30 protein-coding genes, 1 tRNA gene and 2 pseudogenes (2 of these 33 only partly in view) are annotated in these 57,671 nt (G+C 44.7%); 16 read left to right on the plus strand and 17 right to left on the minus strand.

Annotated elements, in window-relative coordinates; genetic code table 11:
• The 3 genes and pseudogenes from ACYZ97_RS07700 to ACYZ97_RS07710 all read right to left on the minus strand — a co-directional run.
• A protein-coding gene (locus tag ACYZ97_RS07700) for an efflux RND transporter permease subunit (RefSeq protein WP_473297912.1) crosses the window boundary here: on the minus strand, nucleotides 1-3,117 show its 5' portion. It extends 75 nt beyond the left edge of the window; the window shows 3,117 of its 3,192 coding nt (coding positions 1-3,117); its start codon is at nucleotides 3,115-3,117; its stop codon lies off the left edge, out of view.
• A gap of 29 nt (nucleotides 3,118-3,146) precedes the next feature.
• Nucleotides 3,147-4,118: pseudogene (locus ACYZ97_RS07705) on the minus strand (efflux RND transporter permease subunit); the annotation flags it as partial.
• Between the two features lie 53 nt (nucleotides 4,119-4,171).
• Nucleotides 4,172-5,584 (minus strand): efflux RND transporter periplasmic adaptor subunit, encoded by a 1,413-nt coding sequence (locus ACYZ97_RS07710; RefSeq protein WP_473297914.1) that lies wholly within the window; start codon nucleotides 5,582-5,584, stop codon nucleotides 4,172-4,174.
• Between the two features lie 192 nt (nucleotides 5,585-5,776).
• Between ACYZ97_RS07710 and ACYZ97_RS07715 the strand changes: the two genes are divergently transcribed.
• Entirely contained in the window at nucleotides 5,777-6,394 is a 618-nt protein-coding gene (locus ACYZ97_RS07715) for a TetR family transcriptional regulator (protein ID WP_473297916.1), read from the plus strand.
• 16 nt (nucleotides 6,395-6,410) lie between these two features.
• On the opposite strand, the gene pgi is transcribed toward ACYZ97_RS07715, so the two are convergent.
• A complete protein-coding gene (gene pgi, locus ACYZ97_RS07720; RefSeq protein ID WP_473297918.1) occupies nucleotides 6,411-8,057 on the minus strand; it encodes a glucose-6-phosphate isomerase in 1,647 nt (548 codons plus the stop codon).
• A 125-nt stretch (nucleotides 8,058-8,182) separates the two neighbouring features.
• Here pgi and ACYZ97_RS07725 point away from each other — a divergent pair, with 125 nt between their 5' ends.
• The 4 genes from ACYZ97_RS07725 to ACYZ97_RS07740 all read left to right on the plus strand — a co-directional run bounded on the left by ACYZ97_RS07725 (nucleotide 8,183) and on the right by ACYZ97_RS07740 (nucleotide 14,112).
• Entirely contained in the window at nucleotides 8,183-8,794 is a 612-nt protein-coding gene (locus ACYZ97_RS07725; RefSeq protein WP_473297920.1) for a DUF1287 domain-containing protein, read from the plus strand.
• Nucleotides 8,795-9,090: 296 nt separating this feature from the next.
• Nucleotides 9,091-10,608, plus strand: coding sequence for a sensor histidine kinase (locus ACYZ97_RS07730; RefSeq protein WP_473297921.1), 1,518 nt, complete (start codon nucleotides 9,091-9,093; stop codon nucleotides 10,606-10,608).
• A gap of 114 nt (nucleotides 10,609-10,722) precedes the next feature.
• Nucleotides 10,723-10,799 (plus strand) — tRNA-Arg (locus tag ACYZ97_RS07735).
• Between the two features lie 463 nt (nucleotides 10,800-11,262).
• On the plus strand, nucleotides 11,263-14,112 hold the full coding sequence (locus ACYZ97_RS07740) for an autotransporter outer membrane beta-barrel domain-containing protein (RefSeq protein ID WP_473297922.1): 2,850 nt from the start codon (nucleotides 11,263-11,265) through the stop codon (nucleotides 14,110-14,112).
• Nucleotides 14,113-14,476: 364 nt separating this feature from the next.
• Here ACYZ97_RS07740 and ACYZ97_RS07745 read toward each other — a convergent pair whose 3' ends face one another.
• Nucleotides 14,477-21,088, minus strand: a complete 6,612-nt coding sequence (locus ACYZ97_RS07745) for an Ig-like domain-containing protein (RefSeq protein WP_473297923.1) — start codon at nucleotides 21,086-21,088, stop codon at nucleotides 14,477-14,479.
• A gap of 270 nt (nucleotides 21,089-21,358) precedes the next feature.
• On the opposite strand from ACYZ97_RS07745, the pseudogene ACYZ97_RS07750 reads away from it, so the two are divergent.
• Nucleotides 21,359-22,529 (plus strand): annotated as a pseudogene (locus ACYZ97_RS07750) (IS3 family transposase).
• A gap of 59 nt (nucleotides 22,530-22,588) precedes the next feature.
• On the opposite strand, the gene ACYZ97_RS07755 reads toward ACYZ97_RS07750, so the two are convergent.
• On the minus strand, nucleotides 22,589-22,759 hold the full coding sequence (locus ACYZ97_RS07755; protein WP_473297924.1) for a hypothetical protein: 171 nt from the start codon (nucleotides 22,757-22,759) through the stop codon (nucleotides 22,589-22,591).
• Between the two features lie 449 nt (nucleotides 22,760-23,208).
• Nucleotides 23,209-23,793: a YqhA family protein gene (locus ACYZ97_RS07760; RefSeq protein WP_473297925.1), complete on the minus strand. Its 585-nt coding sequence runs from the start codon at nucleotides 23,791-23,793 to the stop codon at nucleotides 23,209-23,211.
• A gap of 534 nt (nucleotides 23,794-24,327) precedes the next feature.
• Here ACYZ97_RS07760 and ltnD point away from each other — a divergent pair.
• Genes ltnD through ACYZ97_RS07795 form a run of 7 tightly spaced genes read left to right on the plus strand, consistent with a single transcriptional unit; the run spans nucleotide 24,328 to nucleotide 31,051 of the window.
• Complete coding sequence (ltnD, locus tag ACYZ97_RS07765) at nucleotides 24,328-25,224, plus strand: L-threonate dehydrogenase (RefSeq protein ID WP_473297927.1); 897 nt, start codon at nucleotides 24,328-24,330, stop codon at nucleotides 25,222-25,224.
• Between the two features lies 1 nt (nucleotide 25,225).
• The gene (gene otnK / locus ACYZ97_RS07770; protein ID WP_473297928.1) at nucleotides 25,226-26,476 is read left to right on the plus strand and encodes a 3-oxo-tetronate kinase; all 1,251 of its coding nucleotides are present in this window, start codon (nucleotides 25,226-25,228) and stop codon (nucleotides 26,474-26,476) included.
• A gap of 21 nt (nucleotides 26,477-26,497) precedes the next feature.
• Nucleotides 26,498-27,283 carry a 2-oxo-tetronate isomerase gene (otnI, locus tag ACYZ97_RS07775; RefSeq protein WP_473297930.1) on the plus strand — a complete coding sequence of 262 codons (786 nt, stop codon included), beginning with the start codon at nucleotides 26,498-26,500 and terminating at the stop codon, nucleotides 27,281-27,283.
• Nucleotides 27,280-28,047 (plus strand): DeoR/GlpR family DNA-binding transcription regulator, encoded by a 768-nt coding sequence (locus ACYZ97_RS07780; RefSeq protein ID WP_473297931.1) that lies wholly within the window; start codon nucleotides 27,280-27,282, stop codon nucleotides 28,045-28,047. The genes otnI and ACYZ97_RS07780 overlap by 4 nt, the downstream gene beginning before the upstream one ends.
• A gap of 23 nt (nucleotides 28,048-28,070) precedes the next feature.
• Nucleotides 28,071-29,036, plus strand: coding sequence for a D-erythronate dehydrogenase (denD, locus tag ACYZ97_RS07785; protein ID WP_473297933.1), 966 nt, complete (start codon nucleotides 28,071-28,073; stop codon nucleotides 29,034-29,036).
• Between the two features lie 60 nt (nucleotides 29,037-29,096).
• Entirely contained in the window at nucleotides 29,097-29,756 is a 660-nt protein-coding gene (otnC, locus tag ACYZ97_RS07790) for a 3-oxo-tetronate 4-phosphate decarboxylase (RefSeq protein ID WP_473297935.1), read from the plus strand.
• Entirely contained in the window at nucleotides 29,753-31,051 is a 1,299-nt protein-coding gene (locus ACYZ97_RS07795) for an MFS transporter (protein WP_473297936.1), read from the plus strand. Before otnC ends, ACYZ97_RS07795 begins: the two co-directional genes overlap by 4 nt.
• A gap of 201 nt (nucleotides 31,052-31,252) precedes the next feature.
• Here the strand turns inward: ACYZ97_RS07795 and ACYZ97_RS07800 are convergent, their stop codons facing one another.
• From ACYZ97_RS07800 to ACYZ97_RS07840, 9 genes are all read right to left on the minus strand, one after another.
• Nucleotides 31,253-32,029: a nitrilase-related carbon-nitrogen hydrolase gene (locus ACYZ97_RS07800; RefSeq protein WP_473297938.1), complete on the minus strand. Its 777-nt coding sequence runs from the start codon at nucleotides 32,027-32,029 to the stop codon at nucleotides 31,253-31,255.
• Nucleotides 32,030-32,032: 3 nt separating this feature from the next.
• Nucleotides 32,033-34,333, minus strand: a complete 2,301-nt coding sequence (locus ACYZ97_RS07805) for an ATP-binding cassette domain-containing protein (RefSeq protein WP_473297940.1) — start codon at nucleotides 34,331-34,333, stop codon at nucleotides 32,033-32,035.
• 32 nt (nucleotides 34,334-34,365) lie between these two features.
• A complete protein-coding gene (locus ACYZ97_RS07810) occupies nucleotides 34,366-38,526 on the minus strand; it encodes an autotransporter outer membrane beta-barrel domain-containing protein (RefSeq protein WP_473297942.1) in 4,161 nt (1,386 codons plus the stop codon).
• Nucleotides 38,527-38,887: 361 nt separating this feature from the next.
• Nucleotides 38,888-43,060: an autotransporter outer membrane beta-barrel domain-containing protein gene (locus tag ACYZ97_RS07815; protein ID WP_473297943.1), complete on the minus strand. Its 4,173-nt coding sequence runs from the start codon at nucleotides 43,058-43,060 to the stop codon at nucleotides 38,888-38,890.
• Between the two features lie 189 nt (nucleotides 43,061-43,249).
• Entirely contained in the window at nucleotides 43,250-47,404 is a 4,155-nt protein-coding gene (locus tag ACYZ97_RS07820) for an autotransporter outer membrane beta-barrel domain-containing protein (protein WP_473297945.1), read from the minus strand.
• A gap of 70 nt (nucleotides 47,405-47,474) precedes the next feature.
• Nucleotides 47,475-48,737 carry an HlyD family type I secretion periplasmic adaptor subunit gene (locus ACYZ97_RS07825; protein WP_473297947.1) on the minus strand — a complete coding sequence of 421 codons (1,263 nt, stop codon included), beginning with the start codon at nucleotides 48,735-48,737 and terminating at the stop codon, nucleotides 47,475-47,477.
• A 40-nt stretch (nucleotides 48,738-48,777) separates the two neighbouring features.
• The gene (locus ACYZ97_RS07830; protein ID WP_473297949.1) at nucleotides 48,778-49,500 is read right to left on the minus strand and encodes a hypothetical protein; all 723 of its coding nucleotides are present in this window, start codon (nucleotides 49,498-49,500) and stop codon (nucleotides 48,778-48,780) included.
• A 2-nt stretch (nucleotides 49,501-49,502) separates the two neighbouring features.
• On the minus strand, nucleotides 49,503-50,954 hold the full coding sequence (locus ACYZ97_RS07835; protein ID WP_473297950.1) for a TolC family protein: 1,452 nt from the start codon (nucleotides 50,952-50,954) through the stop codon (nucleotides 49,503-49,505).
• Nucleotides 50,955-50,957: 3 nt separating this feature from the next.
• Nucleotides 50,958-52,229, minus strand: coding sequence for a hypothetical protein (locus ACYZ97_RS07840; RefSeq protein WP_473297952.1), 1,272 nt, complete (start codon nucleotides 52,227-52,229; stop codon nucleotides 50,958-50,960).
• 413 nt (nucleotides 52,230-52,642) lie between these two features.
• Here ACYZ97_RS07840 and ACYZ97_RS07845 point away from each other — a divergent pair, with 413 nt between their 5' ends.
• Nucleotides 52,643-53,683: a dipeptidase gene (locus ACYZ97_RS07845; RefSeq protein WP_473297954.1), complete on the plus strand. Its 1,041-nt coding sequence runs from the start codon at nucleotides 52,643-52,645 to the stop codon at nucleotides 53,681-53,683.
• Between the two features lie 174 nt (nucleotides 53,684-53,857).
• A complete protein-coding gene (locus ACYZ97_RS07850) occupies nucleotides 53,858-55,063 on the plus strand; it encodes an MFS transporter (protein ID WP_473297956.1) in 1,206 nt (401 codons plus the stop codon).
• A gap of 59 nt (nucleotides 55,064-55,122) precedes the next feature.
• Here ACYZ97_RS07850 and ACYZ97_RS07855 read toward each other — a convergent pair whose 3' ends face one another.
• Nucleotides 55,123-56,520 (minus strand): MATE family efflux transporter, encoded by a 1,398-nt coding sequence (locus ACYZ97_RS07855; RefSeq protein ID WP_473297958.1) that lies wholly within the window; start codon nucleotides 56,518-56,520, stop codon nucleotides 55,123-55,125.
• A 156-nt stretch (nucleotides 56,521-56,676) separates the two neighbouring features.
• Here ACYZ97_RS07855 and ACYZ97_RS07860 point away from each other — a divergent pair, with 156 nt between their 5' ends.
• A protein-coding gene (locus ACYZ97_RS07860) for a class I SAM-dependent methyltransferase (RefSeq protein ID WP_473297959.1) crosses the window boundary here: on the plus strand, nucleotides 56,677-57,671 show its 5' portion. 538 nt of this gene lie beyond the right edge of the window; the window shows 995 of its 1,533 coding nt (coding positions 1-995); its start codon is at nucleotides 56,677-56,679; its stop codon lies off the right edge, out of view.

Genomic DNA, 57,671 nt, shown 5'->3' on the forward strand with positions numbered 1-57,671 from the left:
TTGTGGCGGTACATCTCCGCCTTTTGGCTTCTGATCCTTATAGGCGATCAGACGATAGAACATGGGAATAAAGAAAGTAGCAATACATGTTGCCGCCAACATACCGCCGATCACGCCCGTACCAATTGCATGGCGACTTGCCGAACCGGCACCTGTAGAGGTTGCCAGTGGCAAAACACCAAGAATAAAGGCCAACGAGGTCATAATAATCGGACGGAACCGCAGACGTGCTGCTGAAATAGCCGCATCAATCGCAGACTTTCCACTTTCCCGTTCAATCACGGCAAATTCGACAATGAGAATTGCGTTTTTCGCCGCCAACCCCACCAAAGCAACAAGACCAATCTGGAAATAGACGTCATTTGTCAAACCACGGATCCATGTCAATGCCAACGCGCCGGTAATAGCAAATGGAACAGCCGTAATAACAGCCAAGGGTAGACTCCAACGTTCATATTGTGCCGCGAGAATCAAGAACACCATGATAATACCAAATATCATCGCCGTAGAACCGGCACTACCTGACACAACTTCCTGATAGGCCGACCCTGTCCAAGCAATCTGATAGGTATTTGGCAAAACTTGAGTGGCCAATTCTCTCATCGCATTGATTGCCTGACCTGACGAATATCCGGGCGCTGGATTACCCCTAATTTTGGTTGCATAAAATGCATTGAACCGCTCAAGCTGGTCAGAACCAGTTTTACGTTGGACAGTAGCCAGCGCATTTAATGGTATCATCTGGCCTGAATTCGAGCGTACAAAAATATGCTTGATATCAGTCGCTGTTTTTCGGAATTCTCCTTCCGCTTGCACCTTGACCTGATAGTTACGACCGTAAAGCGTAAAATCATTGATATAAATATTGCCAAAGGTCGCCGAAAGCGCATCATAAATTGTATTGATCGGCACATCCATGGCACGCGCCTTCACACGGTCAATCTGGAAATCATAATTCGGCACATTCGGATCAAATGTTGTTTGCACATCAGCCAACTCTGAACGCTTATTAGCCGCAGTCACCAACTTCTGTGTCATCTCATACAGATCATCAATAGAACCACCGCTACGATCCTGAAGATAGCCTTCAAAGCCACCCGTCGTTGACAGGCCGATAATAGGCGGCGGATTAAACGCCATCGTCACACCATCTTTAATACCCATCATCATACCCATAACGGTCGGTGCTACAGCACGTGTATCCTGAGCTGGATCTTTACGTTCTTCCCAATCCTTGAAAATTACGAACATCGCACCAGAACTGGTTTTAAGACCACCGGAAAGCAAGTCATAACCGGAAATTTCCGCTACATCCTGAACTGCCGGATTTTTGCGCAATATCTTGGAAGCCTGATCAATAACCTCGGTTGTACGTTCTAGTGATGAGGACGCCGGCAAGAATGAGACGGCCAAAATATACCCTTGGTCCTCTTCAGGAACGAGAGAACCAGGTAGTTTCTCAAATAGAAACAGGGCAAGAAGACAAACCGCTACGAAAACTCCAAGCCCGACCCATACTTTATGGACAAAGAATGAGACGCCCGAAACATAAGTATCTGTGACCTTGTCAAAAAAGCTATTAAATACCTTAAATATCTTCCATGGTTCTTTATGCGTAGGCTCAAGAAGAAGAGCACAAAGAGCCGGTGTCAAGGTCAAGGCCACAATACCGGACAACACAACCGACATCGCGATAGTAACAGCAAACTGCTGATACATAACACCCGCCATACCGCCCATGAAAGACACCGGTATGAACACAGCGCAAAGAACCAGCACGATAGCAACAACAGGCCCCGTCACCTCGCTCATTGATTTCACAGCCGCATCATGCGGATTAAGGCCCTCTTCCTGCATCAGGCGTTCGACGTTTTCCAACACAACAATCGCGTCATCAACCACAATACCAATCGCAAGAACCAGACCGAAAAGCGTCAGCATATTAATCGAAAAACCGAGGACATACATCCCTGCAAATGTACCAATAATCGAGATCGGCACAGCGATGATCGGGATCAGTGTCGCACGCCAGTTTTGCAGAAACAAAAAGACAACCGCAATCACCAGCAAAATAGCTTCAATAAAAGTATGGATTACTTCGTCGACAGAAACCTGAATGAACTTTGTCGTATCATAAGGCACAGAATAATCAATGCCAGATGGAAAAGAAGCTTTCAGTTCTTCCATACGTGTTTTAATCGCCTCCATCGTCGCCAAAGCATTGGCACCCGGTTGCAAGAAGATCAAAATCGGCACCATCGGATTGCCATTCAATTTTGAATCAACAAAATATTGCTGGGTACCAAGCTCAATACGCGCCACATCACTCAAACGCAGAGAAGCGCCATTCGGATCTGATCGCAATATAATATTGCCAAATTCTTCCGGCGTCACCAGACGGCCTTGCGTCGTCGCCGAATAAGTGAAAGCACCGCTAATATCTGGCTCGTCGCCAATACGACCAACCGAATATTGCGAATTTTGCTCATTGACGGCATTAATCACATCGGTTGGTGTCAAGGAATATTGCGCCAACTTATCAGGGCGCAACCAGATACGCATGGAATAGTCCTTATTACCAAGTATCTGTGCATCACCAACGCCCTGAATACGTTTAAGATCATCAATGACATTTAACAATGCATAGTTGGCAACATATGTCGCATCATAAGTACCGCCGACGGCCTGCATGGCAACCATCCCCAAAATGGATGACGATCGCTTGTCCGTTGTGACACCAAGTCGCTGCACTTCTTGCGGCAGTTTGGTCATAGCACGCTGCACACGGTTATTCACATTGATCGTATTTTGATCCGGATCCGTGCCTTGTGCAAAAGTCACCGTCAAACGCATTGTCCCTTGCGCATTATTGACCGACTGCATGTAGAGCATATCCTGCACGCCGTTAATTTGCTGCTCAAGCGGAACAGCCACAGTCTGCGCCACTGTTTCTGCGCTCGCTCCAGGATACTGGGCAGAAACAACAACTTCCGGCGGCAAAAGATCTGGATATTGGGCAATCGGCAATATCCGAATGCACATAACGCCTGCAAGCACAATCACAATAGAAATAACCGATGCGAAAACCGGCCGGTTGATAAAGAAACTATAATTCATTGAGCGTGCTCCGCATTTTCTGTGTCATCCGACACATAGGTAAATCTGGTCGCATCGTAAGGCACAGCATAGCTCACTCCGCTTGGAAACTGGGTACTCAGTCGTGCCATATGTTCTTTAACCGTTTTCATGGTTGAAAATGCATTGGCGCCAGATTGCAAATAAATCATGATCGGTACTTTAGGGGCGCTGTTTAGCTTGGATTCCCCAAAATATTGCTGTGCGCCAAGTTCAATACGTACGACATCACCTAATTTAAGCGAAGCCGCATTTTCATCCGACCGCAAAATAATATTACCGAATTGTTCTGGCGTAATCAGATGCCCCTGCGTAACAGCAGAATAAGTGAAAGCACCAGACGGATCAGGCTTATCGCCGATACGCCCGACCGAATATTGCGCAGTCTGTTCATTCACTGCATTGATCACATCGGTCGACGTCAAACCATATTGTTCAAGCTTATCAGGATGAAGCCAAATACGCATGGAATATTCCATATTGCCAAGAACTTGCACCTCATCAACACCCTTAATATGCTTGAGATCATCAACAACATTCAAAAGTGCATAATGGGCAACCGATGTCTGGTCATAGACTTGCGAATTTGACTGCATCAATACCATGCCGAGAATCGTGGGAGAAGGTTTTACTTCAATACCTAAACGTTGCACCGCTTCAGGTAGGCTTTGAATAGCCTTTTGGACACGATCATTGATGTTACTAATTGCCTGATCTGGGTCTGTTCCCGAGCGGAAGGTGATCGTCAGCCGCATATCCCCTAAAGCATTGCTGGTGGATTGCATATAGATCATGTCCTGCACGCCGTTAATTTGCTGCTCAAGGGGCACAGCAACAGCCTGCGCCACTGTTTCTGCATTCGCCCCTGGATACTGGGCAGAGACAACAACTTTCGGCGGAAAAAGATCTGGATATTGGGCAATCGCATAACCGGAACGTTCATTGGCCGATACATAGGATACCCCGCTTGCTGCTATCACCATAAAAACTAGAATGGCTAATGACCGCAAAGACCACCCTATCAGAAAGCCTCGTTTCATTCAGCGTGCTCCGCTGCGGGTGACGATGCATTTTCTACATCATTCACTTGCGGTTTGTCAGGCGTTACCAGAACCATCGGTTTTTCATCGGGTGATTTCTGGCTGAGATAGACTTGACCGGCTGTAATAACATTCTCACCATCCTCGACACCTTTGATCCGTGTCACGGTCTGCATTTTCGGCGTAGCAGCAGGTGCCTCTGCATCAGCATCTTTCTTGTCTGCTTTCTGATCAGCAGCAGCTTCAACCGGTACCTGCTCCTCATAATGCGATGCAGGTGCCAAGAGCCATGACCGATCCTGCAATTGACGGATCGCTTCAACCGGCCGACGTTCGACAATCAAAAGACGAGAACCGTCTTTTTCCCTCTGTTCCTCTTCTTTGGCCGCTTTCTCTTTCTCCTCATCCGTTGCATCATCCTTCAACGGTGGCGGCGTAACGCCAACATAGACATATTGTCCCTGATTGGTCTGCATTAAAGCTGATTCAGGAATTGTTGTCGCATCGGCCATTTTCAAACCAGTCACAGTCACACGGACAAACATGCCCGGCACCAGACGATGATCCGGATTATCAACAACAGCACGTGCGCCCAATGTTCCGGTTTGCTCGTCAATAGTCGGCGAGGTAAAGTCAACCGTTCCTTCATGCGCGTAATTGGTACCATCTCCCAAATGGATCGTTACCTTGAGATTATCGACCGGTTCACCGCGCTTTTTCATCTCAGCCATCAAATACTTCATTTCCGCAGCTTCACTGTCAGTAAAAGAAAAATTCACATAGACAGGATCACGTTGAGTTATGGTGGTCAGCAAACTGGAAGACGGATCAACGCCGATCAGACTACCTTCAGACACCGCCTCACGGCTTGTCAAACCGCTAATTGGCGCAATCACCTTGGTATATTGCAAATTGAGTTCGGCTGTGCGCAAATCAGCCTGCGCCTGCATCAAAGCGGCGCGATCCGCATCACGCGTTGCAAAAGCCTGATCCCGCTGGGCTGTTGACTGTACTTTCTGTTTGACAAGCTCTTCTGCACGATTGGCATCACGCACCGACTGGTCATAGTTGGCCTGTGCCTGTGCCACTCTGGCGCGTGCAGATTCAACAGCTGCGGCATACTGATCAGGATCGATCTCGAATAGAACATCGCCTTGTTTGACTTCAGAGCCTTCAACAAAATTACGATGCAACATGATTCCACCAACACGGGCACGCACTTCCGTTTCACGGTAGGCAACAACGCGAGCGGCATACTCATAAGAAATCGGAATTTCCTGTTTATGTACGGTTACGGCACTTGCCGGCGTCGGCGGTTGCTTTTTTTCCTCTTGTTTACCACAAGCAACAAGAACAAAGGACATAGCGCCGAGCAACAAGCCGGCAGAGATTTTTTTTGCAATGGTCATACGGAATCGCACCTTCAATATTTTATGCTGTGGCAAAATATACATACATCAATGTTTGTAAATAGGATAAAAGCTGATAAACATCAAATATCAGCAATATTGTGGCACAACAATGAAGATACAAGCTTATCTGACCTTTTTTAATAATATTAAAGTGATAGGCGTAATGGATATAAAAGGAGAAAAACCAATATGCGCCGTACCAAAGCCGAAGCTCAAGAAACACGGGAAACCATTCTTGATGCGGCAGAGCTAAGCTTTCTAGAACTCGGCGTATCAAAAACCTCACTGGATTATATCGCCAAAAAAGCCGGTATCACCCGAGGGGCTATCTATTTTCACTTTCGAGACAAAACCGATATTTTTCGCGCTATCATCGACCGCATCTGTTTTCCTGAGGAAGAACTTGTTACACAAGCAAGCCAAAATGATTCGATAGACCCTATTGATATCATAGAAAAAGCAGCTAACGGTTGTTTTGAAAGCTTTGCAAAAGATGAACAGCAGCAACGTGTCCTGACCATCATCACCTTGCGTTGCGAATATGTCGGCGAATTTTCAGACACCTTGGATCGCCTATATCAAGCGCATAAGGACATGCTTAACCTTTTTGAGCGGCTTTTTGAGATGGCCCGCTTACGCGGAACATTGTCACCGCTCTGGACACCGCAAGATGCCTCACGTATTCTAGTCTCTACAGTAGGCGGAATTATTCATGAATGGCTGCGCATGAACAAAAATTTCGACCTCAATAGTCTTGGCATACGGATTCTCAAAAACCAGCTCGATGCCTTACGCAGCCCTGCCTAGACATAAAATGCCTTACCTAATTGCTGCGCTTGCGAATATGAGCCAGCAGACCAAGAGTCGAACTGTCACGCTCTCCGGCATCCTTTTCACCGCTAACCATCGGCAATAATTCGTTAGCCAACTCCTTGCCAAGTTCCACCCCCCATTGGTCAAAGGAATTGATATTCATCAACACGCCCTCGACAAAAACACGATGTTCATAAAGCGCAATTAAACGCCCTAAAGCATACGGCGTAAGACTATCTTGTATCATCATGACAGATGGGCGGTTGCCATTAAAGCTTTTATGTGGACATAAATTTTCAGCGCCAATTTTATCGACACCCTGTGCATCCAAAATCGTTCGCGCCTCTTCAACACTACGGCCTTTCATCAATGCTTCTGCTTGTGCCAGACAATTAGCGACCAACATATCATGCTGGCATTTCAAATTGGCCTCATGACCATTGACCGAAACAATAAACTCAACCGGGATAATGTCGGTACCTTGATGTAAAAGCTGAAAAAAAGCGTGTTGGCCATTCGTACCAGGCTCACCCCAGACAACGGGGCCAGTTGGAAAACGGCAAGGCATACCATCCAGTGTAATATGCTTGCCATTCGACTCCATATCCAGCTGCTGCAAATAGGCTGGAAAACGCGAAAGACGCTGTTCATAAGGAATAACCGCACGGCTTGGGTAGCCAAGAACAACACGATGCCAAAATCCCAAAAGCCCCAAAGTTACAGGTATATTTGCATTAAACGGGGCATTCAAAAAGTGCTGGTCCATTGCATGGGCTCCTGCCAGAAACTGGCGGAAGGCTTTTGCACCAATTGCCAGCATAACAGGCAGGCCAATAGCCGACCAGACAGAATAACGTCCGCCAACCCAATTCCAAAAACCAAAAACCCGCGATGAATCAATACCGAAATCAGCAACCTTATCGAGTGCACTCGATACAGCGACAAAATGTCTGGAAACAGCAAAGTCACCCAATTTTGCCGTCAGCCATTGACGAGCAACACGCGCATTGGCCATTGTCTCGGCTGTTGTAAAGGTTTTGGAAGCAACAATGACCAATGTTGTTTCCGGATCAAGCGAAGACAATGTATCAACAATATGAGCAGCATCAACATTGGAAACAAAGTGGCAGCGCGGGCCATTATGATAAGGACGTAGTGCCAAAGTCGCCATTGCCGGTCCAAGGTCCGAGCCACCTATACCGATATTGACCACATCGGTAATTATCTTGCCTGATTCTCCCTTATAATCACCACTTCTCACGCTATCTGTAAACTTTTCCATACGGGCCAATACATCATGCACCTGTGCAACAACATTCTGACCACCTAATATCAACTCATTAGTCTCAGGCATACGCAAGGCCACATGAAGCACCGATCGTTTTTCCGTAATATTGATCGGTTCTCCAGCAAACATTGCCGCCCGCCGTCCGTCCAAATCGGCTGCATGAAGCAATTCATCAAACAACGCCATCGTATAACTACTGACGCCACATTTGGAGAAATCTACAAGCAGATCCTCATGGATAATTGAAAACCGTTCAAAGCGTTGCGCATCAGCCTTAAAGGCCGACCGGATGTCGCATACACTCTCTTGTGCAGCGTGCTCCTTTAAAGCTTGCAATATCTTGTTAAACTGCACCTCATTACGTGCCATGGGCTGACTCCTGATTGTCCATCCTATTTACGAAAAATGGCCGCACAAGAAAAGAGCTTTATCTCATCAAGTCATATAATCGCCACTTTTATTGAACCATTGGGCCTTTTGCCAAAGGCAGACCGATGATAACCAACCGACGCTCCCTACTCATTTCAGCAGCTTCCCTTATAGCGTTGCCATATTTTGCGTATGCACAACCCCTTCCTTCTTCTCCGGCACAACGATTGATAAGAGAGGCGAGGAAACAGATCGGCATCACCACGATTTATGATGGCCGTTACGAGAAAATTGCATATCCCAATGGCGACATTAACCGAGAATACGGTGTCTGCACCGATGTGATCATTCGCGCTTATCGTGATGCCTTCAATTTTGATCTACAAAAAACCGTTCATGAAGATATGAAAGGGAATTTTGCAGTCTACCCCAAAATGTGGGGGCTGACAGCAACGGACAGCAACATAGACCACCGCCGTGTACCCAATCTACAAACCTATTTTACCCGTCAAAAAGCCAAAATCAGTGATAAACTTGTTCTGGATAATCTTGAAGCGGGTGATCTTGTGACCGTGAATGTCCCTGGAAACCGTCCACATATTATGATGGTATCAGACCGGGTAAAGTCAGACGGACAACCATTGGTCATTCACAATATCGGCCGCGGCACAAGAGAAGAAGACTTTCTTACAACCTTCCCCGCTACCGGCCATTACCGTTTCTTTCCAACAAGTTGATTGCCGACTATTCAGCCAACGCGGCCTCTGCAAGTTCACGATCAAAGCAGACACTTTTTCCCACCTTCGGTTTGACAAAACGACTGAGCAGTAAATAGGTAACCAGTACCAAGAGCTAATATGCTTGCCAGCCCACAGCTAAAAGCAACGCTGCTCAAACTTGTGCCAACAAGATATAAAACAATCCAAAAGAGTTTCATGAACAGCTGATAAATAAATGAACAAAAAACATTTTGCTGTTGAAGATGAACGCGCTAATATGTAAGTGTTCTCATTAGTTTTCATCAGGCATTTTTATGACAGCAGAAGAAGATAGTCGGGCGCAAACAGGGGCCGCCCAGCAGCCGGCACTGGAATATCGGCCTGTACGAATTCCTATTTATAATCGTTTGCGCACAAAACTATTATTATTGATTGCCCTTTCAGTTTTTATTACTGAAGTCATGGTTTTTATGCCCTCTATCGCCAACATGCGTCAGCGCTGGCTGGAAGACCGCCATCAGGCCGCCGAAGCCATTGCACTTATTCTGGCAAATGAAAACATGCAGCCGGCTAATAATAAATTAAGTGACAATATCCTTGAAATAACCGACGCATTGGTCATCAGCGTCAATGAAAAGGAAAAATCACATGAACTCGCCGTCAATCATCATCCCGACCACATTGACGAGGTTATAGATTTAACACAATTCTCTGAAACTCAAGCCATTTTGAGCAGTCTGGGAACACTCTTTAGCAACCGCGAAAAGATCATGCGCATCAGCGGACCGATCAGCGGACAGAACATAATTCTCGACATGACCATTTCTGACCGCCACTTACGCAAAGCCATGATCGAGTTTGCCTGGTATTTTATTTTCATTTCTCTGACTATTGCCATTGTTGCGGCAACACTAATCTATCTGATTGTACACGAATTACTGGTACGCCCTCTTCAAAACATCTATGAGAACATGCTTGATTTCGTCAAAGAACCTGACAATCCAAGCCGTATCATGCTGCCCGAACAACGGCGTGACGAAGTCGGGGGAATCCAACGACGCATTGCTGCAGTTGAAACCGAACTGCAACGCAATTCTGTGCGCCAGAAACATCTGGCCAATCTTGGTCTTGCCGTTTCCAAAATCAATCATGACATGCGCAATATCCTAAGTTCGGCACAACTAATGTCCGACCATCTTTCAACGATTAAAGACCCTATGGTTCAAAAATTGGCACCTAAATTAATACGGGCTATAGATCGTGCAGTCAGTTACAGCCAAAGCGTCATCACCTATGGCCGCACACAGGAAACACCACCCCAGAAACAGAAACTGCGCCTGCGAATATTAGTAGCGGAAGTCTGGGACGCAATTGCCTTGCCTGGCTCAGATCAGGTGGAGTTCAGAAATTTTGTCCCCGAGAATTTTGAAATTGACGCTGATAGCGAACAACTCAACCGTGTTATCACCAATCTTTGCCGTAACGCCATAACTGCTATGACAACAATTGGCCAGCAAGATGACTGTGCAGTCAAGCGGGTAACAATTACTGCAGGGCGTATCGGCACTACCTCGATCATTGATATAGAAGATACTGGTCCAGGCATGCCGGCCAAAGCCAAAGAATACCTTTTTTCGCCGTTTCAAGGTTCATCGAGCCATAATGGCAGTGGTCTAGGATTGGCCATCTGTGAAGAGTTGATACGTGCCCATGGCGGCACAATCAAACTGATGGAAGATGGCCAACTGGGCACCCATTTTGAAATCCGCATACCTGATATGCCAACATCATTGGCTAAATGGCGAAAAAACCGTGAAAGTAAGTCGGCATAAGACACTGCGCCCGTCATTATGATCAATTTAAATCTGTTTTTTTCAAATCCAGACTTGCAATTCTATGAAAGACCGATTAGGAACCGCTCTGCATGTATTTATTATGTTGCATACGCACCCGTAGCTCAGCTGGATAGAGCACCAGACTACGAATCTGGGGGTCAGGAGTTCGAATCTCTTCGGGTGCGCCACCTTTTTCAAGCTATCCCATTCTTTTGTTGGATATTTCATTATTTCTCAGCTTGAGTATCTTTAATAGCCGCTGATCAGGACTGCATTCAGGACAAAGTACAACTTGAAAGCCTCACGGAATTTGAAGACGGGCAATATCAGTTATCAAACCACCAGAACTGGATGAATATAGATCATCTATTGACAGCTCAAAGACATTTTTTTAACCATATCAATAACTTTTAATTTCATGCCCTATCAATTAGTTTAATATCAAACCGCCCCCCCCACAAAAAAAGAATGACAGCGAATTTATTGGGGAAACAATCAGAGATTGTGGACAAAACCAAAGGTCCATGCAAAACCGAGACAAGTTTTGTATGTCCAAATGTGTGTGATGAGTGAATGAGTATGTGTATTCAGTTAGTGTTTGCATTCTTTAGACGGCAGATCATATCTATTTTTTGTTTAGGTTGCTTATGCTTGCCTTTTCTAGGCACATCATTATACGCACAAGTCGTCACTGTCGGGACAAATGATAATATATCATTAAGCAACCAGTCCATCGACACGACATCAACCAAACCGACAGCCATTATCATTCAATCCAATGGTAAACTTAGGCTCGGAGATTCCAACAATGCGACCAGTATCAATTTAAAATATGGAAGCAACACCGGTATTAATGTGCAAGGATCAAGCGCGAACTTAACTGTAGATAATGTCCAGTTCAAAGCTATGGGCACCAATTCCATTGGAGTTAAATCAGATGGCAACTCAAATATCGAGATAGATAATTCGTCATTTATCTTTGATGCAACCGCTGGAAGTAGTATCGGCGTTCAAGGCAAAGATAATCAGAGTTTAACTATAAACGCTACAAACTTCGAGATGAACGGCCAAGCGTCTATGGCTATAGTGTCCACTGGCTCTACCGATATTCATATCGAAGGCGGTACGATCACGATGAATGGTACAAACTCAAGAGGCGTATCTTCCCAACCAAATAGTACAATTACACTGGCCCGTGGCGCAAAAATAAGAATGAACAATGCAAGTTCCCACGGCATAGAACTTTTTAACTCAAGTATTGTTATTTTTGTTGGATCGGGCATTCCCTCTCCCGTAACTGATGATCAATTTGATATTATTACTATCGGTAAAAATTCAAATGCAGCTATGCTCACAGGTGGATATTTAGTACTCTCTGCTACGAACCTAAAAACATTAGGAGATAACTCGAGCGGTATTTATGCAGGAGCCAACTCTTTTGTTCTATTTGATGGAGCTAATATTATTACTGAAGGTAAGAATGCGAAAGGAGTGGTCAGTGACGGTTCTGCAACAATTCAAATTATCAACGGTTCAGTAATACGAACACAAGGGATAGATTCGCATGGTATCGCAGCTGTAACGGGATCAAAAAATACAGCTGGGAATTATGATATCTATATGCAAAATGGCAGCATTGAAACCACAGGCAACAACGCCTATGGTGTTCGTGCCTCAACCGGCGGTAAGATAAAAATAGAAGATGTATCCATCCGTACAAATGGCGATAAAGCTTATGGCTTGACTGCAAATACGTCGAGCACCCCTGCAGGGCAAAGTTATGTTGACGCCATAAATGCAAATGTCATAACCACCGGATCCGCTGCCACCGGCGTTTTGGCAACCGGCGGCATAATATCCCTTACAGGCACCACAGTCGTTGCGGTTGACACAACTAAAAATAGCTACGCGCTACATTCCAGCGGCGATAAGTCGCTTATTACCTCAACAAACGCATCTGGAATAGTAATACCTTCCCAGTATGCAATTACTGGTGATCTAGTTGCCGATAAAAAGGGAACCATTGATCTCCACATGTCCGATGGCTCGATTTTAACAGGCAATACCAATAAGGAAAAAGAAGGAACTGGGACAGCGAGCCTTGGTACCATAAAACTCTCTATTGATGGCGAAAACAGCCATTGGCAAATGTGGAAAAGTTCCAATGTAACAGATCTGGAACTTGGCAATAACGCCAAAGTTTCATTGGGCGATCAAAATACCGTAGCCACAACAGCCAATAAAGTTACTTTATCGGTCGATAACCTTTCGGGCAATTCTACATTTAACCTTCGCTCTGACATGGCCCCTACATCTTTGATTGGCGATCTTATCGAAGTGCGGGCTAGCAGCACGGGATCACACAAAATAGTATTTACCGACAATCGCACAGGTGGCTATACAGGTCAGGAAGAATTGAAAGTCGTTGACTTTACTGGTCCCAACCAATCAGACAACAACGCAATCTTTACAAGCGCAGGCGCTGATGTGGGACCTTATATTTACGGCTTAAACCAACATGCAGACGGCAATTGGTATCTATCGGATGGCAAATCTACACAAAAACCACCATTGACGAACACAGCAATGAATACCGTCAATTTCCTCAATTCGAATTATTATCTTGGCTTTATCGCCAACCAAACCCTGTTACAACGCATGGGCAAACTTCATCATTCCCCAGAAATGGATGGAGATATCTGGATACATAGCTTTGGTGGCGGCTTGGACCATTTCAAAAACAACCGTCTATCTGACTTCGATATGACCTATTGGAGCGTTCAGGGTGGCATTGATAAGCGTATCGAGCTAAACAATAGCGCTGCTGATTTATTTGTTGGCTTAATGGCGGGATATACCAAGGGTGATATTAACTTCAAGGTTGGGGATGGAGATGCCAAACAATATCATATTGGTGCATATGCAACCTATAAGCATCCTAATGGTTTCTACGTTGATGCACTTGCCAAATATCTGCGCACAGAAAATGACTTTAATACCAAAACAATAAATGGTTACCATGTGAATGGCGATGGTGACATGGATGGCTATGCACTGGGAGCAGAGATCGGCCAGCGTTTTTATCGGGAACATGACACAAAAGTCGGCATGTATATCGAACCACAGGCCCAATTGACATGGACACATATGCGCAGCGCGACAATCTCTTCTAGCAACGGGCTTCACACTAGGCTCGGCAGCTATGACAGCATGCTCGGACGCGCCAGCGCAGTGTTTGGATATTCACTTGTCAATAATAAAAATCCGGTCGATCTTTACTTCAAGACAGGCTATCTGAAAGAATTTGACGGTAAAACAGACTACACATTTAACCATACCTTCCGTGAAAATTATGATTTTGACACAGGTTGGTGGGATAACGGAATCGGTATGAATGTTCAGTTTTACCAAAACAAGCAGTTTTATATGGATGCCAATTATGCAGCCGGTGGCGCATTCAATTCATGGCAATTCAATATCGGGTTCAAACAAAAACTTTAATCTCTTACCCCACCCAATAACCGTTATTTGTCAGTAAAATATAATCTCTGTTATAAGCACTAATATAACAGATTGCTTAGTCTTGACTACAGCTGTTTCTGCATTGCCCATTTAAAAGATAGTATGATCCAAGGCACAGCCATATGGGTAACATTGCAGATTTCAAGAACTGGCCAAATTCAATGGCCTTCCTGATCAACATTTTGTTGATATACACAAAAGTATGAAAAGCAATACAATCATAGATCTTCTGACCTTTTCCCTTGCATTCATAATGGAAATAACAAAACTCTGGCTCTTAAAAATAACTAGTCTGGATTAAAAATATAATTGATGGAAAGGTGGATATGAATGGCCCCTAGATTTATAAGAGTGAGAGGATGGTGAACCTAATCTTGTCAGTTGCTGCTGGATAGCCATTGACAGTGGCTCTCGCCCAGATAAAACCAATGCCAGTTGCATGGATATTTGATTTTGTGTAGCCAAATTCATTGGTCAATGATGTTTTCGGTGAGAAAAACCCTAATCCAAGACCAATGCCTGATACATTCCAGTTAATTTGAACATTATCTACACGTTGATCACCGTCATAAACAACGACTTCTAGAGCGGTGGATGCTAAAAGTCTAATTTCCAGCAAGGCTGGCTTTATCAATTCAACACGATACTGGGGCACAATTTCAAGTGTTATATCCTGTTCAAGTTCAGGATGACCAGCAACATTTGCCCGTAGCGTGATGGAACCCGCACGTTTGGTTATAAATTGAGTTGAGCTATTACCCATTGCATCTGTATATGTTGAAGCGTTGGAGAACGATCCTTCACCGATGCCTGAAACAACACTCCAATTGATTTGCTGCCCAGTCACATTGCTCAAGCCATCTTGTAGATTGGCTGTAAGGGTGAATGCCTGCCATGTATTGATATTATTGGCATTGCTTGTCAGTGTAAATTTATAATCGGGACTTATCTTAATGGCAGAACTTTCAGCATAAACAGATGTGTCATTAGTAACGGTGCCACGAATAATAACCCTATCTTTGCCACTGCTTGGTGTGTAAATAACACTGGCTGTTCCGTCATTGCCAGTTTGTGATTGTAGGCGGTCAAGATCGGAAATGTTGCCTCCTTGAATACTCCATATGATATTTTGACCGGGCAGGCGTTGTGTACCATCACGTAAGGTGACGGAAGCGGTAATAGGTTCGCCCGTTTTGCCGCTAGGTGTGATGGCATTGAAGCTCAATTGGTAGTCAGGATTAACAAAAATACCATAAATTGCATAAACAGACGGATCACTGGCCAGCTCCACGCGAACAATAATATCACCTGTAGCACTGGCTGTCAGTGTATTGTCTGTTTTTCCTATGCCATTTGTTGTGGTTTGTGCGCTCTGCAACGCACCTTTGCCGCCACTGTCGTTGCGAATGATCCAGTTGAGCTTTGTATTGATACTGGCGCCTGTACCGTCCTGAACGGTTGCGGTCAATGCAGCTGTACCACCTGTCTTGATCGTGTCGGCTGAACTCTGCAACTGAATACGATAAACGGCACCGACTGTGATGCTGATTTCCTGATAAACGCTGGCGTCATCATCAAAGGTGGCGCGTATTTTAAGATTTCCAATGCTTGTCGGGGTAAAAATCGTATTGGCACGGCCATCATCGGCTGTCGTTGTCAATGCACTTGAAAAGGTTCCATTATTGCTGCTCCAACGGATAGCTTTGCCAGCAAGATTGGTATTGCCATCGGTAACATGGACACGAATATTACTAGTCTCTCCGGCAGCAATAGTTGCCGGATTGGGCTTGAGTGTGAGGTTATATCTTGGCGTAATAGTGAGCGTTTTTTCTATTGTAACCACATTGCTACTCGCTAATGTGGCGCGTATTTTTACAATCCCCCCTTTGGTTGCGGTAAAGAGTGCCGTTGCAAGGCCATCATTATTGGTCATACTGTTGCTGCGGTTGATGACTCCGTTACCTTTGGCGGCTGTTGTCTCTATACTCCAGTCAATGTAGCTGTTGGCAACAGGGCTGTCACCATCTTTTAGACGAGCTGTAATTGTGGTGGATGCACCATTATCAAGTGTGATTGTATCGGTATTCAATTCAATTGAATAGACGGGTACGATAACGAATGTAAAATCTGCATGCGTTGTGTCGTTAATAAGGCTGGCTGTGACTGTTACCGTACCACTTTTTTGGGCGTTGAATGTTGTTGTGGTCTTACCATCCGATCCGGTTACTGAAGCAGTATTGTCCAATGTAGCTTTACCGGTACTGTTGTTTGAAATTGTCCAATTAATTGTAGTATTGTCAACTGGCGTTGCACCATCGAATAAAGTTGCTGTTAAAACAGCATTTTGGTTGTTACTGATGGAAGTGGAAGGTGCATTGAGGTTTAGCTTATAGTCGGGGGTGACCTTTAAAGTGATTGTATTGATGATAGAAGGATCATCATCAAGTGTGGCTTGAAGAACAATATCACCGGCCTTGCGCGTTGTAATTTTAGCCAGCGCTATGCCATCACTTTGTGTTTGGCTCTGATTGACGTCAAGTGTCGCACTGTCACCACCACTGATAATTTGCCAGTTGATTTTGGCACCATTTTTTCCTTGTCGGCCATCAAGGAGAAAGGCTGTCAGTGAGAAACTATCGCCGTTTTTTACTTGCTTCACATTGGAGGATAAGGAAAGCTGATAGTTTGGTGATACAGTAATCGGTGGTGTTGTGGCGAATACAGAAGTGCCATCCAGTGTTGCTGTGATACGAGCCTGCCCAGAGAGGAAGGGGGTAAAATTGACAAAGCTTGTGCCACTCGCATTGGTTTGTGTTGTTGTTGACGACAACCCACTATTTGCGCTAGCAGGATCAACCGACCAGTAAATGGTTTGTCCTGAAACCGGTTGAGTGCCGTCTTTCAAGGCCACTTCATAAAGGCCGCTTTGACTATTTTGCAATACGGTTGCAGCACTTGAAAAACTGAGAGTATAGTTGGGCTGAATAACAACTGTTATATCGGCAAAAATAGCCGGATTATTCTTTAAAGAGACATGCAGAATGACATTCCCGGATTTGTTAAGTTGGAATGTATTTTGTGTCTGCCCAGTTGATCCGGTGGTGGTTTCAGCATTGATAAAACTGCCGTTGCCTGTTGAACCGGATAAGACTGTCCAGACCAAAACCTCACCGGCATTGGAGCCAGAACCATTTGTTAGTAGGGCACTCAAGACGATGGGAACACCATTTTGCGGTGAGGATGTGGAAGATGAAAGTGTCAGGTTAAAGCCTTCGGTGACTTCCAGATTCAGCTGTTGGTGGATCGTTACATCTTCAACAAGACTTGCTGTCACAGTGACATGACCTGCTGTTTGCGACTTGAATTTGGTTGTTGCCACACCATTTTGATCCGTTGTGCTTTGTGTTGCTGTGACAGTGCCAGCGGTGGCTTCCCATTTGATAGCTTTGCCGCTGATAAGAGAATTACCATCTTTTAAAACTGCGCTCAGCTCAAGTTCACCATTTGGGCCAACAGTTGAAGATTGCGAGGTTAACAGCAGCTTATACTTTGGCGCGATTGTCAGTGTAATATCTTTTGTGAGTGATGGAAAACCGGGGATTGATGCGCGCAATGTTATGATTCCGCCTTTGGTCGCGGTCAAAGCAACGCTGGCAATGCCATTTGATTCTGTTTGTGAGGTTGTGCGATCAAGCGTGGCCAAGCCGGTACTACCGTTGACAATTTCCCAATTCACACTTTGGTTGGCAATGGGGGTTGAGAGATCTTTAACCTCCAGATGGAGTGTTGTTGTATCGCCAGTATTGAGAGCGGTTAAGTCGGCACTCAATACTGCATTCAGACTAGGCGCGACCGTAATAATTTGCTCTTTTTTGATTGTTGGTGTGCTAGCAAGGCTGGCTTGTACCGTGATGTTGCCGCCTTTGGATGCAGTTAATCCATTATCGGCAATGCCATTGCTATTGCTGATAGAAGAAGAAGCATTTAATGTACCATCACCATTTTTTTCTGTAATGAGCCAATTGATAACTTGTCCTGAAATTGGTGTCGGTCCATCATAGATTGTTGCATGGAGTGGCAACGTTGCACCATTGTCAATGATGGGATTATCAACATTAAAAACAAGCCGGTAGTTGTTGTCGATGTTAATCGTTTTGGAAATAGTTGCTACCGGATCATCCTGATAGGTTAATGTGATGGTTATCGTGCCAGATTTTGTGCTCTGGAATGTTACGCTTGATTCACCATTGGCGTTAGTTTTCGTAGCATTGCTGAAATTGCCGTTTTCCTGTGGTGAGACATTCCACAATAATGTACCATTGGCAACCGGCAGGCCACCATTGGTTATTTTTGATGTCAGTGTAACGGCTTCACCAGCACGAAGAGTAATTGTTGCCGGATTGATGCTCAAAGCATAATCCATTGTGACATTGATCTCAATAATCTGGCTATAGATTACGGTTGTTCCGGCTTTGATAATCAACTTTGCCTGTTTGGCTGTTCCTGCAAGCCAACTTAAGGTTGCTTTACCTGTGCCATCTGTTGTGGCAATCGATGTTTGCAAGCTGCCGCCGCCTTCAACAATATCCAGTGTCAGTGTTGCATTGGCTATGGGAAGGTTGTTATTGGTCAATACGGCATCAAAGGTTAAAAGTTGTCCAGCTACAGCTACAATAGGTTGTTGGCTGATGGCAATTTTATAGGATGATTGCACATTAAAATGAATTGTCTCGCTTTTAGGGGTTGGTAAACTGGCGGTGACAATAAGCGAAACAGCACTGTCCGTTGAGGATGCCAGATATTTCAGCGTGCCTTCGCCGTGTGCATCAGTTGTGACAGATGCCAGTGAAAGCGTTCCATCACCATTTTCGATATTAAGTTTAAGTTGAATATTGGGGACTGGAAGGTTGCCATTTTTCAAAACAGCCTTGATGTTGATATCGTCGCCCGGCTTGATAACGGCCGGCGTTGATGTCAATGTCAGAGAATAAGCATGATTGAGCTGGATGGTGATATCCTTTTCAACCAAAATGTTTGAGCCTTGACCAGCTTTGATGTGAAGGGTGCTGTCATTAATACCGGCTTGCCATTTTAGTTCTGCATAGCCGTTTGAATCTGCTGTTGCCTGACCAGTTATGATCGTGCCATCACCTGAGACCAGCTGCAGCTCTATCGGCAGATTGCCGACCGGTTGGCCATTTTGTGTCAGCTTAGCCTTAACCGTTACGATTTCGCCTGCCGAAGGATTGGGCGGGCTTGTCTCAAGCGTGAGTGCATAATTGCCACTTGAAGCTGGCGCAACTTTGATGGTCATTGTTTTTTTCAGTGCCGGATACCCCTTTAAGGATACGGCAACCTGATAATTGCCTCCAGCCAATAAGAGTGTATCTAGAATGGCCTTGCCTTCACCCATCGCATTGGTGAATTGATCACCACTAATCGTACCGGTCGGAGAAATCGACCATACAATTTCTTCTCCACTAACAGCCACGCCATTGTTCGACAAATGGGTGGTAAGATTGACTTTTTCACCTTTAATCGGATTTTGATTGTCAACATTAAAATCAAGTTTATAGCCGGACTGAGTGGGCAAGACTTTTATCGTGGCAGTATCTGATATTGCAGTTTGCCCTTTTTGGTTGGTGAGCGTAACGCGAGCCGTATAGAGATTGTCTCCTCCTGCTACGTAAGCAGGCATCTGGAAACGGCCAGCTGTCATATCGGAACTGATCAGATAGGATGCAGCGCTGCCTTGCCATTCGACAGAAATAAGATTGGCACGTGAACGCGCATTGAAAGGCAGTACAAGCATACCGCCACCGGCAATTTCATAATTCGATTCACCAAGAAATACTTTGAAGGCCTTGTCACGATATTCGAGAATAATATTATTCTCACGATCAATAAAATCATGCCGGGAGCCTTGCACTGTACGCATCGCATTGACATGTGATACGTTGAATTGTTCGTCAAAGGGAACGCCGAAACGATAGGTCATACCGACCTTGAATTCTGTCTGTTGCTGTCCATCTTCACTATGACGCTGTGCAATAGATGTCGTGAGAGCTGGAACGGGCGTATATTCAAGTCCGTATGACCAGACCTTGGGGTCTTTGCTCAGGTGATTGGCGTTAAAGACACCGACATCATTGCCAAACCATTGTGTAAAACTGCCTGTAAAAGCAACCTGGCGATAACTAGGAACATAGCCTTTAACGTGTATATCCCAGCCTTCAGCCGGGCGTTCTTCCATGAAAGCATTATCAAAATCCGGCGATGTTTTCCAACTTGATAGCGGTAGATAATAATTGGTTGAAAGTTTCAGCCAGTCATATTGCATTTCAAGACCCGTTCCGGCACGTTGGTGAGAACGGGTAAAGTCATAATCGAAAAATAGATTATAACCGAGCATCAGATCACCACTGTTATAGTCCTGAGCTTTGGGGTCTGTGCCGGTCGCATAGGGGAACCAACGTTGCCCAAGACCGAAATTGCCAATCCAGCGATCTTTGTCACTGCTATTGATCGAACGAAGACCGATCTGGGTGAACACTGTTGTGTAGGCATTGTCATAAAGCGGTAGCAGAATATCACCTTCACCGCCGATATGTCCCTTATCGTCAACATTGAAATTGATCCGTGCCTGCCCCTTATCTGAAAGATGGAGGATGGATTGGCCAATCCATTTGTTGAGGGCGCTTGTACCAAGATTAAGCCCCCAATTTGTCAAACGCTGGTTTGGATCATCATGATCGGAATCATTTACAGCAACGCCACCAAGATAAAGATCCTGGGAACCATATAAATACGGTGTGGTTTCAGAATTCACACTATTATAGGTAGAAAGAGAAGAAGGGAGGGCAAGTTGTGCCGATGCTGATAAAGAGAAAAATAGGCTAAGAAAAAGTCCATATATCAAGATCAATGAAGATGATCGTAAACTTATAAAGGACATTCCAACCCTCCCAGATCAAAGAATATCTATGCAACTTAAGCTACACGATTCGCACCAAGAATAGGGAAATATTCATTGATGAGTCAATACGCCGAGAGAGACGTTTTAATTTTGTTCCGCGCCAGCGCCTTTGAGACGAAATTGATATAATTGCTAAGAGAGGATTTCTGTCTCATTAACAGCTTTAAAATGATATGCTCCCCGAAAATGGCCTGATTTAAAACTGTAATTTTCCACTTATGATAAGACTTGTTATGAGAGGAAGATTTAATGAAGAGATCGAAATTTACAGATAGCCAGATAGCGTTTATTTTGCCTCAGGCAGATGAAGGTACAGCAGTTGCAAAGGTTTGCCGTAAAGCAGATATATCGGAGGCAACCTTTTATAATTGGCGCAAGCGTTTTGGTGATATGTCGCCATCTGAGGTTCGCCAACTGCGTCAACTTGAGGATCGATGCTGGATAAGTCATGGATCCAGTGAATCGATGACCCAGCGTAGCAACTCTTGCTTGAAGAATATTGTTGCGATCTAACTTTGGGCAAAGCGATGTCGCAGGATGCTATCAAGCGAAAGCTCTGATCTCAGGCGTCGTCGTGAGCTTGTCGATTGGTCAAAAGCTGTGGACAAGTTTATATACACCGCGCCTGTTCGGTCTTTCTTTTGGAAGAGCGAATTTATTGCTACAAGTCAAAACGTGGCACACAGGCCGAATTAAAACAACGCATCAAAGAGATTACTGAGACGCGTGTGCGTTATGGCTACCGCCATATTCAGGTTCTTTTGCGTTGTGAAGGGCGTGAAGTGAATGCTAAGCGTGTTTATAGGCATAAAGAGGCAAGGCACAATTTACGCAATAAGACACCAAAACGCCATATAAAGGCCAAGCGGCGTGTTGATCGTATGAATGCAACCCACAATAAGCAGGTGTAAGCGGTTGTTTTTGTGCATGACCAATTAGCGACTGGTAGAAAGTTACGCATTCTGACAATTCTGGATATCTGGTCACGATTTACACCTGTGATTGATCCCCGGTTAAACTACAAAGGAGAAGATGTCATTAGAACGCTGGATCGTACCTGCAAGCAATATGGTTATTCCAAAGGTCATTCGTGTTGATAATGGCTCTGAGTTTATCTCTCGGGATATAGATCTATGGGCCTATCAAAACCACGTCACGCTTGACTTTTCGCGGCCTGACAACCCCACGGATAATGCGTTCATGGAAAGCTTCAACGGCAAATTCCGGCAGGAATGTCTGAATACACATTGGTTCATGAGCTTTGACGACGCGGCAAAAAATAGACAATTGGCATAGAGACTATAATGAATACCGCCCTCACAGCGCTATTGGCAATAAGCCGCCGATACCACTGCTGAATCTCCCTGACCAGTCATCCGGCCAGAGAGACTTGAAAAACAGAAATTTCAGTTCTGGGTGAGATTGAAAAGGGTGCGCGCCACAAGGTCATCAGCCTATATAAAACAGTATATAATACCATTAAAACAAGCAAGAAAAAATGAGAACGCAACTGATTGCTGCATAAGCAAGCACACTTAAAAAAATAACTGTTTTTCTATTATTTTCAGCCACGATGAACTTATATTTATCATCCTTTTGAAGCTTCAAATATTGCTCACTATCGTCATGAAAAAGATCAAGATTCGCCATTCTAACTTCCTTGCTATGCTATATATTAATTTTATATAAACCATATATACAGAATGAATCTTGTGCGAAGCTTAAGCGCATTAGCAGAGCCCTTAAACTGAGGACTCATCAATCACTTAAAATAAACGATTGTTTCAACGATACATATTGCTGAAAAGGAGGTGTGAGAATATCACCCGTAGCAGGTACATACGCAGCCAATCCTTAAGTTCATCAAACAACCTTATCTTATGATGCTGGTAATAAGTTTTTTTTGCCAAGGATGTTTTCTATCCCACTTCTTTTTCGTACCGAAATAAAAACTTAAGGGTCTTGCCTAGCCTTATGACAAATAAGGCTAGGCAAGACCCTTAAGTTCAAAAACTGCTTTTTTCACCATAAACGTCTTACATATTTCCAACCAACAAGACGGTTAAGTTTCCAGAGGCTACCCATTAAATTATAAAGAACTATAAATCGATTCCATAATCATCTTCGGCATATTTTTTCTCAACAATATGACTTACCCAGTCCATCAACGATAGAAAAAAGCCTGAAGCAATAAAAGTTAAATGTAAAACAATGTACCAAAAAACCTTATTGCTATTAACTGAGGAATCTCCCAATGGAGAAAGGTTCTTATCAATGTTCAAAAATATTTGCAAAAGATGAATCGATGATATGGCAATAATAGTCGCAGCAATCTTAACCTTAAGAGAACCGGCATCCATCATTCTCATACGCCTAACAGCATCTTTATTAGTTGAGAAATGATTAACAAAATTCTCATAACTTGAAACAATGACCATAATAACGACACTCGCAATCAAAGCGGCATCAATCAAGCCAAGGATCCCGAGAATCGTCTCATTGCTATCTTTCGAAAAAATATGACTCGCAAACACCCATAATCTTTGAGTGAAATAAACCGCGTAAACAGCAAGAGCTGTTGCAAGACCAGCATAAAAAGCTACCAAAATCCAACGTGAAAAAAGTATTGCTGCCTCTATAAGATGAGAAAGATTTCCACTGAATTTATTAAATTTATTTAACAAAACAAATACCCCATAATCGACGACCATATTGAATATGGACTAACTTGACCCAATGTTAAAATTATACATCTCTTATATGCGCGTAACATTCTGAAAATAATATTCTAATTCAATTAGAACAAACATTTATATTTTCATTTTTTCTAACTTAACTGAAGAATTTGCATTGAATTCTTTTAAACAAAAAGCCTTCATCGCCCCAATTCACCAAGCGCAAAAATCATCTTATTTTTCAATCAAAGAACCCTCATACAATAAAAAAAATATGTTGCAAACAAAAAAAACTTAAAACTAACACGTGAATGTGCCTCTCAGGGCATATCAAAATAAGCAAAATTTATATCCTTACCCCATAGAAAGCGCTCAACACAAATTCAAAAATTGCATAATTTTTCAAACTGAAAAAATCACATATTTTACCATCAAAATTGCATAATTTTGTTATATTTTGTTATGTTTTGTAAAATTATGTTTGCAATTTATGATCCCTCACGCCTAATATGAATTTACAGAAGCTGGGGAGGCTAATGAAAAATGCTGAAATATCATGTGTGCATAGCTGGACTTGGCTCAATGGGCATGGGTGTTGCACGCTCATGTATCGCCGCAGGTTTATCAACTTATGGTGTCGATCTGGATCCGGAAAAATGCCAAATGCTCATCAAGTCCGGTGCCAAAGATGCCAGCTCAACTTGTTCTGCGGCCGATCAACTTGATGCACTCGTTGTTTTGGTTGTAAATGCAAACCAGTGCAAAGCCGTCCTTTTTGGTGAAAATGGCCTCGCTCAAAAAATGAAGCCAGGCGCAGTTGTTATGGTCTCTTCAACCATATCGGCCAAAGACGCAAAAGAAATCGCCAATAAACTTGAAGCAAATAATCTGCTCGTGCTTGATGCACCTATCTCAGGCGGTGCAGCTAAAGCGGCCAGTGGCGAAATAACCGTTATGGCATCGGGCAAAAAACAAGCGTTCGAGGCACTTCAACCGGTTCTTGAGGCTGCAGCCTCAAAAGTTTATAACATCGGGGAAGAAATCGGTCTGGGCTCTACAGTCAAAATAATTCATCAGCTCCTCGCCGGCGTCCATATTGCTGCAGGTGCAGAAGCAATGGCGCTTGCTGCACGATCAGGTATTGCTCTAGACATCATGTATGATATCGTCACCAATGCAGCCGGCAACAGCTGGATGTTTGAAAACCGTATGAAGCATGTTGTCGATGGCGACTACACCCCCAAATCCGCTGTTGATATTTTTGTCAAGGATCTGCGGCTGGTAACAGAAACAGGTCTGGATCTTAAGTTTCCGCTACCTCTTGCCACCACGGCCTATTCCATGTTTGCCAATGCCTCCAATGCCGGTTTCGGCCATGAAGACGATGCTGCCGTCATCAAGACATTTGCAGGTATAACATTACCTGAAGGAGAAGCCTGATATGCGTCTTGGCATCATTGCGGATGATTTTACCGGAGCAACGGATATTGCTGGTTTTCTAGTCAGTAACGGATTACGTACTATTCAGCTCAACGGCATTCCAGAAAACAACATCTCCATTGATGCAGATGCTGTTGTCATCAGCCTCAAAAGCCGCTCCTGTGCGGTTGAAAAAGCCATCAATGACAGTCTTGCAGCCCTAAACTGGCTAAAAAAGCACAACTGCCAGCAGTTCTTCTTTAAATATTGCTCGACTTTCGATAGCACTCCGAAAGGCAATATCGGTCCTGTCACCGATGCACTTCTTGATGCATTGGACGAGAATTTTACCGTTATTTGTCCCGTTTTGCCGGTAAATGGCCGTACCATTTATCAAGGCTATCTTTTCGTCAATGGCGTACCACTCAATGAATCCGGCATGCGCCACCATCCTGTCACGCCAATGACTGATAGTAACATCATGCGTTGGATGGAAGCTCAGTCCAAGGGACGAGCCGGCAACATTCCAAACACAGTCATTGATCAAGGCAGTGATGCCGTCAAAAAAGCACTGGAAGCACTCCAATCGGAGGGCATCAATTATGCTGTTCTTGATGCCCTTAATGACCATCATATCGAAATTTTAGGACAAGCCGTTGCTGATATGAAGCTCGTCACAGGCGGCTCTGGCCTCGCCGATGGCATGGCACGCGCATGGACTGACCTGCATGGCGATGTTAAACTGGCGGAAGCCGCCGGCGCTCCAGTTACAGGACGCACCATTATCATTTCTGGCTCCTGCTCACAAATGACCAATGCACAGGTTGCCGCCTATCGTCAGGAAGCACCATCATTCGCCATAGATATTTCCCGCACCATAGATGATACCGCCTATATCGACGAGGTGGTCAACTGGGTGCTTTCTCAAAAAGACGATGTATTGCCTCCCCTTGTCTATGCCACCATGCCGCCACAGGCCCTGCAGGAAGTCCAGCAGAAATATGGTGCCGAATGCAGTAGTCAAGCGATTGAACAACTCTTCGGCAATCTGGCGCAGAGACTCGAAGCGGAAGGCTTTACGCGTTTTATCGTTGCCGGCGGGGAAACATCCGGCTCAGTTACACAGGCGCTCGCTATTGACGGTTTCGCTATCGGTCCGCAAATCGCCCCCGGTGTACCTTGGGTTCGTTCCATTGGAAAATCACTCTCATTAGCGCTCAAATCAGGCAATTTCGGACATGAGCGCTTTTTCTTCGATGCCCAGCAATTTTGATAATGTATAAGGATAAATGATATGCCGCGTTTTGCCGCCAATCTGTCCATGATGTTTACCGAAGTACTGTTTATGGAACGTTTCAAATGTGCCGCTGATGCCGGCTTTGATGCGGTCGAGTTTCTTTTCCCTTATGATTATCCGCCTGAAGTTGTGGCTGCAGAACTTGAAAAAAATAAACTCACCCAGGCGCTTTTTAACATGCCTCCCGGCAAATGGGATGAGGGCGAACGCGGTATGGCCGCCATTCCCGGTCGAGAACAAGAGTTTCGGGACAATGTCGATATAGCCTTGCGTTATGCCTTGGCATTAAATTGCAAGCTGCTTCATGCCATGTCAGGCCTTGTCAACGGGCTTGATCGTCAGTCCTGCGAAAAAACCTTTATCGAAAATTTCCGCTATGCTGCCGACAAATTGGCCCCCCATGGTATAACACTACTGACGGAGCCGATTAACACACGCAACATGCCCGGCTATTTTATCAATCATCAGTTGGATGCCGTTGCCCTGCTTGAAAAAGTCGACCGCCCCAATGTTTCGGTTCAATATGATCTCTATCACGCCCAGATCATGGACGGAGATCTGACACGCTTGAGCGAGAAAATGATAGGCAAATTCGCTCATGTCCAGATTGCCTCGGTACCTGAGCGCCATGAACCCGATGAAGGTGAACTCAATTTCCCGCATCTTTTTAATGTGCTCGATAAAATCGGCTATGAAGGCTGGATTGGCTGCGAATATAATCCGCGGGGTATAACCCAGGAAGGACTTGACTGGTTTGCTCCCTATCGGACCCGCAAGTTATGATACCTGCAGAACGTCAAGCGATGATTATCGGCCACCTTTCAGGGCGGGGTGTTTTAAGTATCGCTGAAATAGCCTCTTTATTGGGCGTTTCACAAATGACGGTGCGCCGAGATATCCGCTCGCTTGAAAAACAGGGGCGTGCGTGCGCCGTTGTCGGTGGCGTACAATTACCGGGACGCATTCTTACGGAGCCTTCGCATCTGATCAAATCAGAACTATTCCATGCACAGAAGGAAGCCATTGGCCGCTATGCAGCCTCTATGATCAAGCCAGATATGATAGTCTATCTTGACGCAGGTACAACCATTCTGGAAATCGCCCGCTGCCTTGCCGGACGCCATAATATCACTGTCGTTACCAATGATTTCGTCATTGCAGCCTTTCTGTCGCAAGAAAGCAAATGCAAACTCTTTCATACCGGCGGCGAAGTCGAACGCAACAATCAGTCCTGTGTCGGCTTTGCTGCAAGTGACACTATTCACCAGTTCAACTTTGATCTGGCATTTTTATCGACATCATCTTTCGGACCAGATGGTATTTCAACACCATTTGAAAACAAAATCCCCATCAAACGCGCTGTAGCACAATGCTCGACCCATTGTGTTCTAGCAACCGACAGCAGCAAATATGGTTTGGTTGGCACCTTCAATGCCTTAAAGCTTGATGCTCTGGATACTGTTATTTCAGACAATGATCTGTCGCAAAGCGCACGCGACATCATCATCAAATGCGGGGTCAAATTGCATCTTGTCGATGCAATCTAGGCCTCTATCCAAGGAGATATACAATGAAGAAAATTATCGTAACAGGCGGTGCCGGCTTTCTTGGCAGTCGTTTGATCAAAGCTTTGCTAGCCGCTAAGGACAAAGGCGATTTTTTTGACTTTGACCATATTCTTTCACTTGATCTTGCACCGTCACCCGTCAACGACAAACGAGTGCAATCGATGACCGGCGATATTGCCGATCCCGATTTCATCCGTACAGCTGTCACAAAAGGAACGGTTGCAATCTATCACATGGCCGCAGTTTTAAGCGGCCAGTCAGAAGCCGAATTCGATACAGGCATGCGTGTTAATGTCGATGGCACTCGCGCCTTACTTGAAGCCGCACGCGCAACAGAAGAACAGCCGCGATTTATCTTCACCTCGTCATTGGCGGTATTTGGCGGAGAAATGCCGGATGTTGTACCTGAAACATTGGCACTATTACCACAATCTTCCTACGGTGCCGAAAAGGCCATTGGCGAAATATTGGTCGGTGACTATTCACGCAAAGGCTTTATCGATGGCCGCGTCTGTCGTCTGCCGACCATTGTTGTCCGTCCAGGGAAACCGAATTCAGCCGCATCATCCTTTGCCAGCGGCATCATAAGAGAACCGCTAGCAGGTGTAAAATCAAACAATCCTGTACCACCACAAACACGCATGTGGTTGTCATCACCCGATGCAGCTGTTCGCAATCTCGTCCATGCCGTTCATGTCGATGGCAGCGCCCTTGGCATCAACCGTATACTCAACCTTCCCGGAATTTGTGTTACCGTGCGTGAAATGCTTGACAGCCTTGAGCGTATTGCCGGTACAAATGTGCGGGCACTGGTTGACGAGCAGCTCGAACAACGTGTGATTGATATTGTCTGCTCGTGGCCAGGTGAATTCGATGTCACACGTCCGCTCAAACTTGGCTTTGTCAGTGACAGCAATTTCGATGCCGTCATTTGCCAGTACCGAGATGAATTTGTCACCAAGTCCTAATCCATCAACCGCAGCCATACGCTAGAATGCAGCTTATCTGCGCAAATCGGAAATATATATATGACAGAACCAGAAATACGTGATCTACTAGTCAAGCTCGGTGAAAGCCTTTTTTCTCGTGGCTATAGTGTCGGTAGCGCCGGCAATATCAGTGTCCGTCTCCATGATGGCTATTTAATGACGCCAACAAATTCATCTCTGGGACGTCTTGACGCCGATCGCCTTAGTAAGCTGGATAAAGACTGGCAGCATATTAGCGGCGACAAGCCCTCTAAAGAGGTCTTCATGCACCGTGCCGTAATGACAGCACGCCCTGAAGCTGGTGCCGTCGTTCACCTCCATTCAACATACGCAACGGCAATCAGCTGCCTTGATCATCAAAATGGCGATATGCCGATTGAGCCACTTACCCCCTATTTCATTATGCGTATTGGCCGGCATTTACCAACCGTACGCTATTATCGCCCAGGGGATGCAGCAATGGAAAAGGATATTTTCGAAACCGCCAAAAAAGCATCAGCCTTACTTCTTGCCAATCACGGACCTGTCGTATCAGGCAAGAACCTACTGGATGCCGTTTATGCAGCAGAAGAACTGGAAGAATCAGCACGTCTTGCATTGCTGCTTCAAAATATCCCCACACGCAGACTGACAGAAGCTCAGATTGATGATCTTCTCAATACTTTTAACAAACCAACAAATATAGAGGGCAAATCGTGAGTGATACGAACATATTGAGTACCGATAAAGCAGAAGAAAATTTTACTTATCGCAAAATAGCATTTCGGCTGATTCCGCTGTTGATGGTCTGCTACATCATCGCCTATCTTGACCGCGTCAATGTCGGCTTTGCCAAATTGCAGATGTCGACAGACCTTGGCTTTAGTGAAGGTGCTTATGGTCTAGGTGCCGGTCTGTTCTTTATCGGTTATTTTCTATTCGAAGTTCCCAGTAATATCCTGCTTCATAAAGTGGGCGCCCGTATGTGGATTGCCCGTATCATGATTACATGGGGCTTACTTTCTGGTCTTTTCGCTTTTGTGCAAACCGAATGGCAGTTCTATACACTGCGATTTTTACTCGGCGTTGCCGAAGCTGGTTTCTATCCAGGCGTCATTCTCTATCTAACCTTCTGGTTCCCCTCCCATCGTCGCGCCAAAATGTTTGCACTTTTCCAAGCTGGCAGCCCTGCCGCCGGTATTTTCGGCAACCCGCTTTCCGGCTGGATCATGGATCGCTTTCACGGCAATGCCGGTTGGCACGGTTGGCAATGGATGTTTGTCCTTGAAGCCATTCCGGCTATCGTCATAGGTGCAATCATCCTTCTATTCCTTGATAATTCAGTCAAAAGTGCAAAGTGGTTAACCGACAAGCAGAAGCAGATTGTCGAACGTGATATTGCCGCCGACGAACAAGGTAAATCATCCGGCCATTCTGTCATGCAGTTAATATGTAATCCCATGATCTGGGTTATGTCATTAATCTATTTCTGTTTTGTCATGGGACAATACGGACTGACACTTTGGATGCCGACTCTCATCAAAGGTTCAGGTGTTGAAAGTAATATTACAATTGGCCTTCTCGGTGCTATTCCTTTCATCTGTGCAATCATTTCAATGGTGATTTTTAGCCGCAGCGCCGACCATTTCCGTGAACGCCGCTGGCATCTGGTCATACCGGCCATGCTTGGTGTCGTAGGGTTTGTCGTTGCTGCAAGCGCATCAAGCACAAGCATAGCCATTATCTTCCTATCTTTGGCAGCTGCCGGGGTTTTAACCTGTGCACCACTCTTCTGGTCATTGCCAACAGCTATGCTAAGTGGCGCTGCTGCAGCAAGCGGTATTGCCCTCATCAATTCTATCGGCAATCTTGCCGGTTTCTTCAGCCCCTATATGATCGGTAAAATCCGTGACTATACGGGTTCCTCGGAAATCGGCATGTATGTGTTGGCCGGTTTCCTTGTTCTGGGTGCAGCCATCGTACTTTGCACATCATCCCACAAGGTCAACAAGTAATATAAATTGATCATAAAACAAAAAAAGGGGCTTTTTAGCCCCTTCTTTTCAACTGTTATAACAGGAATAATCTTAACATCTCTATCCAATAAAACGAATGACGAGAGCGGTTCTGGACTAAACATAGAAATATCTACTCTAATCATTCTCTGCCACTATAATTATAAAGGAATTAAGCTGTAATCATTCTACAGCAGAATCTTATAAAATAGGAATACGAGCGCGTATATCGGCAACCATATCAAGATCGATGTTGCCAAAAAGCATATCAGCATCAGCTCCCAACGATGCCACCACACATCCTGCAGGATCAATAATAGCACTTTGGCCAACCCCTAAAGGCGCTGTCCCGATAGGCGACTGCCATGCCTGATCACAGCCTATAAGATAGCTTTGCGCATCATGGGCCCGCGCGCGCAACAGCATGGAAAGCTGCTCGGCCTTATTGGGTCCATCCCCCCATGAAATCGGCACAATAATTATCTCGGCCCCCATTCGTCCCAATGCAGTAAACTGATCTGCAAAACGTAGATCATAACAAGTGGCAAAACCTATCCGGCCCCACTCACTATCAATACAAACATAATCATGACCTGCTTCAACATTGTTAGATTCACACGCACCAAAGGCATCATAAAGATGTACCTTCTGGTAAGAGGCTTCAACACCACGTCCTGTTGCAATCACCATATTGCGTACCCGTCCATCTTCAGCGGGTGTAAACATACCAGCAACAATCAACATATTATAACGTTGAGCCGCCGCACGCAGCATCTCTACAAAAGGCCCGTCCAACGGTTCGGCACAAGCCGCAATATCACCGGCAAATGAAACAAGTGCGGCTTCGGGAAAAACAAGAAGATCAACACCCCGCTCGCCGGCACATTCAATAGCCGTGCTAATTACATCAAGATTTTGTGCTTTATCGATACCGCTTTTAATCTGCGCCAAAGCAAGAGAAAGGCAACGCACCGTCATTGATCAACCTTTTTTTGCCCGTCCTTTTACGGACGTTGTTTTTTTAGGTGTCACAGCAGATGATCCATCATTAGCCCCCGCGTTCGATAATACCTGCTCGGAAACAGGAGCAGACGGTGGCGGAGGAGTTGGCCGATTTTGCCCCCCCTGCGGCATATTCCGCTGAAAGAAATCTCTCGTTGCGCCATCAAAACTGATATGCCCATGATTAATGTGAATAACGCGATCAACCAATTTCAACAACTCAATACGATCCGTTACCATGACCAGAGTTGTATCCCGTTGCATTTTATTGCGCAGCAAATTGACAAGTATCGCTTCTTGCTTGTGCGACAATTGAGAGCTGGGATCATCCAGCATAATGATTGGTCGTTTGCTCAAAGCCAAACGTGCAATAGACAACATCTGTTTTTGTGCCGGATTAGGTATAAAACCAGCATCGCGCCATGTCTTTTCCATCAAACGAGCCAATGGCATTTCATCACTCACCAAATCGAGCTGATGTAGCACCCGATCACAATCCGCACGTCCGACATCCCCTTCAAGATTAAGGTATTCATAGACCGAACTTGCCAGCATGATCGGCCCTTGCCATCCATAATGGATAAGGCGTTTTATCGATTCATCACCAGCATGAAGAGGCCGCGTTGAAAACGAAACTGTTCCTTTTTCAAGTGGAAAATGACCCGCCAATATCTGCAATAATGTCGATTTCCCTGTTTTCGGTGCGCCAACGATGGCGACTTTCTGGCCTTTGGGAATAGCAAATGAAATATCATCAAGAATAATTTTATCAGGCGCATAAGAGAATGTTGCTTTTTCAATATTCCATAATGGATTCTGTAACTTTGCACTTGTTTCCAAATGTATATCTTGCACGGGTTCATCTGCGGAACTAGCAAGCAATTCATTAAGCTTTTTATGGGCCTGTCTGGCACCATAAGCATCATAAACAAGATTGGCTGCCGCCATAAGTGGCCCGGAAATACGGCCAGACAACAAAATGACAGCAAAAATAGCACCTACATTAAGCGCGCCAATTAAAACCAAATAATAAGCAACGACGACAATCAAAACAGTTTGAGCGCCAATCAACGCCAGCATAGAACGCTGGACAAACGATTGACGATTGAAGCGCACTTTCCAATTATCCATTTCGGTTTCTGAATCTGCCATAAACCGATCGCTGACAAGATCAAGACGACCAACCAACGCACCCGTTTGAACATCAACAGGTAGCAAATTATCACGCGGAAGCTTCATCGTTTTGGATTCTTTTTCAGCCATACGCCACACATGGCGCATGATAAAAAAGGCAACAACGAAAATAAGCAAAGGTACAATGATAATCCATTGCCCCATCAAAATAATAAAGAACAAATAAACAGCAATGAAAGGCACATCAATAACATTGGCAGAAGCAGCATTCCACATGAAAGAACGCAATTGGCGCCAATCACTCAGACTACGATACTGCTTAATTCCCCATTCATTGCCTTTATTGACACCAAGACTAAGCAACCTACGAATAATCAAGGGTTCTAAAGTGGTGTGAAAACGTTCTGCAATTTTAAGAAGTATGCCTTCACGAGAGCGCCGCAGAGAATATTCGGCAATGACAGCAAGGGCTACAGCAAAGGAAAATGACCAAAGTGATGCATCTGCATGGGCAGGTATAATACGCGTATATAGCGCATTCATATACATTGGCACCACAACAACCATCAGATTGATAAAAAGAGAAACCCATATAAGGTTTTTAAACAATCCTTTGCTCTTACTATCCGCACTAATAATGTGCGTCAGGTCAAAACGATCAATCAATGTTGCTTTCATGACCTGATAATAGAGTTCGCAATCTTCAGGTTGCAAAATATAATCTTCATCTGTTTTGATGTTATCATCAAAATGATTATGAGCGTCAAAATCTTTAAAAAGATCTCCTACCGGCTCGGCAGTAGGCAAATTTGATTCTTTGGTAGCAGTCGATATTTCTTCTTTTTTCTTACGTGCGGCAACAGCCTGATTGCATAGTGTCTCATCAACAAACAAAAGATGCCCATCTGCATCATACCTTGTCGCATAATAAGCACCTTCAGGATCACGAACAATGTAATAGCCACCTTCTTCCAGTGCATGCTGTTTACTAAGCCGTACAATGTGTAGGCCCATTTGCTGTTCTACGAGGCTAATTAATGCCTCATCACTTGATACAGGCATACTGCGTATACGTTTCCAGCGATAAGGAAGCGCCCCGCGCAGGCCATCACTGGCTTGCGCAAAGGCCGAAATCAAATCAGACATATAATCGCATACTTTCCACTTGGTCCTACAGCTTAACTTGGCTGATGCGTATTGTCATGGACTGTAACACTTTCCGTATATGAGCCACCATTACCGTCACTCACCTGTTTGGACCAGGTTTTTGTATGTGCATCAGATGATGCCGTCCAGCCACTATCCTGTCCAATATGGAACTCGTCAAGACTATCAACATAAAGATCAAGATGATGACCATTCAGCTTAGGACCAGAAGGATTATTAGGATCGGTATATTCACTTGCCGTTCCCGTACCATAGGTTTTGAAGAAATCATCAAGATTCAAGGTAACATGGTCGTTGCTATCAACCTTATCTTGGAAGGAGATAACCTCGACATTCTTATACCCTTCACCCAAAACAAAAGTACCTGCCTTGTTGCCGTTTTTGAGCATATAGTCCCGACCATCACCGCCATCAAAGCCGACAAGATAGGTTTCATCACTCGCATTATTGGTACGTGATTGTGTTGTGAAGCGCAGAAAGTCATTCTTCGATGTACCGACAATATCGGTGATTTCATTAACCGTATCACGGAACTGGTTGGAACCCCCACCATCACGAAGAACCGTACCGCTCTTTTCTGTGATATCAATCTTGAGCGATGTGTTTGTGGTCATTGAATAATCAACGACAGCCGTTCCGGAACCGCCACCATGAATAAAGTTGCCGAGCGCCGTACCGGAAGAGCGGACATAGACATAATCATCACCGCCTTCAACATAGATTGTATGTCCACCAGCTTGACTCAATTTGACGACATCATCAAAATCCGTACCGTGCAGAACTTCAATATTTGAAATTTTATCCTGACCTTGCGCCCCGTAATTTTCTTTCTCATGCCCACCGCTGGCATCAATCCCCTTAAGAATATCGCCATTACCACTACCAGAAAAATCGGCATAAATACCACGGGTCAGACCATGATGCTGATAATCGATCTCATCCTGCCCGGCACCGCCATCATAGGTATGATTGACCTTTTTATCATTGGTCGGATCATTATTGGCCGGATCATCATGGTTAGCCGCATTATGACCACCTGTACGTCCGCCTACACCATAGAATATATCATTTTGTTGACCACCCCTAGCTTGACCATCCAGATGGTCATTCAGCGTTAAAATATTACGATGCGCCCATGCCCCATTATAATTGGACATATCCTTATAGGTCTCATCACCCTTCCACAGATTGGTGCCGATGCCATTCGTAAAATCGGCTATATAGGTACCATAGTCGTCACCCAATTGCTTATTGGTAACTTCGCTTTTTTCCCACTCGAAACCATTAACATAAAGCGTATCGCTGCCGCCGCCGCCTTCATATTGATTATTCCCGGCTGTAGCATAAAAGATATTATCAGACGCATTGCCAATAATATGATCGTCATATTTGGTGCCGATAACATTTTCTACATTGGTGACTGTGCCGTAATCCTTGTTATTGCCACCATTTTTATGAATGGCCCCACCGGCAAGATCGACATAAATACCATAATTGACGCCATTTTCAGCCAGTTCAGAAGCCTCAAAATGATTAAATCGAATCTGATCGCCACCATATTCCCAAAAAGGGTCTAAATTCCAATTTTGACCACTATTAGAACCGCCATCATAAGTGTTCTTACCATAACCGGCATAGAAAATATCACGTGAAATTCCGCCGGTTAAAACATTATTCCCCGTCGAAAACTCCATATGGAAATCGTTGGTTCCATTCATTGCGGTGATTTCATTATTACCCGTCGAATTGGTAAAATTGAACCAGTTCGTTTCACCATAAACATTGTTATTTCTGACAGATTCAGACGTCAATTCTAAACGTTGTCCAGCCCAACTCCCTTGACTATCACTCCAATTACCAGTCGCAACATCACTATTCGCACTTTTATCTATTATGATATTATTGCTGGAAGAACCGGCAAAATCATATAAATCAGCCCCTCCCGCATCCGTGATTGCATTCTTATCAGTGCCACCGCTTTTACTATTGGTAAAAACATAAGCGTCCCTAGAGTTTGCATTATCATTGATTGTGACAACAGCTTCGGTCTTGGTAAAATTATAAAGATCAGACCCATTTTCATCAGTGATATTGATTTTATGAGCCGTACCGTCCGCACTTAAATAGGACGTCTCTCTAAAATAATAGGCATCATTACCACCATTATCCGTAATCGTGGTCTGACCAGTTGAATAATCAAAATAGTAATAATCTCCGCCTCCCGCATCAGTAATCGTATTATTACCCGTACTTTGAACACCATTATAACGATCAACGCCGACAGCACCCGTGATCACATTGTCACCAGAGCTACTATTCAGATTAAAATCGTTACCTCGGCTTTCCCAACCATTCATCCAATTCTGATTATTGGTAGAGGTATCAATACCACCGATCAGCGTATTATTACCTGACGAACTAGCCAGATTGAACTGGTCATAACCGCCACCACCGACAAAGGTCTGGTCTTTCGTCAGATTACCGTTAAAAACATCATTGATCGAAGAACCGATTATTTTTTCTATATTATGAATCCCGGCAACATTGCCTTGACTATCCGTTCCCTTGCCATCAGCCCAATCGGTCAAGTCAAACTTGATACCATTGCGCCCCTGTCCGGCCAGCGGAACATATTTGCTATAATCCAGAGTATCAAAACCGCTGCCACCATCATAACTGACGTCCTTATTAAAGGTAGACGCATAGATATGATCATCTCCGGAGCCCGTCTTGATCTCGCGCTCATTGGGATAATTCGGCAAATAAATATTGCCCTTGTCATTCATCTCGGCGGTGAGGTGGGAATCCCCCTTATCCGTCACAAACCCGAGCGTAACTTCCTTTTGAATAATCGGCTTGCCATCGGCACCCAATATAAAATTGCCCTGCGCATCGGTCTTATAATAACGCACAACCATCTGCTCATTATTATAACCCGCGCCATTTCTGGCATCCGCATCATAGCTGATATAGAACTGGTCATTCTCAAGCTTGATACCATAACGCGCCTCAAGCTCTTTCGCCTGCGGCGTGCCCGGCAGAATAAGATAAATTCCCGGAGGTGTCTCACCGCCATTCGGCGAAACAATATCACCAATCTTCCAACTGCTGATATTCTGACCGCTCACAAGGCCATTAATCTCGACAACACGTCCCAAACGGTTACCCGTCATCGCACCATCGGCAACAGCGACATCTTCCTTTTGATATTTGACATTTTCATCCGATTCAGGCTGTGACGGATCATAATCATTATTCCACAAATGCGGATCAGACCGAGGATCCTCAGGATCCGTAACAGACGCATCATAATCTGGATTATCAATCAACTGGTCTTTATTAACCTTGAACTTGATATAAGCAGCCTCATGATCGGAATAAACCGTCAAATCACCACTTTCGCCGCTTAAATTTGCATTCACCTTATCATATTGAACACCAAGATCAGAATCGGTGGCACTATGCGTCGTACCACCACCAACCATCCAGACCTTATTGCCGTCCAGACTTTCATGCTTGCCCGTCTCAACCTGATAAAGCGAAACATCATTAACGGCAGGCATACCTTCTTCATGGCCACCACCACCTGGACCAGGATCAACCTTACCACCACTGCCACCTGTCGGAGGATTATCAGGACGAGGCGTTTCAGGCGGCGCATCCTTCGACTGACCCGTCGAAACACCAAAGTCTTTCACATCACCTGACGGGTTCACTTCGCTTAAAAAATCGGCAACATTAATACGGGAAGCACTGCTGCTGCTCGAAAGACCGGAAATCGTGCTATCATCAAGAAGGCTGTCACTCGCCGCATTCGTCGTCGGTGACTGTACAACCACCATCAAAGGATCAACAACAACTTCACTTTGTGCATTCAGATCCTTAATGTCCGTCAGTTCAGGACCAGCCTCAATGGAATCAGCTGCTTGAAACAATTCGCTCGATTCAATCTGCTTGCCATCCTGAAAAACAAGGCTGAAAACATTTTCATGCATCGCCGCCATCTGCGCGCCTTGTACCAAAACAAGCTCGGCCCCATCCTTCGTGCGCAAGACAACGTCACTGCCGCGTACAATAATCTCTACATCCGATGAATTAAGCAGAACCTGATTGTCGGAATATGTATCAACAAGAACAGCAAGGCCATCCTTCTGCGGCAATGGTAACTTCATGGCTTTAACCCCAATATAAAAGCCCCACCAAGGGACCCTCAAACAATATTAATCTTTAGCTATATACGAATTATTCTCTAAAAACAACGCGCTATCAGCCAAAAACAGTGTCGGATTCATCAACTTCAAACAGGGTTAACAAAAAATAGCCAATCTGACAGCTTTCATCTCAACAAAGCTGTCACCACATAAAGATCAAAACCTAAAAATAAAGTAAATTAAAATCAGTCGTTTGATACAGGCATACTGCGTATACGTTTCCAGCGATAAGGAAGCGCCCCGCGCAGGCCATCACTGGCTTGCGCAAAGGCCGAAATCAAATCAGACATATAATCGCATACTTTCCACTTGGTCCTGCAGCTTAACTTGGCTGATGCGTATTGTCATGGACTGTAACACTTTCCGTATATGAGCCACCATTACCGTCACTCACCTGTTTGGACCAAGTTTTTGTATGTGCATCGGATGATGCCGTCCAGCCACTATCCTGTCCAATATGGAACTCGTCAAGACTATCAACATAAAGATCAAGATGATGACCATTCAGCTTAGGACCAGAAGGATTATTAGGATCGGTATATTCACTTGCCGTTCCCGTACCATAGGTTTTGAAGAAATCATCAAGATTCAAGGTAACATGGTCGTTGCTATCAACCTTATCTTGGAAGGAGATAACCTCGACATTCTTATACCCTTCACCCAAAACAAAAGTACCTGCCTTGTTGCCGTTTTTGAGCATATAGTCCCGACCATCACCGCCATCAAAGCCGACAAGATAGGTTTCATCACTCGCATTATTGGTACGTGATTGTGTTGTGAAGCGCAGAAAGTCATTCTTCGATGTGCCGACAATATCGGTGATTTCATTGACCGTATCACGGAACTGGTTGGAACCCCCACCATCACGAAGAACCGTACCGCTCTTTTCTGTGATATCAATCTTGAGCGATGTGTTTGTGGTCATTGAATAATCGACAACAGCCGTTCCGGAACCGCCACCATGAATAAAGTTGCCGGTCGCCGTTCCGGTAGAACGGACATAGACATAATCATCACCGCCTTCAACATAGATTGTATGTCCACCAGCTTGACTCAATTTGACGACATCATCAAAATCCGTACCACGCAGAACTTCAATATTTAAAATTTTATCCTGACCTTGCGCCCCGTAATTTTCTTTCTCATGCCCACCGCTGGCATCAATCCCCTTAAGAATATCGCCATTACCACTAGCAGAAAAATCGGCATAAATACCACGGGTCAGACCATGATGCTGATAATCGATCTCATCCTGACCGGCATAACCATCATAAGTATGGTTGACCTTTTTATCATTGGCCGGATCATTATTGGCCGGATCATCATGGTTAGCCGCATTATGACCACCTGTACGTCCACCCACACCATAGAATATATCGCCTTGTTGACCACCCCAAGCTTGACCATCCAGATGGTCATTCAGCGTCACAATATTGCGATCATCAGCTGACCCCCTATAATTGGACATATCCTTATAGGTCTCGGCGCCTTTCCATAAATTGGTACCAATGCCATTCGTAAAATCGGCTGTATAGGTACCAAACGTATCCCCCAATTGCTTATTGGTAACTTCACTTTTTTCCCAGTAAGTATACCCACCAACAGAAAGCGTATCGCTGCCGCCGCCGCCTTCATATTGATTATTCCCGGCTGTAGCATAAAAGATATTATCAGACGCATTGCCAATAATATGATCATCATATTTAGTGCCGACAACATTTTCTACATTGGTGACTGTGCCGTAATCCTTGTTGTTGCCACCATTTTTATGAATAGCCCCACCGGCAAGATCGACGTAAATACCATAATTGACGCCATTTTCAGCCAGTTCAGAAGCTTCAAAATGATTAAACCGAATTTGATCGCCACCCTGGACGTCAGTCAAAGGTGCATACCAATTTTGACCACTATTAGAACCGCCATCATAGGTATTTTTGCCATAGCCGGCAAAGAATATATCGCGCCCGAGTCCACCGGTTAAAACATTGGTTCCGGTTGAAAGCTCCATATGAAAATAGTTGGTTCCATTCATTGCGGTGATTTCATTATTACCCGTCGATTTCGAAAAGTTGAACCAGTTCGTTTCACCAGAAAGATTGTTATTTCTGATATTTTCAGAAGTAAGATTTAACTGTTCCCCAGCGTAATAGTTGCCAGTCCTAGGGTCATACCAATAACCATACTTATGATCAGTATTCGCACTTTTATCTATAATGATATTGTTGCTGGAAGAACCGGCAAAATCATATAAATCAGACCCTCCCTCATCCGTGATTGTATTCTTATCAGTGCCACCGCTTTTACTATTGGTAAAAACATAAGCATCATTAGAGTTTGCTGTATCATTGATTGTGACAACAGCTTCTGTATTGGTAAAAACATAAAGATCAGTCCCATTTTCATCAGTGATATTGATTTTATGAGCCGTACCATCCGCACTTAAATAGGACGTATCTCTAAAGTAATAGGCATCACTACCACCATTATCCGTAATCGTGGTCTGACCAGTTGACTGATCAAAATAGTAAAAATCTCCGCCTCCCGCATCAGTAATCGTATTATTACCCGTACTTTGAGTACCATAATATCGATCAGCGCCGACAGCACCCGTGATCACATTGTCACCAGAGCTTCTTTCAATATGAAAATCATTGCCCCATCTACTGGAAGAATATCCTGTCCAATTATTTAGATTTCTTGTTTCATCCACACCACCGATCAGCGTATTATTACCCGATGAATCAGCCAGATTGAACTGGTCATAACCGCCACCACCGACAAAGGTCTGGTCTTTCGTCAGATTACCGTTAAAAACATCATTGACCGAGGACCCGACAATTTTTTCTATATTATGAATCCCGGCAACATTGCCTTGACTATCCGTTCCCTTGCCATCAGCCCAATCGGTCAAGTCAAACGTGATACCATTGCGCCCCTGTCCGGCCAACGGCACATATTTGCTATAATCCAGAGTATCAAAACCGCTGCCACCATCATAACTGACGTCTTTATTAAAGGTAGACGCATAGATATGATCATCTCCGGAGCCCGTCTTGATCTCGCGTTCATTGGGATAATTCGGCAAATAAATATTGCCCTTGTCATTCATCTCGGCGGTGAGGTGGGAATCCCCCTTATCCGTCACAAACCCGAGCGTAACTTCCTTTTGAATAATCGGCTTACCATCGGCGCCCAATATAAAATTGCCCTGCGCATCGGTCTTATAATAACGCACAACCATCTGCTCATTATTATAACCCGCGCCATTTCTGGCATCCGCATCATAGCTGATATAGAACTGGTCATTCTCAAGCTTGATACCATAACGCGCCTCAAGCTCTTTCGCCTGCGGCGTGCCCGGCAGAATAAGATAAATTCCCGGAGGTGTCTCACCGCCATTCGGCGAAACAATATCACCAATCTTCCAACTGCTGATATTCTGACCGCTCACAAGGCCATTAATCTCGACAACACGTCCCAAACGGTTACCCGTCATCGCACCATCGGCAACAGCGACATCTTCCTTTTGATATTTGACATTTTCATCCGATTCAGGCTGGGACGGATCATAATCATTATTCCACAAATGCGGATCAGACCGAGGATCCTCAGGATCCGTAACAGACGCATCATAATCTGGATTATCAATCAACTGGTCTTTATTAACCTTGAACTTGATATAAGCAGCCTCATGATCGGAATAAACCGTCAAATCACCACTTTCGCCGCTTAAATTTGCATTCACCTTATCATATTGAACACCAAGATCAGAATCGGTGGCACTATGCGTCGTACCACCACCAACCATCCAGACCTTATTGCCGTCCAGACTTTCATGCTTGCCCGTCTCAACCTGATAAAGCGAAACATCATTAACGGCAGGCATACCTTCTTCATGGCCACCACCACCTGGACCAGGATCAACCTTACCACCACCGCCACCTGTCGGAGGATTATCAGGACGAGGCGTTTCAGGCGGCGCATCCTTCGACTGACCCGTCGAAACACCAAAGTCTTTCACATCACCTGACGGGTTCACTTCGCTTAAAAAATCGGCAACATTAATACGGGAAGCACTGCTGCTGCTCGAAAGACCGGAAATCGTGCTATCATCAAGAAGGCTGTCACTCGCCGCATTCGTCGTCGGTGACTGTACAACCACCATCAAAGGATCAACAACAACTTCACTTTGTGCATTCAGATCCTTAATGTCCGTCAGTTCAGGACCAGCCTCAATGGAATCAGCTGCTTGAAACAACTCGCTCGATTCGATCTGCTTGCCATCCTGAAAAACAAGGCTGAAAACATTTTCATGCATCGCCGCCATCTGCGCACCTTGTACCAAAACAAGCTCGGCCCCATCCTTCGTGCGCAAGACAACGTCACTGCCGCGTACAATAATCTCTACATCCGATGAATTAAGCGGAACCTGATTGTCGGAATATGTATCAACAAGAACAGCAAGGCCATCCTTCTGCGGCAATGGTAACTTCATGGTTTTAACCCCAATATAAAAGCCCCACCAAGGGACCCTCAAACAATATTAATCTTTAGCTATACACGAATTATTCGCTAAAAACAACGCGCTATCAGCCAAAAACAGTGTCGGATTCATCAACTTCAAACAGGGTTAACAAAAAATAGCCAATCTGACAGCCTTCATCTCAACGAAGCTGTCACCACATCAACTTGGCTGATGCGTATTGTCATGGACTGTAACACTTTCCGTATATGAGCCACCATTACCGTCACTCACCTGTTTGGACCAAGTTTTTGTATGTGCATCGGATGATGCCGTCCAGCCACTATCCTGTCCAATATGGAACTCGTCAAGACTATCAACATAAAGATCAAGATGATGACCATTCAGCTTAGGACCAGAAGGATTATTAGGATCGGTATATTCACTTGCCGTTCCCGTACCATAGGTTTTGAAGAAATCATCAAGATTCAAGGTAACATGGTCGTTGCTATCAACCTTATCTTGGAAGGAGATAACCTCGACATTCTTATACCCTTCACCCAAAACAAAAGTACCTGCCTTGTTGCCGTTTTTGAGCATATAGTCCCGACCATCACCGCCATCAAAGCCGACAAGATAGGTTTCATCACTCGCATTATTGGTACGTGATTGTGTTGTGAAGCGCAGAAAGTCATTCTTCGATGTACCGACAATATCGGTGATTTCATTAACCGTATCACGGAACTGGTTGGACCCCCCACCATCACGAAGAACCGTACCGCTCTTTTCTGTGATATCAATCTTGAGCGATGTGTTTGTGGTCATTGAATAATCAACGACAGCCGTTCCGGAACCGCCACCATGAATAAAGTTGCCGAGCGCCGTACCGGAAGAGCGGACATAGACATAATCATCACCGCCTTCAACATAAATTGTATGTCCACCAGCTTGACTCAATTTGACGACATCATCAAAATCCGTACCACGCAGAACTTCAATATTTACAATTATATCCTTACCTTGCGCCCCGTAATTTTCTTTCTCATGCCCACCGCTGGCATCAATCCCCTTAAGAATATCGCCATTACCACTAGCAGAAAAATCGGCATAAATACCACGGGTCAAACCATGATGCTGATAATCGATCTCATCCTGACTGGCATCCCCCTGATATGTATGATTGACTTTTTTATCATTGGTCGGATCATTATTGGCCGGATCATCATGGTTAGCCGCATTATGACCACCTGTACGTCCGCCCACACCATAGAATATATCAGCCTGATCGCCACCCTTAGCATTACCATCCAGATGGTCATTCAACGTAACAATATTACGATCACTAGACGCCCCATAATAATTGGACATATCCTTATAGGTCTCATCACCCTTCCACAGATTGGTGCCGATGCCATGGGTAAAATCGGCTGTATAGGTACCAAACGTATCCCCTAACTGCTTATTGGTAACTTCGCTTTTTTCCCAGTAAGTATACCACCTAACATAAAGCGTATCGCTGCCGCCGCCGCCTTCATATTGATTATTCCCAGCCGTCACATAAAAGATATTATTAGACGCATTGCCGATAATATGATCATCATATTTAGTGCCGACAACATTTTCTACATTGGTGACTGTGCCATAATCCTTGTTGTTACCACCATTTTTATGAATGGCCCCACCGGCAAGATCGACATACATACCATAATTGACGCCACTTTCAGCCAGTTCAGAAGCTTCAAAATGATTAAATAATATCGTATCGCCGCCATCGTTCGATTCAATATCCAAATCCCATCCTTGGATACTATTAGAACCGCCATCATAGGTATTTTTACCATAACCGGCATAGAAAATATCGCGACCAATACCGCCGGTTAAAACATTATTCCCAGTCGAGAAATCCATATGAAAATGATTGGTTCCATTCATTGCGGTGATTTCATTATTACCGGTCGATCGTGAAAAATTGAACCTATTCATTCCATCTGCGGCATATCTACTCGCATTCACAACATCATCCGGACCAACAGAGCCGCTATCCCGAAGCCTTCCCGATCCAGTCAAAATTACGTCTGTTCGAGACTTATCTACAATAACATTATTGCTTGAAGAATTGATAAAATTATAAAGATCACTCCCGCCTTCATCAATAATCGTATTTTTTTCACTCCCAAGAGACTTGCTACCGAGAAAATAATATCCATCTACAGAAGTACTCGAGTCATGAATATTCACAACCGATTGAGTGTTCTCAAAATTATAAAAATCAATCCCATTTTCATCAGTGATATTGATTTTATGAACCGTACCGTCCGCACTTAAATAGGACGTATCTCTAAAGTAATAGGCATCACTACCACCATTATCCGTAATCGTGGTCTGACCAGTTGACTGATCAAAATAGTAAAAATCTCCGCCTCCTGCATCAGTAATCGTATTATTACCCGTACTTTGAGTACCATCATATCGATCAGCGCCGACAGCACCCGTGATCACATTGTCACCAGAGCTTCTTTCAATATGAAAATCATTGCCCCATCTACTGGAAGAATATCGTGTCCAATCATTTAGATTTCTTGTTTCATCCACACCACCGATCAGCGTATTATTACCTGACGAACTAGCCAGATTGAACTGGTCATAACCGCCACCACCGACAAAGGTCTGGTCTTTCGTCAGATTACCGTTAAAAACATCATTGATCGAAGAACCGATTATTTTTTCTATATTATGAATCCCGGCAACATTGCCTTGACTATCCGTTCCCTTGCCATCAGCCCAATCGGTCAAGTCAAACTTGATACCATTGCGCCCCTGTCCGGCCAGCGGAACATATTTGCTATAATCCAGAGTATCAAAACCGCTGCCACCATCATAACTGACGTCCTTATTAAAGGTAGACGCATAGATATGATCATCTCCGGAGCCCGTCTTGATCTCGCGCTCATTGGGATAATTCGGCAAATAAATATTGCCCTTGTCATTCATCTCGGCGGTGAGGTGGGAATCCCCCTTATCCGTCACAAACCCGAGCGTAACTTCCTTTTGAATAATCGGCTTGCCATCGGCACCCAATATAAAATTGCCCTGCGCATCGGTCTTATAATAACGCACAACCATCTGCTCATTATTATAACCCGCGCCATTTCTGGCATCCGCATCATAGCTGATATAGAACTGGTCATTCTCAAGCTTGATACCATAACGCGCCTCAAGCTCTTTCGCCTGCGGCGTGCCCGGCAGAATAAGATAAATTCCCGGAGGTGTCTCACCGCCATTCGGCGAAACAATATCACCAATCTTCCAACTGCTGATATTCTGACCGCTCACAAGGCCATTAATCTCGACAACACGTCCCAAACGGTTACCCGTCATCGAACCATCGGCAACAGCAACATCTTCCTTTTGATATTTAACATTTTCATCCGATTCAGGCTGGGACGGATCATAATCATCATTCCACAAATGCGGATCAGACCGAGGATCCTCAGGATCCGTAACAGACGCATCATAATCTGGATTATCAATCAACTGGTCTTTATTAACCTTGAACTTGATATAAGCAGCCTCATGATCGGAATAAACCGTCAAATCACCACTTTCGCCGCTTAAATTTGCATTCACCTTATCATATTGAACACCAAGATCAGAATCGGTGGCACTATGCGTCGTACCACCACCAACCATCCAGACCTTATTGCCGTCCAGACTTTCATGCTTGCCCGTCTCAACCTGATATAGAGATACATCATTAACGGCAGGCATACCTTCTTCATGGCCACCACCACCTGGACCAGGATCAACCTTACCACCACCGCCACCTGTCGGAGGATTATCAGGACGAGGCGTTTCAGGCGGCGCATCCTTCGACTGACCCGTCGAAACACCAAAGTCTTTCACATCACCTGACGGATTCACTTCGCTTAAAAAATCGGCAACATTAATACGGGAAGCACTGCTGCTGCTCGAAAGACCGGAAATCGTGCTATCATCAAGAAGACTGTCACTCGCCGCATTCGTCGTCGGTGACTGTACAACCACCATCAAAGGATCAACAACAACTTCACTTTGTGCATTCAGATCCTTAATGTCCGTCAGTTCAGGACCAGCCTCAATGGAATCAGCTGCTTGAAACAACTCGCTCGATTCAATCTGCTTGCCATCCTGAAAAACAAGGCTGAAAACATTTTCATGCATCGCCGCCATCTGCGCGCCTTGTACCAAAACAAGCTCGGCCCCATCCTTCGTGCGCAAGACAACGTCACTGCCGCGTACAATAATCTCTACATCCGATGAATTAAGCGGAACCTGATTGTCGGAATATGTATCAACAAGAACAGCAAGGCCATCCTTCTGCGGCAATGGTAACTTCATGGCTTTAACCCCAATATAAAAGCCCCACCAAGGGACCCTCAAACAATATCAATCTTTAGCTATACACGAATTACTCGCTAAAAACAACGCGGGCACCATCAAGAAACGGCTTGAATAAATACTCCAAAAAAGTCCGCTGTCCGGCTTGTGCATATGTCTCTACAGACATACCGGGAAATATTTTTATATCTTTCGGCTGATCGGTAATATTAATGGTCACTTCATAATAGCGACCTTTTTCATCATCACCCATTGTATCTGCACTGATAACCGTTGTGACACCATTAAGCGTCGGATTATTATATGCCGAAGCGGCAGCGACCCGCACATGAACATTTTGTCCCACCCACATACGATCACGATCCTGCGGCGCAACCTTTACATCGGCAACCAAAGGCACTTCGCTTGGTGCAATTTCAAATAGCTGTTCACCAGGCCGCAAGACAGCGCCTACATGCGGCATCGCAACCTGCTGAACGATACCATCAACAGGAGATAAAACAGCACTATTCTTTTGACGTTTTTCACTCGCTACCAATTGTGCACGCGCCTGCTCTAATTTCAGCTGTGCCTCAGACAATTGTTTATTGGCATCTTCATTAAATTCTGTCCGCGTCATATCAAGCTTAAGCCGAACACCATCACGCTCTGCCTTTAAAGTTGGCAACTTTGCACGCGCCTCATTCAAAGCGCTGACTGTTTTTTGATATTCAAGACGCCTCTGCATCAACACCGCTTCAGCAGCAGCACCTTTTGCAACCAACGGTTCAAGCAGCTTCAAATGTTCATTGGATAGCTGCATTTCACGACCGAGATCCTCAATACGACTATTCAACTCAGCCACTTGAGATTCTATCTGGGCAAGATTATTCTTACCTATATTAATAGTTTCGTTGAGTGCTTTTTGGCGCGCATCATATAGCTTTTTCTCACTCGAATAAATTTCCTGTAAAGCCGGCTCTTTAGGCACCTCAGGACTAAAATCTTGTTGAGCAAGCTCGGCCTTCAAGCGCTGTTCGCGAGTTTCCAAAGCCCGAACGGCAATCAATGCACTTTCATGTTCTTCAATAACTGTCAGATTTTCAACTTCAGCAAGCTTTTCATCTTTTTTAACAACCTGACCAGTTGATACAAAAAGCTTAGTCAACACACCACCTTCGGCATGCTGTATAACAATATTATGTCCTTCAACACGGATAATACCACGTCCCCGTACGAGCACATCAAATGGCCATAAAGCCGCCCACAAAAAGGCAGCCAACACACATAAAGTTAGCACCTTTTTGTGATTTAGGTTTTGAAACTTCCATTCTTCCAAAACCTTAATAGCCACACTTTGAAGCCTCATCAGGCCGAGACCTTTCTGACCATAATTATTCCTTGACAATACGAAGCACCAGAAAATCATTTCGTGAATCAGGTACTATCAAATTATCAAAAAGAATAGAGCTTTGCGGAATTTTTTCCTGACGCAAAACAGACATAGTTGCAACAGCACGATTTACCTGCATTGAAAGAACATCGCCCGTTGAAACACCTACACTTCTCGCGACAGAATAAATTCTAAGCTTACCTCCTGAAGAAATCTTAGATTTATTCAATTCAGCCCAAGCTTTAACCTGCATTTTCTGCGGATCAGTAATGTACGTACGAGAAAGACTTATATCAAGACGCAAATCTCCATCCCGCGGCTCAAGCTGATGAAGATCAACCATCACCAGAGGCAGTTTCATTGCTTCCTGACCAGCACCCGGTCCTTCATCACCTTTGGCCTCAACAACTTCCTGCGTCGTTTCCGCTTGCTGGGCAGTTTCCACTGGCGCTATTTCGCTCGGCGTTTTAGCCGGCGTATTAGGTCGAGCCTCCTGCGGTTGCGCCTGATTCCATGGCTTGGCTTCATTTAGCGCCGAAGGCACCGGCACTTCTTTCGTTGCAACATTATCGGGCGATTTGGCAATCTCAACATCCTTACCGACAATGCGCGACGTTGCCAAAATAACTTGGAAAAGCAGAGCCAACAGCAAATAGACCATTAGCAAAACAGTCAGCATATCGGCATAAGCGATCCAAATATTTTCATTTCCACGTCTTTTCATGATCAGCTATCCAATAATTTCAAAGCTACAAGTCCTTCACGTGGCTTGCCTGCCAAATAATAGATACTAAATACCGACTTCAAATAACCGAATTTAGCATCAATCGCTTCAGTATGAGCCGTAAAGTATTCTGTCTCTGCCGTTATAAGATCAGAAAGATTACGATCCCCTAAGCGAAACTCCTCAAGATAAAGATCACGAGTCTTGTTGGCTTCTTTTGTCGCTTCACCGCTGATCAACCACTGATCCGCATTAATCTTGACATCGCCAAGCAATGCTCGAACCTGATCATTAACCTTTGCACGCTCAAGACCAAGCTGCGATTGAGCAACATTAACCTGAGCATAAGCTTCGGAAACTTTGCCCTTCTTGCTCATGTCGAAAATATCAAATGAGAACTTAACACGGATACCACCATCCGTACGTGACACATCATAAAGATCATCAACACTTTCTAATGCACGTTTATAATCACCAGACACATCAATACGCGGCATATAATCAGCCTTCGCACCAGCAACACGCTCGCGACGACCATCCAAAGCTGCATCACGCGCCAGAACAGCAGGATTTGCATCCGATGCCGTAACAGCTGTCACCTCTAGGTCAGGAGTCCGAGGCAAACCCGCCTTCTTAAGGCCGGCAACTTTTATTTCCTGCCCAACAAGCGCATTTAGCTTATTCTTAGCGCGACTGAGATTAAGCTCGATTTGCTTACGCCTGTTAATGGCATTACTTAATGCCAAACGTCCACGAACAGCATCAGATTCAGGTGAAATACCACCCTGAACACTTTGTCTGATCGTTTCGTTAAGTTGCGTAATCTTATCTATATAAGCCGATGCTGCATTATAAGATTCAGTCAAACTTTGCACAGAAAGATAAGCATTTGCCGTCTCAAACAAGACGGTTAGATCTTCAGACTGTTTAGCATAAACTGCTGCACGCACCATATGCTGCATCTCGGCATTCGATGCCGCGCGACGGCCGAAATCATAAACATTGTAGCGCAGCGAAACACCGCCATAGGCAACATCGTCAAAATCACGATCACTACCGTCTATACCACCGGAGACACGCGCATTTTGCGAATTGATCTCAGCTGATAAAGTTGGATAATATTGAGCCTTAGCCTGATCAAGGCGCGATTGTGCAACATCTACTTCGCCGCGCGCAACCTTCATCGTCCATGAGTAATTAGCCGCCATCTGCAACGCATTACCAAGAGTAACAACAGCACCTGGACGCACAGGATAACTGATTTCCCGTGCGTTCTCCTCAGCATTCTCGGACTTCTTAACCTCACCTTGAGATGAAATAGACTCCGTCGACATAGGATCGACACCAGCAGGTGCAAAACTATTTTTCTTATTGGTCGCACAACCACTTGAGATGATGCATGTCCCCAACAGCAAGCCCGATATGGCTGCCTTGATATACCCCTTCACCAACATGGCTTAACCCCTTTTGTCTTTACTAGATTGCGCAGCCTGGACAGCCGAAACAATAGAGACACGCGCTTGCGTTAACTCGCGCATACTCTCCATTACAGCCTCCTGTTGTGCACGCAAGGCATTCAGCGCCGTATCAAGAGCAACCCCTTGCTCATTACCACCTGAAACAAGTCGGGCAGCATTCTGATTAATGGACTGAGTATTCTGTTCAATCTGCAGAAGCTTACCCAAAAGCCCTTCAACACCGCTGGAAAACTGCACACGAATCTGACTGACATCCGCCACCGATTGTGCAACAACACTATTATTACGCTCAATAACCTCAACCGCACGCTCATTTGAATCCGCCACACGCTCAGCCGATTCAACCATTTGCGTCGTCAAGCGTTCAATCGCAACATTGTGCCCTGCAACAAGACCAACCAATTCCCGCAAAGATTCTTGCTGGGCAATTTGTCCGGTAGCCATCGTATTGGTAACAGAAACAAGCTTTTCGCTTTCCTCCTTCGCAAAACCGACATGACGAGAAAAGACGCCAGCCAAACGGTTAATCGCCTTGACTGTAACATCCTGCGCCTCATCGGAACCAACGAGATTAGCAGCATTATCTTCACCGGCAACAAACGACCATTTTTCAACTTCATAGACCCACCCTTCACTTGCACGACTGAAAAAATAAGCCATAAAACTCAGAAGGATCGAGGATGCCAAACCGAACATCGAAGACGAGAAAGCCGTCGCCATACCACCAAGAGGCACAGCCAAACTATTAACCAGCAACTTTGCATTGATTTCATCTGTCGTCGAAAGAGCCTCAATGGAGGTACGGATACCTTCCATGGTCAAAGTCAAACCATAGAACGTACCAAGAAGCCCCATAGAGATCACGATACCAGCTGCATAATAAAGAAAATCGACGCGCCAACCCAATGCCTTAGACAAAAGATCAACGACTGCAGAACGTTCCGACTCGTCAAAACTAATAAGATCCTTCAAACGCCCGCGAAACAAGCGCATGCCACCAACCAATTTTGGCTCTGCATCTCTTGGAAAGCTGACTTCAAAGCTACGCCACTGCGTCATCCCGCGCGCAATAAAAAGAAACGTCACCAAGCCATAAAGGATAACAACAACATCAAAAACAGCGATAATCGTGTTAAATATAATGTTATGCGCTAAAAAATCACCATGTAAAAGAGTAACCCAGGCAAGAGCGCAGCCAGCCAAAACAACCAATAAAAAACTGAAATTTAGCGCAGAGCGTGTAGATCTCATATGCAACCCCTAGTCATAAACAGCCCCATCAGAAAGACGCCGGCGTATAAAAAAACCTTAACTACCTCTTCCTAAAAACACACAGAATCCACCACCGCACACACCAGCACAAAACAAAGCACGGCTATCGACGGCGGCAATACTGCCAATACTCTTAGGAAACGATACTCAAACCCAAATGCCGACTGCAACACCCCCAACAAAAGGACGGCAAATTGGCAAAAAACCCAGTGATTCTATAAAGAAAACGAATCACTTTGATTTTTTCTACCCAGATTTATAAATAAATTCAAGGGTCAACATAGATTTACTTATAATCCTCATGAAATTTAGCATCAGAAAATTTCATTATCGTTATATCTTTGAATCATTTAGTAATATTAATATAAATTTTTGTTTGTTCGGAAACATCCATGAATACAATCAACACACCGGTTATTTTTGATGGACACAACGACATGTTATTGCGCCTATGGGAGATGGATCAAAAAAATACATATATGCAATTTTTTGATCCAATCGATAATGGACACATTAATAGAACGACGACTAAAACAGGATGCATGGCCGGAGGAATGTGTGCGATTTTCCCCCCTAACACCAATCCGGATGCGGACAATGCCGATATAAAACCACAGCTTGATCACACCCAAGCCCTTTCCTCAACCATGGGCATGGCCGCTTTGCTAGCTAGGATTGAGCGTTATAGACCACAGCTTTTTAAAATCTGTCGCACAGTCCAAGATATTGATACAGCGTTTAAAACTGAACAATTTGCCGCCGTCTTTCACATTGAAGGCGCTGAAGCCATTGGTGATAATCTTGATGAGCTTTATGTTCTGCATCAAGCGGGACTACGCAGCCTCGGCCCTGTCTGGAGCCGCCCCAATAATTTTGCTTTTGGCGTCCCTTTCCGCTTTCCGTCCACACCCGATATTGGTCCCGGTTTAAGCGAAAGAGGCAAAGAACTTATCCGTGTCTGTAACGAACTCAATATCTTAATTGATCTATCGCATATGAATGAAAAAGGCTTTTGGGATATTGCCAAGCTAAGCGACGCACCGCTTGTTGCAACCCATTCCAACGCGCACGCTTTATGCGCGAGCAGCCGGAATCTTACCGACAAACAAATTGACGCGATAGGCGAAAGTGGCGGACTGATCGGAATTAATTATGGGGTTATTTTCCTTCGCGAAGATGGAAAACGCCTTACTGATACGCCCTTGGAAACAATCATCCGCCATATTGACTATATTGCCACCCGCATCGGTATTGATCATGTAGCCCTCGGCTCTGACTTCGACGGCACAACCGTACCGCGCGAACTCAGCGACGCTTCAAAACTGCCCGCATTAATCAACGCCATGCGTCAATACGGTTTCGATCTCACAACCATTGAAAAAATTTGCCATAAAAACTGGCTACGCACTCTTAAAGCCACATGGAAAAATTAGAAGCTTTTAACGCACAGCCCTGCCATAAAACAATCACTCCTTGACACCGCCGTCAATCATATTAAACCGGCAAAGGTACAGACGGATTATCCTTTAAATTCACAACTGATCATGTATTGACATACGGCGCTATATCCATATACGGAAATACAGTTTAGGTTTTCGATAAACATAATGGCCAATCCCTATCTAGAAATATTCAAAGCACCCGGCTCTGTAGGGTTTTCCTTAACTGGTTTTATTGCCCGTATTCCAATTGCCATGATTTCAATCGGTCTTATAGCCATGCTGAGCGAATTAAGCGGATCTTATGGTAGTGCCGGCTATGTCGCAGCTGCCTACGTTCTATCCAACGCCATTCTTTCCCCGCAATTATCACGTCTTGCAGACTGCTACGGTCAACAGCGGGTTGTCATTTGGGGGACACTTGTAAGTGCTATTTCCCTTTGCCTATTGTTAATTGCCGCTCATATGCACTTCTCCATTTATACATTGATTATTCTTGGCATCATGACCGGCTTCATGCCCAGCTTTGGATCTTTTGTGCGCGCCCGCTGGTCTATGCTCTATAGTGGCTTACCTCAATTACGCACCGCCTTTGCCTTTGAATCCATTATTGATGAAATGATCTTTATGGCTGGACCCATTATCGCATTATTTCTTACAACCCATTATTTTCCTGCCGCCGGTCCTCTGGCAGCTGTCATATTTCTTATTACCGGCGCCAGCCTGTTTCTAACCCAGCACAAAAGTGAGCCGCCAATCATTACACAAAAAGCAGGCCAAAAAGGTTCTGTCATCCGGCAGTCTGCTGTTTTTGTTCTAACACTAACACTTGTCGCCATCGGCAGTATTTTCGGCACTGCAGAAATTACAGCATTGGCCTTTGCCAAAGAGCTTGACCAACAGGCGCTTGCTAGCCTGCCACTGGCAGCCTATGCATTAGGCTCTTTTATTACCGGCATTATTTATGGCTCCCGCAATATCCAGGCTTCTCTAGCCCGCCAATTTGTCATTATGATTACATTGGCAGCCATTACAACTCTGCCACTTTTAATTGTCAGCGACCTATGGTCCTTGGGCATCGTTCTGTTTATTGCAGGAGCTGCCTGTTCACCAACCATTATCATCACTATGGCTCTCATTGAATCAAGCGTACCGGCAGCAAAATTGACCGAAGGCATGTCATGGGCAGTAACAGGTTTATCAATCGGCGTTTCTATCGGTGCCGCCATTTCAGGACATCTAATAGATAATCACGGCGCAACAAGCGGCTTTTATCTCTCAATTATTATGGGATTTATCGCACTTATGATCGCACTTGCTGGGCAAAAATTTTATCAATCGTCCTCACGCATGCATATCATCAATAACAATTGACAATTAAAGCCTTTAAAAGCTCAATCTATGCCAATCGACCAGTTTCTTTGCTATGCACGCTATCTGGCAGCCCTATCTTCACCCAGCACCGGATCAATAAGTGCAACCTGGCGCCATTTAACGCTGTGATAATAACCATAAGCCATCAACAGCGAAGCAAATGCACCAACAGGAAAACTAATCCAGATCGCATCGGCACCTATGAAAGGATAAAACAGATAATAAAACCCAAGCCGTATCGGATACATGGCAACAAACAAGCAGATGAGCGGCACCACGACGGCACCATTAGCACGCAACGTCGCATAAAGAACCATTGAAACACCGAAAAACAAGAAACTCCAACTTGCCAGAAGTTGAATGTGACGGGCATCCGCAATTGCCGGACTTCCAGCCCCTAAAAAAACAGTCATGACCGCCGTATCAAAAAACAGTAATAGAAGCAATAAAACTGCAATCATCACAAGAGTGATCACAACACCAGCACGCGTAATTTGCCAGACCCGATGCCATAAAGCGGCACCGATATTCTGCGCTACCATAGCACTGACCGCCGCACCAACCGCCATTGCAGGCATCTGCACATAAGTCCATAATTGCTGGCTAACATTATAAGCGGCTACAATATCAATGCCCTCATGATTGACAAGACCAACCATAACAAGCCCGGCAGTCGACATAACCACCATTTGCAGGCTGATGGGAAAGCCTTTGAACAAAATAACCTTCAATAACGATTTTGACGGCAAAATATAACGCCATTCATGCCCCAGCAAACGCAATGGCAGATTACGCCAATAAATATAAGCAATAAGCGCAAATAATGAAACATAGGCACCACCAGCCGTTGCCCAAGCCGAACCGGCAATCCCCATAGCCGGCACGGGACCAAATCCCAAAATCAATATTGGGTTCAACACAACAGCTGAAACAACATTGACGATCATAAACCACAAAGGAGTCCATGAATCTCCAGCACCACGAAGCCCCATCATGACCATAACCATCATCATGGTCGGCGGCATAGCAATGAAAATAATACGCAAATAGGATTCCGCCTGCATATACGCCTCGCCCGGCGTATCAAGAATCGTCAAAATCTGCGGAGAAAACAACCATCCTAAAATAGCAACCACAATGGAAAGGAGCAAGGAAAAACCAATAGCCGCACCGAAAGCACGACGTGCTTCGTCAATATGATGGCGCCCGAAGCTTTGGCCCACAAGCACTGTTGCCGCCATACCAAAACCAAAAACCAACGAAAATAGCATAAACATTATAATATTGGCATTGGCTGTAGCCGCCAGAGCACTTTCACCGAGAAACCTGCCAACCCATGCCGTGTTGATCGAGCCATTTAAAGATTGCAATATATTGGATAAAAGAGTCGGCAAAGCAAAGACAAGCAATGTCGAACTAATCGGTCCACGGGTAAGATCTTGCCGTTTTATCAGCATACTGTTTCCATTATGAGTATAATCTTATCACATGACAAAATAGAGTAAAAACTTTGGATTTCCACCATTCTTTGCAGCAAAGACACTTGGGAGTGCTAGTCACAACATAAAGTATAGGTTAGACATTTTCTTATCGTAACCAAAAGGATGATTGATATGACGGATAAATGGGATGATGGCTACGTTTCTGATGTAGAATATGTTCCTGGTTATTATGCGGAACAAAGCCCTATCCACATCAACATCACATGCTTAATCAACGGCGTAGAACCACCCGTAAAAACAGGTGATCCCTTTACCTATTGTGAATTAGGGTGCGGTCTAGGAGAAACAGCTCTCAATATTGCTGCCGGTAATCCTAAGGGAGAAATTTGGGCCTTTGATTTTATGCCTGCTCATATTGCAGGTGCGCGCCAACTAGCAGAGAAAACCGGTATTACCAATATCCACTATGAAGAAAAGTCATTTGAAGAACTGGCTTTAGGAGATATTCCCGCTGATATGCCTCAGTTCGACTATATTACACTGCATGGTATATGGACATGGATATCAAAGGAAAACCGCGATCATATTGTAGAATTCATCCGCAGACATCTGAAACCAGGGGGCGCTGTCTATAATTCGTATAATGCCATGCCGGGTTGGACCAATATCGTTCCGTTACGCCAGCTTATGTATATACTGGGTGAACAAATGGTCGGACAGACAAACCAGCGTGTCAAACAATCTCTGAATGTTATTGAAGACCTTGTTACACAGGGCTTACGTTATATTCCCAAAAGTTTTCTAAATGGACTAACCAATAAAGACCCCAATTATCTTTCGCATGAATATTTCAATGCAAACTGGGACCCGACTTTTCATAAAGATGTCGCTGACGTTTTTGAAAAGGCAAAATTGAACTACATAGGCTCGTCCAATCTACTTGAAAATGTTGATATCTGGTGCCTGACAAAAGAGCAAATCGACGCACTCAACAAGATACCGGCCTCTATACGTGAAACTGTGCGAGACTATTTTATGGAACGCACCTTCCGGCGCGATATTTTTATACGCGGCGCACGACAAATTGCAGCAAAACGCATACGGTCACATATTGAAGGCATAGAGGTTATCCTCAGCGTACCGTTGGAAAACATCAAATATGATAT

Source organism: Bartonella sp. bp_1, assembly GCF_055808085.1.

Excerpts from the sequence above, each read along its gene's own strand:
- ACYZ97_RS07745 (WP_473297923.1), bottom strand. The coding sequence starts at position 21,088 with ATGTCCTTTATAAGTTTACGATCATCTTCATTGATCTTGATATATGGA.
- ACYZ97_RS07810 (WP_473297942.1), bottom strand. The coding sequence starts at position 38,526 with ATGAAGTTACCATTGCCGCAGAAGGATGGCCTTGCTGTTCTTGTTGAT.
- ACYZ97_RS07815 (WP_473297943.1), bottom strand. The coding sequence starts at position 43,060 with ATGAAGTTACCATTGCCGCAGAAGGATGGCCTTGCTGTTCTTGTTGAT.
- ACYZ97_RS07805 (WP_473297940.1), bottom strand. The coding sequence starts at position 34,333 with ATGTCTGATTTGATTTCGGCCTTTGCGCAAGCCAGTGATGGCCTGCGC.
- otnI (WP_473297930.1), top strand. The coding sequence starts at position 26,498 with ATGCCGCGTTTTGCCGCCAATCTGTCCATGATGTTTACCGAAGTACTG.
- ltnD (WP_473297927.1), top strand. The coding sequence starts at position 24,328 with ATGCTGAAATATCATGTGTGCATAGCTGGACTTGGCTCAATGGGCATG.
- ACYZ97_RS07710 (WP_473297914.1), bottom strand. The coding sequence starts at position 5,584 with ATGACCATTGCAAAAAAAATCTCTGCCGGCTTGTTGCTCGGCGCTATG.
- ACYZ97_RS07755 (WP_473297924.1), bottom strand. The coding sequence starts at position 22,759 with ATGGCGAATCTTGATCTTTTTCATGACGATAGTGAGCAATATTTGAAG.
- ACYZ97_RS07780 (WP_473297931.1), top strand. The coding sequence starts at position 27,280 with ATGATACCTGCAGAACGTCAAGCGATGATTATCGGCCACCTTTCAGGG.
- ACYZ97_RS07855 (WP_473297958.1), bottom strand. The coding sequence starts at position 56,520 with ATGCTGATAAAACGGCAAGATCTTACCCGTGGACCGATTAGTTCGACA.
- pgi (WP_473297918.1), bottom strand. The coding sequence starts at position 8,057 with ATGGCACGTAATGAGGTGCAGTTTAACAAGATATTGCAAGCTTTAAAG.
- ACYZ97_RS07730 (WP_473297921.1), top strand. The coding sequence starts at position 9,091 with ATGACAGCAGAAGAAGATAGTCGGGCGCAAACAGGGGCCGCCCAGCAG.
- ACYZ97_RS07835 (WP_473297950.1), bottom strand. The coding sequence starts at position 50,954 with ATGTTGGTGAAGGGGTATATCAAGGCAGCCATATCGGGCTTGCTGTTG.
- otnK (WP_473297928.1), top strand. The coding sequence starts at position 25,226 with ATGCGTCTTGGCATCATTGCGGATGATTTTACCGGAGCAACGGATATT.
- ACYZ97_RS07820 (WP_473297945.1), bottom strand. The coding sequence starts at position 47,404 with ATGAAGTTACCATTGCCGCAGAAGGATGGCCTTGCTGTTCTTGTTGAT.
- ACYZ97_RS07715 (WP_473297916.1), top strand. The coding sequence starts at position 5,777 with ATGCGCCGTACCAAAGCCGAAGCTCAAGAAACACGGGAAACCATTCTT.
- ACYZ97_RS07840 (WP_473297952.1), bottom strand. The coding sequence starts at position 52,229 with ATGAGATCTACACGCTCTGCGCTAAATTTCAGTTTTTTATTGGTTGTT.
- ACYZ97_RS07830 (WP_473297949.1), bottom strand. The coding sequence starts at position 49,500 with ATGAAAAGACGTGGAAATGAAAATATTTGGATCGCTTATGCCGATATG.
- otnC (WP_473297935.1), top strand. The coding sequence starts at position 29,097 with ATGACAGAACCAGAAATACGTGATCTACTAGTCAAGCTCGGTGAAAGC.
- ACYZ97_RS07845 (WP_473297954.1), top strand. The coding sequence starts at position 52,643 with ATGAATACAATCAACACACCGGTTATTTTTGATGGACACAACGACATG.
- ACYZ97_RS07850 (WP_473297956.1), top strand. The coding sequence starts at position 53,858 with ATGGCCAATCCCTATCTAGAAATATTCAAAGCACCCGGCTCTGTAGGG.
- ACYZ97_RS07800 (WP_473297938.1), bottom strand. The coding sequence starts at position 32,029 with ATGACGGTGCGTTGCCTTTCTCTTGCTTTGGCGCAGATTAAAAGCGGT.
- denD (WP_473297933.1), top strand. The coding sequence starts at position 28,071 with ATGAAGAAAATTATCGTAACAGGCGGTGCCGGCTTTCTTGGCAGTCGT.
- ACYZ97_RS07725 (WP_473297920.1), top strand. The coding sequence starts at position 8,183 with ATGATAACCAACCGACGCTCCCTACTCATTTCAGCAGCTTCCCTTATA.